At 70.6% G+C, this 48591-nt stretch carries 50 protein-coding genes (1 of these 50 only partly in view); 32 read left to right on the forward strand and 18 right to left on the reverse strand.

Annotated features, from left to right (window positions below; all coding sequences use genetic code 11):
* Together ACFWWR_RS15780 and ACFWWR_RS15785 are read right to left on the reverse strand one after the other, a co-directional pair.
* A protein-coding gene (locus ACFWWR_RS15780) for an ABC transporter substrate-binding protein (RefSeq protein ID WP_384303690.1) crosses the window boundary here: on the reverse strand, positions 1-345 show its 5' end (the start). It extends 1413 nt beyond the left edge of the window; the window shows 345 of its 1758 coding nt (coding positions 1-345); the start codon lies at positions 343-345; the stop codon falls past the left edge of the window.
* Between the two features lie 85 nt (positions 346-430).
* Positions 431-1459, reverse strand: coding sequence for an ABC transporter permease (locus ACFWWR_RS15785; RefSeq protein WP_384303692.1), 1029 nt, complete (start codon positions 1457-1459; stop codon positions 431-433).
* 506 nt (positions 1460-1965) lie between these two features.
* On the opposite strand from ACFWWR_RS15785, the gene ACFWWR_RS15790 reads away from it, so the two are divergent.
* The 5 genes from ACFWWR_RS15790 to ACFWWR_RS15810 are packed head-to-tail and all read left to right on the forward strand — an operon-like array spanning position 1966 to position 7523.
* Positions 1966-3597 (forward strand): ABC transporter substrate-binding protein, encoded by a 1632-nt coding sequence (locus ACFWWR_RS15790; RefSeq protein WP_383858213.1) that lies wholly within the window; start codon positions 1966-1968, stop codon positions 3595-3597.
* Positions 3598-3603: 6 nt separating this feature from the next.
* The gene (locus ACFWWR_RS15795) at positions 3604-4527 is read left to right on the forward strand and encodes an ABC transporter permease (RefSeq protein WP_383858216.1); all 924 of its coding nucleotides are present in this window, start codon (positions 3604-3606) and stop codon (positions 4525-4527) included.
* On the forward strand, positions 4520-5497 hold the full coding sequence (locus tag ACFWWR_RS15800) for an ABC transporter permease (RefSeq protein WP_383858219.1): 978 nt from the start codon (positions 4520-4522) through the stop codon (positions 5495-5497). Before ACFWWR_RS15795 ends, ACFWWR_RS15800 begins: the two co-directional genes overlap by 8 nt.
* A 9-nt stretch (positions 5498-5506) precedes the next feature.
* A complete protein-coding gene (locus ACFWWR_RS15805) occupies positions 5507-6481 on the forward strand; it encodes an ABC transporter ATP-binding protein (RefSeq protein WP_383858222.1) in 975 nt (324 codons plus the stop codon).
* On the forward strand, positions 6474-7523 hold the full coding sequence (locus tag ACFWWR_RS15810; protein ID WP_384303694.1) for an ABC transporter ATP-binding protein: 1050 nt from the start codon (positions 6474-6476) through the stop codon (positions 7521-7523). The genes ACFWWR_RS15805 and ACFWWR_RS15810 overlap by 8 nt, the downstream gene beginning before the upstream one ends.
* A 159-nt stretch (positions 7524-7682) precedes the next feature.
* Here ACFWWR_RS15810 and ACFWWR_RS15815 read toward each other — a convergent pair whose 3' ends face one another.
* Positions 7683-9803, reverse strand: coding sequence for a prolyl oligopeptidase family serine peptidase (locus tag ACFWWR_RS15815; RefSeq protein ID WP_383858228.1), 2121 nt, complete (start codon positions 9801-9803; stop codon positions 7683-7685).
* A gap of 188 nt (positions 9804-9991) precedes the next feature.
* Between ACFWWR_RS15815 and ACFWWR_RS15820 the strand changes: the two genes are divergently transcribed.
* The 8 genes from ACFWWR_RS15820 to ACFWWR_RS15855 all read left to right on the forward strand — a co-directional run bounded on the left by ACFWWR_RS15820 (position 9992) and on the right by ACFWWR_RS15855 (position 17949).
* Positions 9992-10186: a hypothetical protein gene (locus ACFWWR_RS15820; RefSeq protein ID WP_053749487.1), complete on the forward strand. Its 195-nt coding sequence runs from the start codon at positions 9992-9994 to the stop codon at positions 10184-10186.
* A 22-nt stretch (positions 10187-10208) separates the two neighbouring features.
* The gene (mshB, locus tag ACFWWR_RS15825; RefSeq protein ID WP_383858233.1) at positions 10209-11069 is read left to right on the forward strand and encodes an N-acetyl-1-D-myo-inositol-2-amino-2-deoxy-alpha-D-glucopyranoside deacetylase; all 861 of its coding nucleotides are present in this window, start codon (positions 10209-10211) and stop codon (positions 11067-11069) included.
* The gene (locus ACFWWR_RS15830) at positions 11066-11479 is read left to right on the forward strand and encodes a DUF6113 family protein (protein ID WP_383858235.1); all 414 of its coding nucleotides are present in this window, start codon (positions 11066-11068) and stop codon (positions 11477-11479) included. The genes mshB and ACFWWR_RS15830 overlap by 4 nt, the downstream gene beginning before the upstream one ends.
* Positions 11480-11637: 158 nt before the next feature.
* Entirely contained in the window at positions 11638-14364 is a 2727-nt protein-coding gene (locus tag ACFWWR_RS15835) for a hypothetical protein (RefSeq protein ID WP_384303696.1), read from the forward strand.
* A 150-nt stretch (positions 14365-14514) separates the two neighbouring features.
* Complete coding sequence (locus ACFWWR_RS15840; RefSeq protein ID WP_384303698.1) at positions 14515-15438, forward strand: ABC transporter ATP-binding protein; 924 nt, start codon at positions 14515-14517, stop codon at positions 15436-15438.
* A complete protein-coding gene (locus tag ACFWWR_RS15845) occupies positions 15435-16175 on the forward strand; it encodes an ABC transporter permease (RefSeq protein ID WP_383858241.1) in 741 nt (246 codons plus the stop codon). The genes ACFWWR_RS15840 and ACFWWR_RS15845 overlap by 4 nt, the downstream gene beginning before the upstream one ends.
* Positions 16172-17338 carry a sensor histidine kinase gene (locus ACFWWR_RS15850; protein WP_383858244.1) on the forward strand — a complete coding sequence of 389 codons (1167 nt, stop codon included), beginning with the start codon at positions 16172-16174 and terminating at the stop codon, positions 17336-17338. The genes ACFWWR_RS15845 and ACFWWR_RS15850 overlap by 4 nt, the downstream gene beginning before the upstream one ends.
* Positions 17335-17949, forward strand: coding sequence for a DNA-binding response regulator (locus ACFWWR_RS15855; RefSeq protein ID WP_383858247.1), 615 nt, complete (start codon positions 17335-17337; stop codon positions 17947-17949). The genes ACFWWR_RS15850 and ACFWWR_RS15855 overlap by 4 nt, the downstream gene beginning before the upstream one ends.
* A 61-nt stretch (positions 17950-18010) precedes the next feature.
* Here ACFWWR_RS15855 and ACFWWR_RS15860 read toward each other — a convergent pair whose 3' ends face one another.
* Both ACFWWR_RS15860 and ACFWWR_RS15865 read right to left on the reverse strand, forming a co-directional pair.
* Positions 18011-18862, reverse strand: a complete 852-nt coding sequence (locus tag ACFWWR_RS15860) for a tetratricopeptide repeat protein (RefSeq protein ID WP_383858250.1) — start codon at positions 18860-18862, stop codon at positions 18011-18013.
* A 43-nt stretch (positions 18863-18905) separates the two neighbouring features.
* A complete protein-coding gene (locus ACFWWR_RS15865) occupies positions 18906-19913 on the reverse strand; it encodes a GNAT family N-acetyltransferase (RefSeq protein ID WP_383858253.1) in 1008 nt (335 codons plus the stop codon).
* 140 nt (positions 19914-20053) lie between these two features.
* Between ACFWWR_RS15865 and fdxA the strand changes: the two genes are divergently transcribed.
* Together fdxA and ACFWWR_RS15875 are read left to right on the forward strand one after the other, a co-directional pair.
* The gene (gene fdxA, locus ACFWWR_RS15870; RefSeq protein WP_003985062.1) at positions 20054-20374 is read left to right on the forward strand and encodes a ferredoxin; all 321 of its coding nucleotides are present in this window, start codon (positions 20054-20056) and stop codon (positions 20372-20374) included.
* A gap of 110 nt (positions 20375-20484) precedes the next feature.
* Entirely contained in the window at positions 20485-21579 is a 1095-nt protein-coding gene (locus tag ACFWWR_RS15875) for a bifunctional succinyldiaminopimelate transaminase/glutamate-prephenate aminotransferase (RefSeq protein ID WP_384303700.1), read from the forward strand.
* A 94-nt stretch (positions 21580-21673) separates the two neighbouring features.
* On the opposite strand, the gene ACFWWR_RS15880 is transcribed toward ACFWWR_RS15875, so the two are convergent.
* Positions 21674-22126 (reverse strand): ATP-binding protein, encoded by a 453-nt coding sequence (locus tag ACFWWR_RS15880; RefSeq protein WP_383858259.1) that lies wholly within the window; start codon positions 22124-22126, stop codon positions 21674-21676.
* A gap of 335 nt (positions 22127-22461) precedes the next feature.
* Complete coding sequence (locus ACFWWR_RS15885; protein WP_383858262.1) at positions 22462-23439, reverse strand: heavy metal transporter; 978 nt, start codon at positions 23437-23439, stop codon at positions 22462-22464.
* A gap of 85 nt (positions 23440-23524) precedes the next feature.
* On the opposite strand from ACFWWR_RS15885, the gene dapE reads away from it, so the two are divergent.
* Positions 23525-24604 carry a succinyl-diaminopimelate desuccinylase gene (gene dapE, locus ACFWWR_RS15890; protein ID WP_383858265.1) on the forward strand — a complete coding sequence of 360 codons (1080 nt, stop codon included), beginning with the start codon at positions 23525-23527 and terminating at the stop codon, positions 24602-24604.
* 122 nt (positions 24605-24726) lie between these two features.
* Positions 24727-25485, forward strand: a complete 759-nt coding sequence (locus ACFWWR_RS15895; RefSeq protein WP_383858268.1) for a TIGR00730 family Rossman fold protein — start codon at positions 24727-24729, stop codon at positions 25483-25485.
* Positions 25486-25605: 120 nt separating this feature from the next.
* Here the strand turns inward: ACFWWR_RS15895 and folP are convergent, their stop codons facing one another.
* Entirely contained in the window at positions 25606-26466 is an 861-nt protein-coding gene (folP, locus tag ACFWWR_RS15900; protein WP_383858271.1) for a dihydropteroate synthase, read from the reverse strand.
* A 138-nt stretch (positions 26467-26604) separates the two neighbouring features.
* Here folP and ACFWWR_RS15905 point away from each other — a divergent pair, with 138 nt between their 5' ends.
* Complete coding sequence (locus ACFWWR_RS15905) at positions 26605-26961, forward strand: DivIVA domain-containing protein (RefSeq protein WP_383858274.1); 357 nt, start codon at positions 26605-26607, stop codon at positions 26959-26961.
* Positions 26958-27542, forward strand: a complete 585-nt coding sequence (locus ACFWWR_RS15910; RefSeq protein ID WP_383858277.1) for a DNA-3-methyladenine glycosylase I — start codon at positions 26958-26960, stop codon at positions 27540-27542. Before ACFWWR_RS15905 ends, ACFWWR_RS15910 begins: the two co-directional genes overlap by 4 nt.
* Positions 27543-27572: 30 nt before the next feature.
* Here the strand turns inward: ACFWWR_RS15910 and ACFWWR_RS15915 are convergent, their stop codons facing one another.
* Positions 27573-28376: an enoyl-CoA hydratase/isomerase family protein gene (locus ACFWWR_RS15915; protein ID WP_384303702.1), complete on the reverse strand. Its 804-nt coding sequence runs from the start codon at positions 28374-28376 to the stop codon at positions 27573-27575.
* A gap of 66 nt (positions 28377-28442) precedes the next feature.
* On the opposite strand from ACFWWR_RS15915, the gene ACFWWR_RS15920 reads away from it, so the two are divergent.
* Complete coding sequence (locus tag ACFWWR_RS15920) at positions 28443-28607, forward strand: hypothetical protein (protein WP_383858282.1); 165 nt, start codon at positions 28443-28445, stop codon at positions 28605-28607.
* A gap of 145 nt (positions 28608-28752) precedes the next feature.
* Positions 28753-28920 carry a DUF3117 domain-containing protein gene (locus ACFWWR_RS15925; protein ID WP_003966491.1) on the forward strand — a complete coding sequence of 56 codons (168 nt, stop codon included), beginning with the start codon at positions 28753-28755 and terminating at the stop codon, positions 28918-28920.
* 126 nt (positions 28921-29046) lie between these two features.
* Here the strand turns inward: ACFWWR_RS15925 and ACFWWR_RS15930 are convergent, their stop codons facing one another.
* Entirely contained in the window at positions 29047-29745 is a 699-nt protein-coding gene (locus ACFWWR_RS15930; protein ID WP_383858451.1) for an O-methyltransferase, read from the reverse strand.
* A gap of 163 nt (positions 29746-29908) precedes the next feature.
* Here ACFWWR_RS15930 and sigE point away from each other — a divergent pair, with 163 nt between their 5' ends.
* The 5 genes from sigE to ACFWWR_RS15955 all read left to right on the forward strand — a co-directional run bounded on the left by sigE (position 29909) and on the right by ACFWWR_RS15955 (position 35557).
* Positions 29909-30682: an RNA polymerase sigma factor SigE gene (sigE, locus tag ACFWWR_RS15935; RefSeq protein WP_266434131.1), complete on the forward strand. Its 774-nt coding sequence runs from the start codon at positions 29909-29911 to the stop codon at positions 30680-30682.
* Positions 30679-31668: an anti-sigma factor family protein gene (locus ACFWWR_RS15940; protein ID WP_383858285.1), complete on the forward strand. Its 990-nt coding sequence runs from the start codon at positions 30679-30681 to the stop codon at positions 31666-31668. The genes sigE and ACFWWR_RS15940 overlap by 4 nt, the downstream gene beginning before the upstream one ends.
* 133 nt (positions 31669-31801) lie before the next feature.
* Positions 31802-34021 carry a trypsin-like peptidase domain-containing protein gene (locus tag ACFWWR_RS15945; RefSeq protein ID WP_384303704.1) on the forward strand — a complete coding sequence of 740 codons (2220 nt, stop codon included), beginning with the start codon at positions 31802-31804 and terminating at the stop codon, positions 34019-34021.
* Positions 34022-34236: 215 nt separating this feature from the next.
* Positions 34237-34677: a sec-independent translocase gene (locus ACFWWR_RS15950; RefSeq protein ID WP_384303706.1), complete on the forward strand. Its 441-nt coding sequence runs from the start codon at positions 34237-34239 to the stop codon at positions 34675-34677.
* Between the two features lie 223 nt (positions 34678-34900).
* On the forward strand, positions 34901-35557 hold the full coding sequence (locus ACFWWR_RS15955) for a hypothetical protein (RefSeq protein ID WP_383858295.1): 657 nt from the start codon (positions 34901-34903) through the stop codon (positions 35555-35557).
* A 71-nt stretch (positions 35558-35628) separates the two neighbouring features.
* Here ACFWWR_RS15955 and ACFWWR_RS15960 read toward each other — a convergent pair whose 3' ends face one another.
* From ACFWWR_RS15960 to ACFWWR_RS15970, 3 genes are read right to left on the reverse strand one after another with little or no spacing between them, the layout of a single operon-like run.
* Complete coding sequence (locus ACFWWR_RS15960; protein ID WP_383858298.1) at positions 35629-36762, reverse strand: Mrp/NBP35 family ATP-binding protein; 1134 nt, start codon at positions 36760-36762, stop codon at positions 35629-35631.
* Between the two features lie 44 nt (positions 36763-36806).
* On the reverse strand, positions 36807-37403 hold the full coding sequence (locus ACFWWR_RS15965) for a DUF1003 domain-containing protein (RefSeq protein ID WP_383858301.1): 597 nt from the start codon (positions 37401-37403) through the stop codon (positions 36807-36809).
* Positions 37393-38679, reverse strand: a complete 1287-nt coding sequence (locus ACFWWR_RS15970) for a magnesium transporter MgtE N-terminal domain-containing protein (protein WP_383858303.1) — start codon at positions 38677-38679, stop codon at positions 37393-37395. The genes ACFWWR_RS15965 and ACFWWR_RS15970 overlap by 11 nt, the downstream gene beginning before the upstream one ends.
* Before the next feature lie 223 nt (positions 38680-38902).
* On the opposite strand from ACFWWR_RS15970, the gene ACFWWR_RS15975 reads away from it, so the two are divergent.
* Positions 38903-39658: a hypothetical protein gene (locus ACFWWR_RS15975; RefSeq protein WP_383858305.1), complete on the forward strand. Its 756-nt coding sequence runs from the start codon at positions 38903-38905 to the stop codon at positions 39656-39658.
* A gap of 3 nt (positions 39659-39661) precedes the next feature.
* Here the strand turns inward: ACFWWR_RS15975 and ACFWWR_RS15980 are convergent, their stop codons facing one another.
* Together ACFWWR_RS15980 and ACFWWR_RS15985 are read right to left on the reverse strand one after the other, a co-directional pair.
* Positions 39662-40174, reverse strand: coding sequence for a hypothetical protein (locus tag ACFWWR_RS15980; protein WP_384303708.1), 513 nt, complete (start codon positions 40172-40174; stop codon positions 39662-39664).
* A 23-nt stretch (positions 40175-40197) separates the two neighbouring features.
* On the reverse strand, positions 40198-41319 hold the full coding sequence (locus tag ACFWWR_RS15985; RefSeq protein WP_383858311.1) for a magnesium and cobalt transport protein CorA: 1122 nt from the start codon (positions 41317-41319) through the stop codon (positions 40198-40200).
* A gap of 474 nt (positions 41320-41793) precedes the next feature.
* Here ACFWWR_RS15985 and ACFWWR_RS15990 point away from each other — a divergent pair, with 474 nt between their 5' ends.
* Positions 41794-42390: a suppressor of fused domain protein gene (locus ACFWWR_RS15990; protein WP_384303710.1), complete on the forward strand. Its 597-nt coding sequence runs from the start codon at positions 41794-41796 to the stop codon at positions 42388-42390.
* A 39-nt stretch (positions 42391-42429) separates the two neighbouring features.
* On the opposite strand, the gene ACFWWR_RS15995 is transcribed toward ACFWWR_RS15990, so the two are convergent.
* Positions 42430-43665 (reverse strand): MFS transporter, encoded by a 1236-nt coding sequence (locus ACFWWR_RS15995; protein ID WP_384303712.1) that lies wholly within the window; start codon positions 43663-43665, stop codon positions 42430-42432.
* Positions 43666-43826: 161 nt separating this feature from the next.
* On the opposite strand from ACFWWR_RS15995, the gene ACFWWR_RS16000 reads away from it, so the two are divergent.
* From ACFWWR_RS16000 to ACFWWR_RS16010, 3 genes are all read left to right on the forward strand, one after another.
* The gene (locus ACFWWR_RS16000) at positions 43827-44468 is read left to right on the forward strand and encodes a DUF6758 family protein (protein WP_383858320.1); all 642 of its coding nucleotides are present in this window, start codon (positions 43827-43829) and stop codon (positions 44466-44468) included.
* Between the two features lie 130 nt (positions 44469-44598).
* On the forward strand, positions 44599-45456 hold the full coding sequence (locus ACFWWR_RS16005; RefSeq protein ID WP_384303714.1) for a PHP domain-containing protein: 858 nt from the start codon (positions 44599-44601) through the stop codon (positions 45454-45456).
* A 145-nt stretch (positions 45457-45601) separates the two neighbouring features.
* Positions 45602-46207, forward strand: coding sequence for a MarC family protein (locus ACFWWR_RS16010; RefSeq protein WP_383858326.1), 606 nt, complete (start codon positions 45602-45604; stop codon positions 46205-46207).
* A gap of 87 nt (positions 46208-46294) precedes the next feature.
* Here the strand turns inward: ACFWWR_RS16010 and ACFWWR_RS16015 are convergent, their stop codons facing one another.
* On the reverse strand, positions 46295-46447 hold the full coding sequence (locus ACFWWR_RS16015; protein ID WP_217241068.1) for a hypothetical protein: 153 nt from the start codon (positions 46445-46447) through the stop codon (positions 46295-46297).
* A gap of 219 nt (positions 46448-46666) precedes the next feature.
* On the opposite strand from ACFWWR_RS16015, the gene ACFWWR_RS16020 reads away from it, so the two are divergent.
* On the forward strand, positions 46667-47560 hold the full coding sequence (locus ACFWWR_RS16020; protein ID WP_383858454.1) for an NYN domain-containing protein: 894 nt from the start codon (positions 46667-46669) through the stop codon (positions 47558-47560).
* A 65-nt stretch (positions 47561-47625) separates the two neighbouring features.
* On the opposite strand, the gene ACFWWR_RS16025 is transcribed toward ACFWWR_RS16020, so the two are convergent.
* A complete protein-coding gene (locus ACFWWR_RS16025) occupies positions 47626-48501 on the reverse strand; it encodes an alpha/beta fold hydrolase (protein ID WP_384303716.1) in 876 nt (291 codons plus the stop codon).
* Positions 48502-48591 lie beyond the last annotated feature (90 nt).

A 48591-nucleotide genomic window follows, 5' to 3' on the forward strand; every position in this document is an offset into this window, starting at 1 on the left:
GGTGTTGCCCTTGGCGTCGACCCGGTAGCCGGTCAGGCCGCGCAGGAACAGGACCGAGCCGGCGCCCGTGTACGACGAGTAGATCTGCGCCGGGTCCAGGTGGTCGAAGTCGATCTGGTCGAGCGTGTAGATCGTGCCGCCCTTGACCGCGCCCGGCATCTCCGGGGCGGGGCCCGCGGAGTCGGCCTTGGTGCCGACGTCGATCTTGGCAGCCTTGCCCTGGGGAGCCTTGGTCGCGCTGCCGCTGCCACCATCGGCGTTGCCGCTGCTGCACGCGCTCAGGACGGTGGACGCACCTGCAGCCACGGTGGTGGCTATCAGGAAGTTTCTGCGGGAAAAGGACATGGCTACCTGCCTAGACGTGATGGATGAGAGAGACGGGCTACGAGCTGCCGGCTTCCGGACGACGACGACCGGGCCGGCGTGTGACTCAGCGCTTGGACTTCGGGTCGAGTGCGTCGCGGACCGAATCGCCGAGGAGGTTGAACGCCAGGACGAAGATGATCATCGAGACGCCCGGGAAGATCATGAAGGTGATGTCGTCCGTGTAGAACTGCGCACCGCGCTGGATCATCACGCCCCAGTCCGGGGTCGGGTCGATGATGCCGACGCCGAGGAAGGCGAGGCCCGCCTCCGCGGTCACGAAGGCCGGGAGGGCGAGGGTGGACTGGATCAGAATCGGAGTCCACAGGTTGGGCAGCAGTTCCTTGAAGATGATGCGGGCCGGTGAGGCCCCGGTCACCTTCGCCGCCTCCACGAACTCCCGCTCCCGCAGGGCCAGTACCTGGCCGCGCAGGAGACGGGCGATGGACGCCCAGCCGAAGGCCGTGAGGACGAGGATCAGGCAGGTGGCCCGCAGAGACGTGGGGATGTCGTCGTCGGGCGCGACGAACACGCCGTACACGACGGGCATGAAGGCGATGAAGAACAGCGTGGACGGGAACGACAGCAGGATGTCGATGACCCGGCCGATGAGGTAGTCGGTCTTGCCGCCGAGGTAGCCGGCGGTGATGCCGATGACCACGCCGATGATCGTGACCAGGACCGTGGTGGCCGTCGCGATCATCAGTGAGGTGCGGATGCCGTAGAGCAGGAAGGTGAAGACGTCGCGGCCCAGTGCCGGCTCGATGCCGAACCAGAAGTCGCCGTCGATGCCGCCGTTCGGCTTGATGGGGAAGCCCGCCTCGTTGAGCAGGCCGGCCTGTTCCTGGCCGTACAGCGTGTACGGGTCCTTGCCGTACAGGGCGGAGATCAGCGGGGCGCAGATCGCGATCACGAAGAAGAAGATCACGATGTAGGCGGAAATCACGCCCGTCCGGTCCCGCTTGAACCGGGTCCAGGCGAGGCGGCCCGGGGAGCGGCTCTCGGCGCCCTGGAGGGTGGGGGACGCCGCCGGCTTCTCGACGGTTTCGTCGGTCACCTCGAGCGGGGCAGCCGCAGATGGAGAGGGGGGGGTCATGGTGCTCCTGGCCCACGGGAAATCTGATGACTCCGCAGGGCACTCCCCTACGGGCTACGCCGGACTTTTTCAACGCAATTCGTTCAAGGTCAATAAAATCTGGGTCGACTTGGGTTTCTCTTTACCTTCTTTACCTCTACATGACCATCCCGTAGCTACGCGTGTAGCGCGCCGTGATCGAGTCGTGTCTTACATCGGACCAACTGGACTAATCAGGCAATGAGTTCGATATACGGACGGCTCAGTGTCGGAATGCGTACACCCGGGGGTTCTTTTCCAACGGTTCGGCATCGCTTCGTGAAGATCCATTGCGCCCCACCGGGAAGATCCACTGCCTCCGAAACGGAACGTCCGTTTCGTCGCCCCGTCCGGACGCGTGCATCCGGATGACCCGTCCCTCCAAAGGCCCGAGCCCGTGTGCGGCTTCTGCTTTTTGCCCCGATATTTACGGATAACGAATCGGCGACCGAGCGTCGCGGACACAGGGCATTCATAGGAGGCACTCCATGCGTGGAGCCACGCACGCCACATGGGTCGCCTGCGCGGCGGCGACAGCCCTCGCGGCGACGGCTTGCGGGGGCGGGGGGAGCGACAGCGCGGGCGACATGGGCGGGGTGCTCAGTTCCTCCTGGGGTGACCCGCAGAACCCCCTGGAGCCGGCCAACACCAACGAGGTGCAGGGCGGCAAGGTCCTCGACATGATCTTCCGGAGCCTGAAGCGGTACGACCCGGAGACCGGCAAGGCCGACGACATGCTCGCCGAGAAGATCGACACCTCGGACTCGCGGAACTTCACCATCACCATCAAGGACGGCTGGACCTTCAGCAACGGCGAGAAGGTCACCGCCAAGTCCTTCGTCGACGCCTGGAACTACGGCGCGAGCCTGAAGAACAACCAGAAGAACGCGTACTTCTTCGGCTACATCGAGGGCTACGACAAGACCCACCCCGAGGACGGCGGCAAGCAGAGCGCCGACACGCTCTCCGGCCTCGAGGTCGTCGACGACACCACCTTCACCGTCAAGCTCAACCAGAAGTTCTCGACGTTCCCCGACACCCTCGGCTACCCCGCCTTCGCCCCGCTCCCGCAGGCCTTCTTCGACGACCACGACGCCTGGGTGAAGAAGCCGGTCGGCAACGGGCCGTACACGATCGACTCGTACACCAAGGGCTCGCAGATGTCGCTGCGGGCCTGGGACGGCTACCCCGGCACGGACAAGGCGCAGAACGGCGGCGTGGACCTGAAGGTCTACACCGACAACAACACCGCCTACACCGACCTGATGGCCGGCAACCTCGACCTGGTCGACGACGTCCCGGCCGCCCAGCTCAAGAACGCCAAGAGCGACCTCGGCGACCGGTACATCAACAGCCCGGCGGGCATCATCCAGACCCTCGCCTTCCCGTTCTACGACCCCAAGTGGAACAAGCCCGGCATGGAGAAGGTCCGCACCGGACTGTCCCGGGCGATCAACCGCGAGCAGATCACCGACACGATCTTCCAGAAGACCCGCACCCCCGCCACCGACTGGACCTCCCCCGTGCTCGGCGAGGACGGCGGCTTCAAGGAAGGCCCGTGCGGGGACGCCTGCGAGTACGACGCCGCCGCGGCCAAGAAGCTGATCGAGGAGGGGGGCGGCCTCCCCGGCGGCCAGGTCAAGATCACGTACAACGCGGACACCGGCTCCCACAAGGAGTGGGTCGACGCGGTCTGCAACTCCATCAACAACGCCCTCGGCAACGACAAGGCGTGCGTCGGCAACCCGTTCGGCACCTTCGCCGACTTCCGCAACCAGATCACCGACGAGAAGATGCCCGGCCCGTTCCGCGCCGGCTGGCAGATGGACTACCCGCTGATCCAGAACTTCCTGCAGCCGCTCTACTACACCAACGCCTCCTCCAACGACGGCAAGTGGACCAACAAGGAGTTCGACAAGCTCGTCGACGAGGCCAACGCCGCGACCGACACGGCGACGGCGGTGAAGAAGTTCCAGCAGGCCGAGGAGGTTCTCCGGGACAACATGGGCGCCATCCCGCTCTGGTACCAGAACGGCAGCGCCGGCTACTCGGACCGGCTCTCCAACGTGAAGCTCAACCCCTTCAGCGTCCCCGTCTACAACGAGATCAAGGTCGGCTGAGCATCCATGGGACGGTACGTCGTCCGGCGGCTGCTCCAGATGATCCCGGTCTTCATCGGGGCCACCCTGCTGATCTTCCTCATGGTGAACGTGATGGGCGACCCCATCGCGGGCCTGTGCGGGGAGAGGCAGTGCGACCCGGCGACGGCCGCCCGACTGGAGAAGGAGTTCGGCCTCGACAAGCCGGTCTGGCAGCAATACCTGACCTACATGGGGAACGTCTTCACCGGCGACTTCGGCACCGCCTTCAACGGCCAGGAAGTCACCGAGCTGATGGCGACGGCTTTCCCGGTCACCATCCGGCTGACGATCGTCGCCATCCTCTTCGAGATCGTCATCGGCATCACGCTGGGCGTGATCACGGGCCTGCGTCGCGGCCGGCCCGTCGACACCTCGGTCCTGATGTTCACCCTCGTCGTGATCTCCGTCCCCACCTTCGTCACCGGCCTGCTGCTCCAGCTCCTGCTCGGCGTCGAGTGGGGCTGGATCAGACCGTCGGTGTCGACGGACGCCACCTTCGGCGAGCTGATCGTGCCGGGCCTGGTCCTCGCCTCGGTCTCCCTCGCCTACGTGACCCGGCTGACCCGCACCTCCATCGCGGAGAACAAGCGGTCCGACTACGTCCGTACGGCGGTGGCGAAGGGGCTGCCCCGTCGCAGGGTGATCACCCGGCACCTGCTGCGCAACTCGCTCATCCCCGTCGTCACCTTCATCGGCACCGACATCGGAGCTCTGATGGGAGGTGCGATCGTCACCGAGCGCATCTTCAACATCCACGGCGTCGGCTACCAGCTCTACCAGGGCATCCTCCGCCAGAACACCCAGACCGTCGTCGGCTTCGTGACGGTCCTCGTCCTGGTGTTCCTGGTCGCCAACCTGATCGTCGACCTCCTGTACGCCGTACTCGACCCCAGGATCCGTTATGCCTGACCCTCAGGGGCAACAGGGCGCGATCGCCGCGACGGGCATGGGCGGTGCGATGGACCTGGCCACGAGCGAGGGCGAGACGCTCGAGAAGCGCCCCGGCGGCCCGGACGGCTCGGGCCCCTTCGACAAGCCCCGCTCCCTCTGGTCCGACGCCTGGCGCGACCTGCGCCGCAACCCGGTCTTCGTCATCTCCGGCCTGGTGATCCTCTTCCTCGTCGTCATCTCGATCTGGCCGTCGCTGATCGCCTCCGGCAGCCCCCTCAAGTGCGACCTCGCCAAGGCCCAGGAGGGCTCCCGGCCCGGTGCGCCGTTCGGCTACGACGGCCAGGGCTGCAACGTCTACACCCGCACCGTCTACGGCGCCCGTACGTCCGTCACGGTCGGCGTCTGCGCCACACTCGGGGTGTCCCTGCTCGGCTCGGTGCTCGGCGGGCTCGCCGGGTTCTTCGGCGGGTTCTGGGACTCGATCCTGTCCCGGCTCACCGACGTCTTCTTCGCGATCCCGGTGGTCCTCGGCGGCCTGGTCCTGCTGTCCGTCGTCACCAGCAACACCGTCTGGCCGGTCATCGGCTTCATGGTGCTGCTGGGCTGGCCGCAGATCTCCCGGATCGCCCGCGGCTCGGTCATCACCGCCAAGCAGAACGACTACGTGCAGGCCGCCAGGGCGCTCGGCGCCTCCAACTCCCGGCTGCTCCTTCGCCACATCACACCCAACGCGGTCGCTCCGGTGATCGTCGTGGCGACCATCGCGCTCGGCACCTACATCGCGCTGGAGGCGACCCTGTCCTACCTCGGTGTCGGGCTGAAGCCGCCGACGGTCAGCTGGGGGATCGACATCTCCTCGGCGTCCGCCTACATCCGGCAGGCCCCGCACATGCTGCTGTGGCCGGCCGGAGCGCTCGCGCTCACCGTGCTCGCGTTCATCATGCTCGGTGACGCGGTGCGCGACGCCCTCGACCCGAAGCTGAGGTGAGCCGCCGTCATGCTGCTCGAAGTGCGTGACCTGCACGTGGAGTTCCGGACCCGGGACGGGGTCGCCAGGGCCGTCAACGGCGTCGACTACGGCGTGGACGCGGGCGAGACCCTCGCCGTGCTCGGCGAGTCCGGCTCCGGCAAGTCGGTCACCGCACAGGCGATCATGGGCATCCTCGACATGCCGCCGGGACGGATCACCGGCGGCGAGATCCTCTTCCAGGGCCGGGACCTGCTGAAGCTCAAGGGGGAGGAACGGCGGAGGATCCGCGGCGAGGAGATGGCGATGATCTTCCAGGACGCGCTGTCGTCGTTGAACCCCGTGCTCTCCGTCGGCGACCAGCTCGGCGAGATGTTCGTCGTGCACCGGGGGATGTCACGGAAGGACGCGCGGGCCAAGGCGGTCGAGCTGATGGACCGGGTCCGCATCCCCGGCGCCAGGGAGCGGGTGAAGCAGTACCCGCACCAGTTCTCCGGCGGTATGCGCCAGCGCATCATGATCGCGATGGCGCTGGCCCTCGAACCGGCGCTGATCATCGCCGACGAACCGACGACGGCCCTGGACGTGACCGTTCAGGCCCAGGTCATGGAACTGCTCGCCGAGTTGCAGCGCGAGTACCACATGGGGCTCATCCTCATCACCCACGACCTCGGCGTGGTCGCTGACGTCGCCGACCGGATCGCCGTCATGTACGCGGGCCGCATCGTGGAGTCGGCGCCGGTGCACGACATCTACAAGGCGCCGGCCCATCCGTACACCCGCGGCCTGCTGGACTCCATCCCGCGCCTGGACCAGAAGGGCCAGGAGCTCTACGCCATCAAGGGCCTGCCCCCCAACCTCATGCACATCCCGCCGGGTTGCGCCTTCAACCCGCGCTGCCCGATGGCCCGGGACGCGTGCCGGACGGACGTACCCCCGCTGTACGAGGTCTCCGCGGACCGCGGGAGCGCCTGCCACTTCTGGACGGAGTGCCTGCATGGCTGAGCCGATTCTGGAGGTCAGCGGGCTCGTCAAGCACTACCCGCTCACCACGGGCATCCTCTTCAGGAAGCAGGTCGGCGCGGTGAAGGCGGTCGACGGCGTCGACTTCGCCCTGGGCCGCGGCGAGACCCTCGGCATCGTCGGCGAGTCCGGCTGCGGCAAGTCGACGGTCGCCAGGATGCTGGTCAACCTGGAGAAGCCGACGGCCGGTTCGATCAGATACAAGGGCGACGACCTCGGCAAGCTGTCCGGCCGCGCCCTGAAGGCCGTACGACGCAACATCCAGATGGTCTTCCAGGACCCCTACACCTCGCTCAACCCCCGGATGACGGTGGGCGACATCATCGGGGAGCCGTACGACATCCACCCCGAGGTGGCGCCGAAGGGCGACCGTCGCCGCAAGGTCCAGGACCTCCTCGACGTCGTCGGCCTCAACCCCGAGTACATCAACCGCTACCCGCACCAGTTCTCCGGCGGCCAGCGCCAACGCATCGGCATCGCACGGGGGTTGGCGCTGCGACCCGAGATCATCGTCGCCGACGAGCCGGTGTCGGCGCTGGACGTGTCCGTGCAGGCACAGGTCATCAACCTGATGGCGGGCCTGCAGGACGAGTTCGACCTCTCGTACGTCTTCATCGCCCACGACCTGTCGATCGTCCGGCACATCTCCGACCGGGTCGGGGTGATGTACCTGGGCCGGATCGTCGAAATCGGCAAGGACGCCGAGATCTACGACCATCCCACCCACCCCTACACCCAGGCGCTGCTGTCCGCGGTCCCCGTACCCGACCCCGAGGCCCGTGAGCACCGGGAGCGGATCATCCTGGCGGGTGACGTGCCGTCCCCGACGCACATCCCCTCCGGCTGCCGCTTCCGCACCCGCTGCTGGAAGGCCCAGGAGCGCTGCGCACTGGAGGTGCCGGCGCTGGCGGTCCCCGCCGGGTTCCGCCTCACCTCCGGCCCGGCGGCCCACGACTCGGCCTGCCACTTCGCGGAGGAGAGACAGGTCGTGCTCCTGGACGATCACACGGAGGGCGCGGCATAGCCGTACAAATGCACAGCAACCGCGTTAACAAGCAGGCAACTCGGCCGACCCGATCCCGATATACGGACGCGTCAGTCTGAACAGCGTACGGCCGTGCGGGTGCCGTAAACGGGCCGGAGCGCGCCATGTCGCTCCGGCCCGTTGCCATACCCGTACCCCTTACGTCAGCTTCAACGACCGCTTCAGGAAGTCCAGTTGGAGCCGCAGCAGGTTCTCGGCGACGGTCTCCTGCGGGGTCATGTGCGTCACGCCGGACAGCGGCAGCACCTCGTGCGGGCGGCCGGCGGCGAGCAGGGCGGAGGACAGCCGCAGTGAGTGGGCGACCACCACGTTGTCGTCCGCGAGGCCGTGGATGATCAGCATCGGACGGTGCGGTTCCGCCGCGTCGACCAGACCGGCGTCGTCGAGCAGGGAGTTGCGGCGGTAGACCTCCGGCTGCTCGCCCGGGTGGCCCAGGTAGCGCTCCTGGTAGTGGGTGTCGTACAGCCGCAGGTCGGTGACCGGGGCGCCCACCACGGCCGCGTGGAAGACGTCCGGGCGGCGCAGCGCCGCGAGCGCGGCCAGGTAGCCGCCGAAGGACCAGCCGCGGATCGCGACCCGGCTCAGGTCGAGCGGAAAGTCGGCGGCCAGGGCCTGGAGCGCGTCGACCTGGTCCTGCAGCACCACCTCCGCGAGGTCGTCCCTGACCGCCTTCTCCCAGGCGGGCGACCGGCCCGGTGTGCCCCGGCCGTCCGCGACTACCACCGCGAAGCCCTGGTCGGCGAACCACTGCGAGGTCAGGTGCGGATTGTGTGCGGCGACCACCCGCTGGCCGTGCGGACCGCCGTAGGGGTCGAGGAGAACCGGCAGGGGAGTGTCGCCGTGGTAGTCCGCAGGCATAAGCACGGCGCACGGAATTCGACGTGCGCCCCCCTGGGTGAGGGTCACGCGCGGGGACATACCGGGATCTTCGGCGTACGAGACGACAGTCGCCGTCTGCTTCCCGTCGCGGAGCACCTGCACTCGGGCGCCGGGCCGGTTCAGTGCGGCGGACACCAGCACGGTCACGCCCCCGGCGCGTACCGCCGAGTGCACGCCGGGTTCCTGCGAGACGCGTTCCAGGCCGAGCTCGTTCACCCGGTAGACGTGCACCTCACCGGTCTCCGGGGACTCGGCGTCCTCGCCGGCCGACGCCGAGACCAGCACGTCGTCGTCGGAAACGTCCAGCACCGCCCGCACGTGCAACTGGGCGCCCGTCAATGGCCGCTCACCCACCGCGAGCACCCGCGCGCCCCCCTCGTCGGCGATCCGCACCAGCTGCCCGGACGGACTCCAGGACGGCACTCCGGGAAAAAGATCCAGCCAAATTGGATCTTCGTCCGCGTGCACCATCCGGGTCGCGCCCGTCTCCGGATCCACCGCCAGGTACAGCTGACTGCGCTGGTCGCGCGCCTGTACGAGCAGCAGTGGCGCACCCGCCGCTGACCAGTGCACATGCGCCAGATACGGGTAGCGCGCCCAGTCCCAGACAACCTCCGTGCGCACCCCGTCCAGGCCCACCACGAACAGCCGTACGTCCGCGTTGTCGGTGCCCGCCGCCGGGTACGCCACGTGGTGTGGCTCACGCTCGGGGTGGGCCGGATCGGAGATCCACCACCGCCGTACCGGCGTGTCGTCCACCCGCGCCACCAGCAGCCGGTCCGACTCCGGAGACCACCAGAAGCCCCGCGAACGGCCCATCTCCTCGGCCGCGATGAACTCCGCCAGACCATAGGTGACCTGCTCCGACTCACGCTCGGCGAGCGCCCGGTCGCCCTCCCCCTCGGCACCCACGACTCGCAGGGCGCCCTGCGCGACGTACGCGATGTGCCGCCCGTCGGGGGAGGGGCGCGGGTCGATCACCGGTCCGGCGACGGGCAGTTCACGTGCCGTACCGGCCCGCAGCTCCGCTGCGAAAAGCCGCCCTGACAAGGCGAAAGAGGCCAACTCGACGGCGGCGTCGGTGGCGTAGCCGACGACGCCGGCGCCGCCCTCACGGCTGCGCTCGCGCCGCGCCCGTTCCTCGGGCGAGAGGTGCTCCTCGGCGCCGCCCAGGAGGGCGCGCGGGTCCGCCGCGACGCGCTCCCCGGCGTCCGGGAGGTCGAGCACCCACAGTGAGTTGGCCCGGTCCGTGCCGGAGCTCGAACGCAGGAAAACGACACGGGAACCGTCGGGCGCCACGGTGAACGCGCGTGGCGCGCCGAGCGTGAACCGCTGGGTGCGGGCGTGCCGGCGGGGGAAGGAGTCAGGCTCGGTCGTCATGCCCCGACCATATTGGCCGTGCGCCCCCTTGTGAGGCTGTGCGCCGACCGATGCGCACGTACGGATAGTTATGATCACTAGCGCATAGTGGGTATCAACCTGCTGGCCTCTTGTATGGATTTATCTGCCCCCATAGTTCCGTCCCGTCCGATCCCCCACGTCCCTGGGTTCTTTGGAGGTGAGCCGCCGTGGCACTCTCGATTTCGGCGGTGGTGCTGCTGGCGATCGTCGTCTTCCTTCTGATCAAGAAGTCAGGGCTGAAGGGCGGGCACGCGGTCGTGTGCGTCCTGCTCGGCTTCTACCTGGCTTCGTCGACGGTGGCGCCGACGATCAGTGAGCTGACGACGAACATCGCCGGCATGATCGGCAGCATCAAGTTCTGACCAGCCCTTTAGGGTGGGGTCCATGACGGAACTGCCCGCCCGGCGTCTGCTGCTGGTGCACGCGCACCCGGACGACGAGTCGATCAACAACGGCGCGACCATGGCCCGGTACGCCGCCGAGGGCACCCGGGTGACCCTGGTCACCTGCACCCTCGGCGAGCGTGGCGAGGTCATCCCGCCCGGGCTCGCGCATCTGACCGGCGCCGCCCTGGGCGAGTACCGGCTGCGGGAGCTCACGGCCGCCATGCGTGAGCTCGGCGTCGAGGACTTCCGTCAGCTCGGCGGCGTGGGCCGTTACCGGGACTCCGGGATGATGGGCCTCGCCGACAACGACGACCCCGCCTGCTTCTGGCAGGCCGACGTCGACGAGGCCGCCGCGCACCTGGTCGAGGTGATCCGCGAGGTACGGCCGCAGGTCCTCGTCACCTACGACGAGAACGGCGGGTACGGCCACCCCGACCACATCCAGGCGCACCGCGTCGCCATGCGCGCGGTCGAGCTCGCCGCCGACGCGGGCATCGCGGTCGCCAAGGTCTACTGGAACCGGGTGCCCCGCTCCCTCGCCGAGGACGCCTTCGCGCAGCTCGAGCGGGACCTGCCCGGCCTTCCCCTCACCAAGGCCGCGGTCGTCGACGACGTACCGGGCGTGGTCGAGGACGAGCACATCACCGCCGAGATCGACGGCACCGCGTACGCCGCCGCCAAGGCCGCCGCGATGCGCGCGCACGCCACGCAGATCACGGTGACCGAGCCGTACTTCCTGCTCTCCAACGAACTCGCGCAGCCTCTCTTCACGACCGAGTACTACGAGTTGGTACGTGGAAAGCGGTCGTCCGGCTCACGGGAGAACGACCTTTTCGCCGGTATCGAGGAGACGTCATGAGCGACCGGACGACTTCCGCACTGGCCCAGCCCCTGCAGCGGCCCTCCCTCGGGCGGGCCGCCGCCTACCTCGGGCTGCTCGTGCTCGGCGCGCTGGTCGGGGTGGCAGGGGCGCTGGTGCAGTCCGGCTGGTTCCCGGGCGGGCTGCTGCTCGCGCTCGCCGCCGAGGCCGGGCTCTGCCTGGGCGGGGCGAGGGCCACCGGCAGCCGGGCCGGGGCCGTCGCGCCCGCCGGTGGCTGGATGCTCGCGGTCATCCTGCTCACCGCCAGCCGTCCGGAAGGCGACTTCGTCTTCGCCGCGGGCAGCGGGTCGTATCTCTTCCTGCTCGGCGGGATGGCTGTGGCTGTGATCTGCGCCACGCTTGCCCAGGGGCGGCAACCGGGCGGCGATGGCGTCCGACTTGGCAAGTGACGTACCACTTCGCCATACACAGTGCGTGGGAGTCCGGTGATGGTTTCCCCGGCGGTCGTGGGATACGCGCCAGAAGTGGCCAGTATGGTGGTGCGCGCCGCCGAGTCGCCCGAGAGAGGTCGTAACGCGGGCGGCGGAGCCAACCGGGAGAACCTGCCTTGAGTCGTGAAACTGACAGTCCGTCCTCCGGGCCCAACGGGCGCGGCGGAGCCGCATACCCCTCGGGCACGCCGCCGTACGGGACGCCCACGGCTTCCGACGGCGGCCCGGACGCGGGCCGTTCGGCCGCGCAGCCGGAGGAACGCAAGACCGAGACCACGCTGACGACCCGGATCCGGATCAACATCCCCGGATCCCGCCCCATTCCGCCGGTCGTCATGCGCCAGACCGTCACCGGGGCCGAGGCCGAGGGTGCCGACGACGGCACGGACGCCGACGCGTCGGTGCCGGGACCCGCCCCGTCCACGGGCACCACCGAGCCTCCCGCCGAGACCGGCCCACCCGGCGAGGAACAGCCGAGCGACTGGTTCGCGCCCCGCAAGTCCGGCCCGGCCAAGGGCAGTCCGGGCAGCGGCTCCACCAACGGGGCCGGTCTGCCCGGCGGTTCGAGCGCGCCGGGTGCCGGTGGCGCCGCCGCGGGTGCGGGTGCGCCCGGCGGTACGCGTTCCGGTGGAGCCCGTCCCGGTGGCGTGGTCGGCTCCATGAACGTGCGGGGCGGTTCCCGGCCCGGCGGTGCGAGCGGCACCGGGGCCGGTGGCTCCCGCCCGGGCGGTACGAACGGCGCCGGGCTCCCCGGTGGTGCCACCGGCGGCCCTGTCGCCCCCGGACACGGCGGCGGCACCGGTTCCTTCGACGTGACCGAGGCGCTGTCCGCGGGCGGCCCGCCGCCCGGCGGCTCCCGCCCCGGTCCGGGCCGCGACGACCTGCCGTACTTCTCGGAGAACGGCAATGGCCAGAACGATAATGGCCAGCACAGCAACGGCCAGAACGGCCAGAGTGCTCTGAGCGGCTACGACAACGATCTGAGCGGCTACGGCGGCCAGAGCGGTCCGAACGGACCGAGTCCCTACGGCGGCCCGAACGGCCCCAGCGGGTTCAACGGTCCGAACGGCCCGGGCGGTCCCGGCGGCCCCGGCCCGCAGGGCCCCGCAGGTCCGACCGGCGGCCCGGTCACCGGCGACGGTTCGCTGATGCCGCCCGTTGGTGGGGGGCCCGACACCCTCGGCGGTTCCTACGACTTCAACGGACCCGACGGCCTCGGCGGCTCGGGCCGGCCCGGTGGCCCGGCCGGTCCTCCTGGGGTCCGCGGCCCGGGCGGGCCCGGTGGGCCCGGTTCCCCCTCCGGCCCCTCAGGGGGCCGTAACCCGGCCGGCCCGGGCGGGCCCGGTTCTTCCACCGGCCCCTCCGGCTTCCCCGGCCAGGGTGGGCCAGGCGGCCCCGGCGGCCCCGGTTCTGCCTCCAGTCCTTCCGGCCCGGCTGGTCCAGGCGGTCCGGGTGGGCCCACCGCAGGGCCTGGTGGCCGCGGCCCCGGTGGTCCTGGTGGCCCCGGTGCGTCGCAAGCCTTCGGTGGTCCTGGTGGCCCCGGTGCGTCGCAGGCCTTCGGCGGTCCTGCCGGTCCCAGCGGCCCGGGCGGTTCCCCCGCCCTGGGTGGTCCCGCCGGACCCGGCAGCGCCCCCCACGCCGGCCGTGGCCCAGGCGGTGGCCTGAGTGACGACACCGCGATCCTCACCCCGCAGAAGCCGGCCCCCGAACCCGGCGGCCACGGCTACGGCGGCGCCGCCGACAACGTCTCCGGGCACACCGTCACCAGCGGTATCCCCGTCGTGCCGTCGGACCGCAACGGGGCCTTCCCCCCGGGCGCCCGCACCGACGCCCCGGCGCCGCCCACGACCCCGAAGCCCGAGTCCGGCAAGCCGGCCGCCGCGGCCAAGAAGGCCAAGAAGAAGGGCCGCAACAAGCCGGCGCTCCTCGGCGGTGTCCTGATCGTCATCGCGGCCGGCGCCTACGGCGCCGGGCTCCTGATGAACAGCTCCGACGTGCCCAAGGGCACCACCGTGCTCGGCGTCGACATCGGCGGCGGCACCCGGGACGACGCCGTCGAAAAGCTCAACGAGGCCTTCGACAGCCGCGTGAACAAGGACCTGAAGCTCACGGTCGACGGCAAGACCGTCACCCTCAAGCCGGAACAGGCCGGGCTGCAGTTCGACATGACGGCCACCGTCAGCGGGGCGGCGAACAGCGACTACAACCCGGTCTCCGTGATCGGCTCGCTGTTCGGCAACCACCGGGTCGTCGACCCGGTCATGCCGGTCGACGAGGAGAAGCTGCAGGCCGAGCTCCAGGACACCGCCGGCGGCACCGGTTCCGCGACCGACGGCACGATCGAGTTCAAGTCCGGCAAGGCCGTCGCCGTGTACGGCAAGGCGGGCAAGGGCATCGACGTGGCCAGGTCGACCGCGGCGGTCGAGGAGGCCTACCGCACCCAGGTGGAGACCGGCACCGCCCCCGCGGTGGCGCTCGCGACCACCACCAAGCAGCCGACGGTCTCGAACGCCGAGGTCGACCGGATGATGAAGGAGTTCGCCGAGCCGGCGATGTCCGAGCTCGCCACCGTTCAGACCGACGCAACGCACAGCATCAACTTCGGCTCCGTGTCACTGCCGAAGATCCTCGGCTTCAAGCCCGTCAACGGCAAGCTCGTGGAGACGTACGACCTCGACGCACTCAAGGAGGCGTACGGCACCACCTTCGCGGGTGTGAAGATCGACGGCGCGAGCGGCAAGCGGGACGTCCTGCCGCAGGACGTCGCCTCCGCGCTGGGCAAGGCACTGCGCGGCAAGACGACGGCGGAGCGCACGGTGGTCATCGACACCACCCCGAACTAGCGGGGCGCGGTCACGACGAGGGGGCACCCGGCAGCACGCCGGGTGCCCCCTCGTCGTGGTGGCAGGGGACCGCCGTATGACATCTGTCATCCGGTAGTCAGGATCACCGACACTGCCGGGCGCCCCGCCCCCACGGTCACCCTGGATCCCATGACGACGACAACGGCGACCACCACCCCGGTGGTCGCGTTCGACCGGGTGAGCAAGGGCTACGGGAGCGTACGGGCCGTGGACGGGCTGACACTCGCGCTGCATCCGGGGGAGACGGTGGCCCTGCTGGGGCCGAACGGCGCCGGCAAGTCGACCGCCCTCGACCTGCTGCTCGGCCTCAGACAGCCGGACTCCGGCACGGTCAGCGTCTTCGGGACCAGCCCGCGCGAGGCCATCGTCGGCGGGCGGGTGGGCGCCATGCTGCAGAGCGGCGGGCTGATGGACGAGGTGACCGTCGCGGAACTGGTGCGGCTCGCCTGCGCCCTGCATCCGAAGCCGTACCAGCCCTCGGAGGTACTTTCCCGCGCGGGCATCGCGCAGCTCGCCGACCGCAAGGTCGACAAGCTGTCCGGCGGCCAGGCCCAGCGGGTCCGCTTCGCGCTCGCCACGGCCGGCGACAGCGACCTGATCGTCCTGGACGAGCCGACCACCGGCATGGACGTCACGACCCGCCAGGCATTCTGGGCCACCATGCGCGAACAGGCCGACCAGGGTCGTACGGTCCTCTTCGCCACCCACTACCTCGAAGAGGCCGACGCCATCGCCGACCGGGTCCTCGTCATGCACCGCGGCCGACTGCTGGCCGACGGCACGGCGGCCGAGATCAAGGCGAAGGCGGGAGCGCGCCGGATCTCCTTCGATCTGGAGGCCGGGACCGACGAGGCGCCCCTGCGGACGCTCCCCTTCCTGACCTCGATCGATGTGTCCGGCCGGACCGTTCGCATCCAGTCCTCCGACGCCGACGCGACCGTCCACGCCCTCTACGGCCTCGGCGTCTTCCCCCGCAACCTCGAAGTCGCCGGACTGGGCCTGGAGCAGGCGTTCGTCGCGATCACGGCCGCCGAGGAGGCGAAGCAACGGTGAACAGTCTGATCAAGCTGGAACTGACCCGCGCCCTGCGCAACCGCAAGTTCCTGTTCTTCTCCGTGATCTATCCGTCGGTCCTGTTCCTGATCATCGCGGGCAGCGCCGATGGCACCACCAAGGTCACCGGCACCGGCCTGACCGTCCCGACCTACATGATGGTCTCGATGGCCTCCTTCGGCGCCCTGACCGCCGTCCTGATGGGCAACAGCGAACGCATCGCCAAGGAACGCGAGAGCGGCTGGGTACGGCAGCTGCGGCTGACCACGCTCCCGGGGCGCGGATACGTCCTGGCCAAGACCGCGAGCGCCGCCGTGGTGAGCCTGCCGTCGATCGTCGTCGTCTTCGTCGTGGCGGCGGCGGTGAAGAACGTACGGCTGGACGCCTGGCAGTGGCTCGGCCTCACCGGCGCGATCTGGGCCGGCAGTCTCGTCTTCGCCGCGCTCGGCGTCGCCATCGGCTACCTGGCGAGCGGGGACGCGGTCCGGCCGATCACGATGATCACCTACTTCGGGCTGTCGATGCTCGGCGGCCTGTGGATGCCGACGACGACGTTCCCCACCTGGCTGCAGGACATCGCCGAGTGGCTGCCCACGCACGCGTACGCTGCCCTCGGGCAGGCGATCGAACAGGGCCGGGCCCCGCACGCCCAGGACCTCGCCCTTCTCGCCCTCTTCTTCGTCCTGTTCACGGGCGGCGCGGCCTGGCTGTACCGGAAGGACACGCTGAAGGCGTGAGCGGCAACGGCATCGGCATGGGGCAACGCCCGCGGAACCGCAGGCAGCGGGCGCTCAAGCTGCTCTGGACCGGCATCTGGCTCGCCTACCTGAGCGCGCCCGTCACCGACCTGCTGCACGGCGGGCACAGCGACGGCGTCCGGGTTCTTGGCTGGCTCGGCCTGGTGGCCTTCGTCGGCTGGTACTTCGCCCTCGTCTTCCGCGCCGGACGCGGCGAGACCAACGCCGTGGTGCTCGGTTCACTGGCCGTGCTCGCGGCGCAGTCGACCGTCCTCGCCCTCAGTCTCGGAAGGGAGTGGCTCGTCCTGTTCGTGTACGTGTGCGTGGGCGCCGGGGCGGCCCTTCCGATGCGGCTCGCACGGCTGACCATCCCGGCGGTGGCCGCCCTGCTGTCGGCGACCGCCCTGGCCGTACCGGACGGCACCGAGTACCTGGCCTCGCTGCTCCTCCCGGCGCTCCTCGGCGGGTTCTCCATGACCGGCGTACGCGAACTCATCCGCACCACCGTCGAGTTGCGCGAGGCCCGCGCCACCGTCGCCCAGCTCGCCGCCAACGAGGAGCGCCTGCGCCTCGCCCGCGACCTGCACGACCTGCTGGGCCACTCCCTCTCCCTGATCACGCTGAAGAGCGAACTGGCGGGCCGTATGCTCCCCGGCCACCCCGACAAGGCGGCCCAGCAGGTCGCCGACATCGAACAGGTCAGCCGCCAGGCCCTGGTGGACGTCCGCGAGGCGGTCACCGGCTACCGCCGCCCGCGCCTGCCCGCCGAACTCGCGGGAGCCCAGTCCGCCTTGACGGCCGCGGGCGTCACCGCGGACCTCCCCGCCGAACCCGACCTCGCCGGTGTCCCCGAGGACAGCGAGTCCGCCCTGGCCTGGGCGCTGCGCGAGGCGGTCACCAACGTGGTACGGCACAGCGGCGCCCTGCGCTGCTCGGTGGACGTCGTCCGCCGCCAGACCCTCGACGGCCCGGTCCTCGAACTCTCCGTCGAGGACGACGGTTCCGGCGGCCCGGGCGACGGCCCCGGCAACGGCCTGACCGGCCTCACCGAACGCCTGACGATGGTCGGCGGCTCCCTGGAGGCGGGCGGCACCCGGCACGGCTTCCGGCTGGTCGCCCGCGTGCCCGCCGTCGGCACCGCGCACGTAGGATCCGCCACATGACCCGCACGATCAAGGTCCTGCTCGCCGAGGACCAGTCGATGGTCCGCGAGGCCCTGGCCGCCCTCCTCGGCCTGGAGGCGGACATCGAGGTCGTCGCCCAGGTGGCGCGCGGCGACGAGGTACTCGCGGCCGCCCGCGCACACGAGGTGGACGTGGCCCTGCTGGACATCGAGATGCCGGGGGCGACCGGCATCGAGGCGGCCGCCCTGCTGCACAAGGAACTGCCGGCGGTGAAACTGGTCGTCCTCACCACCTTCGGCCGCCCCGGCCACCTCCGCAGCGCCATGGAGGCCGGCGCCGACGCCTTCCTGGTCAAGGACGCCCCCGCCGCCCAACTCGCCGAAGCGGTACGCAAGGTACTGACGGGGGAGCGGGTCATCGACCCCACGCTGGCGGCAGCGGCCCTGGCGGACGGCGCGAACCCTCTGACGGACCGGGAGCGAGAGGTACTCCGCGCGGCGGCGGACGGCTCCACGAACGCGGAACTGGCGGCAGCGCTGCACCTGTCCCAGGGCACGGTCCGCAACTACCTGTCCACGGCCATCCAGAAACTGGCGGTACGCAACAGGGCGGAAGCAGTACGGATCGCAAGAGAGAAAGGCTGGCTGTGACCAACCCGGGGGCGCGGGGAACTCGACCAGCCACGACGCACCCGCAGTCGCGCGGCAACGGTCAGTTCAACATGGCTCGCGCCGCATGAGCCTGCTGCCGAACCCGAGCCGCGGCCGGCTCGTCCACCGCCGCCACCACCTCGGCGTACGCCTCCAACTCGGCGGCCCCGTCGACGAAGTCACCCCGCTGCACGAGCAACTGCGCCCGCTCGTACCGCAACCGGGCGGGATGGGAAGGCAACAGCAACGACAGCTCCACCGCCCACAACGACACATCCGACCGCTCCGGCCGAGCCGCGGCCCACGCCCGGATGTTGTTCAGGATCCGCAGCACGACCTCCAAAGGCTCCGCAGGACCGAGCATCGACGGCTGCAGCGAGGCTCCTGTCGCCCCCGCCACCATCAACTCGGCGTCGCCTCCGGTCAACACCCGGCCCCCGTCGAACGGATCGGCGAGAACCTGCTCGTCCGGCGGACCGAAGCCGACGACGAAATGCCCGGGCAGGGCCACCCCGTAGACCGGTGCTCCCGCCCGCCGCGCCACCTCCATCCACACCACGGACAGCAGGATCGGCAGCCCGCGCCGCCGCCGCAGCACCTCGTGCAGCAGCGAGGACTCCAGCCGCTGGTAGTCGGCGGGGGCGCCACGAAAACCACACCGGTCCCCGAGCAGCTCGCGCAGCGACACCGCCCAGGAGCGCGGCCCGCCGGGCCGGAACGGCAGCTGTCCGGCCAGCCGGTCCAGCTCGATCTGCGCGCCGTCCAAACCCGCCTCGTCCAGCGTCCCGTCCGCCTCCGCGCCCACCAGCAGGCACAGCATGGACAGGTCGGGCCGCTCGGAGCGGGCTTCCTCGGCGAACCGGCGGCGCAGTTCGGCGGAGCGTTCGGGGGGCGGGGGGTAGGGGGGACGCATAGCTGGCTCGTGCCCTTTCACGGCGATCGCTACCGGTCGTTCGCTACGGTTCGTTGTCGGCACTGATGGGCGCGCGGTAGTGGTGGTACGCATGATGCGCCGCGAAGCCCATCCCGGCGTACATCGCCCGCGCACCGGCGTTGTCCGTCTCGACCTGGAGCCAGGCCGCCGAGGCACCCTCGTCGAGGGCCCGCCGGGCGAGCGCGGCCATCACGGCGGAGGCCAGTCCCCGCCGCCGTAGCGCGGGATCCACCTCGACGGCGGCGAAACCGGCCCACCGCCCGTCGACGACACACCGCCCGATGGCGGCGGGCGCGCCGGCACCGGGAACCGTGGCGAACCACACGGAGGGCCCGCTCCCCAGCACCTTCAGGGCCACCTCGCTCATCCCCTTGCGCTGGTACCGGGTCAGCCAGGCCTCGTCCGCCTCCCGGGACAGCACCACCGAGGTGTCCTCCGCCCGGTCGGCGAGCGGTGCCAGCGCCCCGACCCACAGCTCGGCGGTCACCTCCCGCGTCCAGTCCCGCCGCTCCAGCTCCGCGCACAGCAGCTCCTGCGTGCCCTCGGCGCCGGTGGCGGTCTGGACGTAGGCGGGCAGCCCGCGGTCGCCGTACCAGCGTCGTACGGCCGTCAGGGCCTCGTCGAGCGGCATGCCCGGGTCGCCGAGCGGCAGCACCGAGTTGGCCCGGCGCGTGAACCCGGCGGCGGCCCGCAGCTCCCACTCGCCCAGACGCCGGCTCTCCACCGGCCGCCAGGCCCGGGAGGCGACGCGCGCGAGCTCCTCGTAGGAGGCCGCCGGACCCCGTCGGCGGGCCGGGGCGGACGGCACGACCTTGCCCGCGACCAGCGAGGATTCCGGAATCCGGACGCTCTCGCCGTCCCGTCGTGTGATCAGCAGCACACCGTTGTCCCATGATGTGAGAACACCCACCGTGTCGGTGAACTTCTCACCGGTCGACCCGGGTTCGCCCAGGCGCCGTACGGACACCCGTTTACCCACGTCAGCAGCGGTGATGCGGACCACGAGACGTCCGGTCGGAGATATTTCCACAGGTCGGTCCACCCCTCCTGTTCGGATCATGCCCAGGAACGGAGATACTAGGGGCGGGCATCGACGACGCCGCGCTCCCGCGCGCCAGGCGGCGGAGCCTGAGGAGGCCCGCCAGCGCCCTATCGAGGAGGAACGACAGCGTGACCTACGTCATCGCGCAGCCTTGTGTCGACGTCAAGGACAAGGCGTGCATCGAGGAGTGCCCGGTCGACTGCATCTACGAGGGCTCCCGGTCCTTGTACATCCACCCGGACGAATGCGTCGACTGTGGTGCCTGTGAGCCGGTCTGCCCGGTCGAGGCGATCTTCTACGAGGACGACACTCCGGAGGAGTGGAAGGACTACTACAAGGCGAACGTCGAGTTCTTCGACGAACTCGGCTCTCCCGGCGGTGCCAGCAAGCTGGGGCTGATCGAGCGCGACCACCCCTTCATCGCCGCGCTGCCGCCGCAGAACGGCTGAGAGCGGCCCGCGTCACCAGCGCCGCCTCGGTCCCGTACGGCCTGATCGCCTTGATCATGACCGTCGTACGGGACCGAGGCGTTTGCCGTACCAGAAAGTGAGCCAGACCCGTGTCCGCAGTCTCCGACCGTCTCCCCACCTTCCCCTGGGACAAGCTGGCGCCGTACAAGGCGACGGCAGCGGCGCATCCGGACGGCATCGTCGACCTGTCCGTCGGCACGCCGGTCGACCCGGTCCCCGAGCTGGTCCAGAAAGCGCTCATCGCCGCGGCCGACTCGCCGGGCTACCCGACCGTCTGGGGCACGTCCGAGCTGCGCGACGCGATCACGGGCTGGCTGGAGCGCCGGCTGGGCGCCCGCGAGGTCACCCACCGCCACGTCCTGCCGATCGTCGGCTCCAAGGAACTCGTCGCCTGGCTCCCGACCCAGCTGGGCCTCGGCCCCGGCGACCGGGTCGCGTACCCGCGGCTGGCCTACCCGACCTACGAGGTCGGCGCCCGCCTGGCCCGCGCCGCGTACGAGGTCTACGACGACCCGACCGACCTGGACCCGGCCGGTCTGAAGCTGCTCTGGCTGAACTCGCCGTCCAACCCCACGGGCAAGGTGCTGTCGAAGGCCGATCTGACCCGGATCGTCGCCTGGGCCCGCGAGCACGGCGTCCTGCTCTTCTCCGACGAGTGCTACCTGGAGCTGGGCTGGGAGGCCGACCCGGTCTCCGTCCTCCACCCCGACGTGAACGGCGGCTCGTACGACGGCATCGTCGCGGTCCATTCGCTGTCCAAGCGCTCCAACCTGGCCGGCTACCGCGCGGCGTTCCTGGCGGGCGACCCGGCCGTCCTGGCCCCGCTCCTGGAGATCCGCAAGCACGGCGGCATGATGACGTCCGCGCCCACCCAGGCAGCGGTGGTGGCGGCCCTGGGCGACGACACCCACGTCCGCGAACAGCGCGAACGCTACGCAGTGCGCCGCACGGCCCTGCGCGAGGCGCTGGTGGGCCACGGCTTCCGCATCGAACACAGCGAGGCCAGCCTCTACCTCTGGGCCACCCGCGACGAGTCCTGCTGGACCACGGTCGCCCACCTGTCCGACCTCGGCATCCTCGTCGCCCCGGGCGACTTCTACGGCGAGGCCGGCGAGAACTTCGTACGCGTGGCGCTCACCGCCACGGACGAGCGGGTGCGGGCGGCCGTGGAACGTCTGTCGTAGGGACAGGCAGAGCGATCAGGCCGAGCGAGCGGACAGAGCGACGGGGCCCAGGGAAGCATCTCCCTGGGCCCCGTCGTCGGCTCGAGCCGGGTGCCTAGCCGAGCGGCGCGCCGCCCTTCACCGGCAGCGAGTCGGCCGCCGGCAGTCCACCCTTGGCGAGGGAGTCCGTCGGCAGCCCGCCCTTCGTCGCCGTCGAAGTGGTGTCACCGAGGACGGCCCCGGCGGAGCCCGCCGCTTCGCCCGCGGTCTTCTGGGCTGCGGGCGCCACCTTCTTCACGGCCTTGCCACTGGTCTTGACCGCGCCGGGCACGGCCTTCTGGACGGCCTTGCCGCCGGTCTGGCCCGCGGTGCCGGTCACGTTCTGAGCCGCACCATCGACCGTGTTGCCGACGCTCGCCCCGTCCAGGGCGGTCAGCCCACCGAGGTTCGGGGTGGCCGGCAGCTCGGGAGCCGCGCTGGCGGAGCCGGCCGCACCGACCCCGGCGGCCGCTCCCGCAGCTACGAGCAGCGCGGCACGGGCGATCCGTCGGGTCAGGGGGAGGGACATGTTGCTCCTTTGACGGAAGGGAACGATGAAGTGTCCGCACGAGCCCGGCAGTCGACCGACTGGGTGTCGATCCGGTTGTTGATCTCCGGGCTCGGACGCAGTGACTACCGCTCGAAGCCCGGGAAGGTTGCGGCGGGCCAACGTAAAGAGTTGGCAATGCGTCGCATTATCGGCTCCGGATAAAAACGACAAAAAGTGCGCGGTCGGAAAGTGTGCCGAATCCTTACAGCCCTGTGTTCGCACGGGTCTGGACGGTTAGGGGGTGACACGACGAAAACCTGCGCACACCGACGCCCACACCCGGTGGACGTAACCCTTCCGAGTGAGCGCCCGTACTACTGCGCAGTGATGATCCGGACCGAGCCCGTGGCCTGCTCCGCGCCTGCGGCGCCCTGCGTGCCGGCGGTACGCCACTGGCTGTCCGTGTTCCCGGCCGTCCACTGCCGGCCGGCGTACGAGACCCGTTCGATGTGCAGCGCGGAGGCGTTGGCCACGGCCCAGTGCGCCAGCTGCCAGCCGCGCTGCCGGAGGCTGCGACCGGAGCCGGAGCCCGCGTCGGTCACGGGCAGCGTGACGGTCCGCCCGCCATCTCCGCTCCCGCTCGCGGAGGGCGTCGGCGTGGGAGTCGCCTCGGCGCCCACCTCGGCCGAGGCCGGCTCCAGCACGTCCCGCCCGAAGTCCCGCACGAGCGCCGTCCGCACCGCGTCGGTGCCCGCGGCCTGCGTCGCGGCCTGACGGCCCTCGCAGGTCAGCGTGGCCGGCGACTGCCCGGTGAGAGCGGCGGCGAGCAGGGTGGCGTCCGGTTCGTGCTTGGCGTACGCCGTCGGATAGCCGCTGCGCTGCACCTTTTGCGCGGCGACGGTCAGCGGCAGCCGCGTGTAGTCGGGCACCTTGGCCAGGTGCTCGTAGAAGACGTTCGCCGCGTACGTCGGGTCCAGGATCTCCTTGGGCGAGCCCCAGCCCTGCGAGGGCCGCTGCTGGAACAGGCCGAGCGAGTCGCGGTCGCCGTGGCTGATGTTGCGCAGCGCCGACTCCTGCAGCGCGGTGGCGAGCGCGATCGTCACGGCCCGCTCGGGCATCCCGCGCCCGGTGCCGACGGCCGCGATGGTTGCGGCGTTCACCGCCTGCTCGGGCGTGAACTCGTACGTGGCTCCGTCGCTCTTGCCCGAGACGACCTTGCAGCCCGGTGTGCCCGCCCCTCCGGTGAGGTACTGCACCACGAGGTAACCGGCGACGGCGCACATGACCACCACGGCCGCACAGAAACGGAAGAGGCGGCCGCGACGCTTGGGAATGGGGGACAGCTCTGACACGCGCCACAAGATACTGGAGAGTACTGTGCGGCTGCGCCGGGTGCGGAAAGTCTGTGCGAAGGCCCGGCGCGTTAGGGTCGACAGCATGGCCGACACCTCACTTGACCTGACGCTGGACGCGGCGAGGCTCACCGCGCAGCTCGTCGACTTCCCCTCCGAGAGCGGCTCCGAGAAGCCCCTCGCGGACGCGATCGAGATCGCGCTGCGCGCCCTGCCCCACCTGACGGTCGACCGGTACGGCAACAACGTCGTCGCCCGCACGAACCTGGGCCGCTCGGAACGCGTCATCCTCGCCGGCCACATCGACACCGTCCCGATCGCGGACAACGTCCCCTCCCGGCTCGACGACGAGGGCTACCTGTGGGGCTGCGGCACCTGTGACATGAAGTCCGGGGTGGCCGTACAGCTGCGCATCGCGGCGACGGTCCCGGCCCCGAACCGCGACCTCACCTTCGTCTTCTACGACAACGAAGAGGTCGCCGCACACCTCAACGGCCTGAAGCATGTGGCCGCGGCTCACCCCGACTGGCTGGAGGGCGACTTCGCGGTCCTGCTGGAGCCGACGAACAACCAGGTCGAGGGCGGCTGCCAGGGCACCCTGAGGGTGTTCCTGAAGTTCAAGGGGACGCGGGCGCACTCCGCGCGCGCGTGGATGGGCTCCAACGCGATCCACGCCGTCTCCCCGGCTCTCGCCAAGCTCGCCGCGTACGAGCCGCGCAAGCCCGTCGTGGACGGCCTCCAGTTCCACGAGGGCCTCAACGCCGTGGGCATCGAGGGCGGCGTCGCCACCAACGTCATCCCCGACGCCTGCACCCTCGTCGTCAACTTCCGCTACGCGCCCGACCGCAGCGAGGAGGAGGCGGAGGCCTTCGTCCGGGACTACTTCGCGGACTGCGGCGTCGACGAGTTCGTGGTCGACGACCACACCGGCGGCGCCCGCCCCGGCCTCACCCACCCGGCCGCGCAGGCCTTCATGGCGGCCGTCGGCGGCGAGGCCCGCCCCAAGTTCGGCTGGACGGACGTGGCCCGTTTCAGCGCCCTCGGGGTACCCGCGGTGAACTACAGCCCCGGCGAGCCGCTTCTCGCCCACAAGGTGGACGAGAAGGTGAAGGCGTCGCTCATCCCGGAGGCGGAGGAGCGTCTGAGGTCGTGGCTGACGGCATGAGGGGGCGCGTGCGGCCGTGATCGTGCTTGGCGGCGCTTCATGGCGGACATGCTCACGTCCCCCGTCCGTAACCCGCGGAGATCTACGCTGAGGTGGAAAGACGGCAAGCGGAGGGAGCGCACATGGCTACTGGCAACCCCGAGGGCAAGAAGCAGCCACCGGAGGAGCAGCGCCTGGGACCGGTCCTCCGGAGGCGGGAACAGGTCCAGGCCAGCACCACCGACCAGCGCCTGCTGGACGCCGGCGGCCCCTCGGACTGGGTCCACACCGACCCGTGGCGCGTCCTGCGCATCCAGTCGGAGTTCATCGAGGGCTTCGGTACGCTCGCCGAACTCCCCGCCGCCATCAGCGTGTTCGGCTCCGCGCGTACGCCCGCCGACTCGCCGGAGTACGAGGCGGGTGTGCGGCTCGGCCGCGGCCTGGTGGAAGCGGGCTTCGCGGTGATCACGGGCGGCGGCCCCGGGGCGATGGAAGCCGCCAACAAGGGCGCCTGCGAGGCGAAGGGCATCTCCGTCGGCCTGGGCATCGAGCTCCCCTTCGAGCAGGGCCTCAACCCCTACGTCGACATCGGCCTCAACTTCCGCTACTTCTTCGTCCGCAAGATGATGTTCGTGAAGTACGCCCAGGGGTTCGTGGTCCTGCCGGGCGGCCTCGGCACGCTGGACGAGCTGTTCGAGGCGCTGACGCTGGTCCAGACCCAGAAGGTCACCCGCTTCCCGATCGTCCTCTTCGGTACGGAGTACTGGGGCGGGCTGGTGGACTGGCTGAAGAACACGCTGATCGCCCAGGGCAAGGCCTCGGAGAAGGACCTGCTGCTGTTCCACCTCACGGACGACGTGGACGAGGCGGTGGCGTTGGTGTCGAAGGAGGCGGGCCGCTAGCGGGGCGCCATGGCAGCCCGTCCGGCGTTTGAGGACGAGGCCGTTCGGGCCGAAGCCGGGGTCTGGGGGCGGCAGCCCCCAGGGACGGGACGGGAAGGGGCGGCGGGGGCGACGAAAACCCTACGCCAGCCCCCTCCGCGCCACCGCCGGTGCCCGGTGCCCCGCGATCGACGCCACCATGTCCAGCACCTGCCGGGTCTCGGCGACCTCGTGCACCCGGTACACCTGAGCACCCAGCCACGCGGACACGGCCGTCGTGGCCAGCGTCCCCACCACCCGCCCCTTCACCGGCTTGTCCAACGTCTCGCCCACGAAGTCCTTGTTGGACAGCGACACCAGCACCGGCCACCCGGTGTCGACCATCTCCCCGAGCCGCCGCGTGGCCTCCAGACTGTGCCGCGTGTTCTTCCCGAAGTCGTGCCCGGGATCGATCAGCACGGACTCCCGAGGCACCCCGAGCGACACCGCCCGCTCGGCCAGGCCCACGGTCACCCGCAGAATGTCGGCCATGACGTCGTCGTACGTCACCCGATGCGGCCGGGTACGAGGTTCCGCACCGCCCGCGTGCGTACACACCAGCCCCACCCCGTACCGCGCGGCCACCTCCGCCAGCCCCGGGTCCACCCCGCCCCACGCGTCGTTCAGCAGATCCGCACCCGCCTCGCAGACGGCCTCGCCGACCTCCGCCCGCCAGGTGTCCACGCTGATGACGACATCGGGGAAACGCCGCCGGACCTCCGCCACGAAGCCGACGGTCCGCCGCGCCTCTTCCTGAGCCGTCACCTCTTCGCCCGGCCCGGCCTTGACCCCGCCGATGTCGACGATGGCCGCGCCCTCCGCCACCGCCTGCTCCACGCGCGCGAGCGCCGGCTCGTCGCGGAAGGTGGCTCCCTGGTCGTAGAAGGAATCCGGGGTCCGGTTCACGATCGCCATGATCACCGGCTCGTGCGCGCCGAATTCACGCCTGCCCAGCCTGAGCATCCCCTGTGACCTCTCCTCGTACGTGCCGGTCTTGGGCCGCCTGCGACCCTAACTGTCAGAGTCGCATGGCACGATCGGACCCTGACACATTCGACGCCGACGCCCAGCACGCCGGCACGGATCATGGGGACCTCAGCGATGGTTATGTTCTTGTTCCTGGTCATCGCGCTGGCCGTAGTGGTCGCCGCGGTGACGCTCGCCGTCGTGGGCGGAGGCGAGGGCAGCGGCCCGCTGCCGGAGGCCGCTCCGGAGCGCCTGCACGACCCGCTGCCCCCGGACCGCCCGGTGAACCGGGCGGACATCGAGACCCTGCGCTTCCCGCTGGCCCCCCGCGGCTACCGCATGGCGGACGTCGACGACGCGCTGGGCCGCCTCGGCGCGGAGCTCGCCGAGCGGGACGCCCGGATCGCCGACCTGGAGTCCGCGCTGGCCGGTGCGCAGGCCGCCGCGACCCATGTCTCCATGGACAAGCCCGCACAGGAGGAGCGGCCGTGAGCGACGGCGCCGCCCTGGCCGGTCCGGACGGCGCGCTGCGCTGCCCCTGGGCGCTGTCGGCCGCGGAGTACGTGACGTACCACGACGAGGAGTGGGGCCGCCCGGTCCACGGCGACGACGCACTCTTCGAACGGCTCAGCCTGGAGGCCTTCCAGTCCGGCCTGTCCTGGATCACGATCCTGCGCCGCCGCCAGGGCTTCCGCGCCGCCTTCGCCGGCTTCGAGATCACGAAGGTCGCCGCCTTCACGGACGACGACCGCGCGCGCCTGCTCGCCGACGCGGGCATCATCCGCAACCGCGCCAAGGTCGACGCGACGCTCGCCAACGCGCGCGTGCTGGCCGACTGGACCCCGGGCGAACTCGACGACCTGATCTGGTCCCACGCCCCCGACCCGGCCGCCCGCGCGACCCCGAAGACCCTCTCCGACGTCCCCGCGGTCACCCCCGAGTCGACCGCCCTGTCGAAGGCCCTCAAGAAGCGCGGCCTGCGATTCGTCGGGCCGACGACGGCGTACGCGCTGATGCAGGCGTGCGGGCTGGTGGACGACCACCTGGAGGCGTGCGTGGCGAGGAAGGGCTGAGCTCGCCCCCGCCCCGCACCCCCACCAGGATCAGCGGCCCAGGTACTTCGGCTTCTCCTTGTTCACGAACGCCTGCACCGCGATCACGTGGTCCTCGGAGGAACCCGCCCGCGTCTGCAGCTCGTCCTCCTTCTCCAGGGTCTCGGCCAGGGAGTGGGACAGCCCGTAGGCCATCGCCTCCTTGATCGCCCCGTACGCCACCGTCGGCCCCTCGGCCAGCGCCCGCGCCACCTTCTCCGCCTCGGCCCGCAGGTCGGCCGACGGTACGACCCGGTTGGCGATGCCCAGCTCGTACGCCTCCTGTGCCGTGATGCTGCGCGGGAAGAGCAGCAGGTCGGCCGCCCGGCCCGGGCCGATCACGCGGGGCAGCGTCCAGGAGATGCCCGAGTCGGCGGTCAGCGCCACGCCCGCGAACGACGTGTTGAAGGCCGCCGTGTCCGCCACGATCCGGTAGTCCGCGGCCAGCGCGAACCCGAACCCGGCCCCGGCCGCGACGCCGTTGACCCCGGCCACCACGGGCTTGCGCATCTCGGTCAGCGCCCGCGCGACGGGGTTGTAGTGCTCGCGCACCGTGCTCATGGTCAGCCGGGTCCCCGCCTCGCGGTCGGAGGCCAGCAGCCCGATGTGCTCCTTGAGGTCCTGCCCCACGCAGAACGCCCGCTCCCCGGCGGCCGTCAGCAGCACCGCCCGTACGGCCTGGTCGGCCGCCGCGGCCTGGACCGCGTCCCGCAAGGCGACCTTGGTGGCGATGTTCAGCGCGTTCATCGCCTCAGGGCGGTTCAGCACGATCGTCGCGAGTCCGTCGCTCACCTCGTACAGCACGGTGTCGGCCATGGCATGTCCCCTCCGGTCCGTGGCTCGGACGTACTCGTCGGTACGTCCCTGTCTCCGAAGGACAGCATGGCGGAGATCACCGTCCGGGAACCGGACCGGACATGTGACCTGCGTCAAAGAATTCTGGACCGCCTCCGCTCGGCGGAAGTCCGTGCGGCGGCGCAGTATCGCAGTCACATCGCCGAATTGAGTGGTTTTGCTCGCGCGCGTTGCCCAAGCGATGCCGACTGATGTTGGTCATCGGGTCCTGAGATGCGGGATAATGGCCTGGAAGCAATGTGTTCGATGCCGGTGTCGTGCGTCCCACCCCGGGACAAGCGTGCCCTCCAGGGCCGTCGGCTTTGACGATGAGCTGGTTTCAGGAAGGGGAACGAGCATGGCGGCCATGAAGCCGCGGACGGGCGATGGCCCGCTCGAGGTGACCAAGGAGGGGCGGGGCATTGTCATGCGCGTTCCGCTCGAAGGCGGCGGGCGGCTCGTCGTCGAGCTGACCCCCGATGAGGCCGACGCGCTCGGTGACGCCCTCAAGAAGGTCGTCGGCTGACGCGGAGCGCGACCATACCCTTTCGGCAACCCCGGTACCGCGTGCGGTGCCGGGGTTGCGGTTTGTCGTCCTCGAAGCGCCGTTCCGAAGCCGTTCCGATGGCGCGTCGACGCCGTTTTCGGACGGTCAGCGCTTGACCGCGCAGAGCAGCCCGTCACCCACTGGGAGCAGTGACGGCACGAGTTCTTGGCTCTCGCGCACCGCACGCAGCAGCTCCCGCAGCCGCAGGACCTCCGTGGGCTGCGGGCCCGAGTCGACCGTCCGGCCGTTGGCGAAGACACCCTCGAAGACGACCAGGCCGCCGGGGCGCAGCAGACGCAACGATTCAGCGAGGTAGTCCATGACCTCCTGCCGGTCGCCGTCGCAGAAGACGAGGTCGTAGCCGGCGTCCGCGAGCCGGGGCAGGACGTCCAGGGCGCGGCCGGGGATGAAGCGGGCCCGGTTGCTGGCGAAGCCGCTGGCGCGGAAGGCCTGGCGGGCGAACTGCTGGTGTTCCGGCTCGGGGTCGACCGTGGTCAGCACACCGTCCGGACGCATTCCGTGCAGCAGATGGATCCCCGACACGCCGGTGCCGGTTCCGATCTCCGCGACCGCCTTGGCCTCCACGGTGGCAGCGAGCAACCCGAGCGCCGCGCCCGTGCCGGGCGACACCGAGCGCAGTCCCGCCTCGCGGGCCCGGTCACGGGCCCAGCGCAGGGCTTCGTCCTCGGCGACATAGGCGTCGGCGAACGCCCAGCTCGTCTGCCGGTTGCCGGTAATGACCCTCTCCTGTCCCCGTGGTTGCCTGGGCGTGACTGTATCCGTTGGCGTCGGGAACCCGCAGATGGGACCGGGCGTTTAGAGGGGTGGGAGACAGGGCGGGGGGACACAGTTGGATCACGACGACGAGCAGGCGCTCGAGCAACTGCTGACGCAGCCGCACGAGCCGTATCAGCACAGATCAATTTCTCGTAAAACCGCTTATCCGGAGCTAACGGGCGAGGTGGCTATGGTAGGGGCTCCACTGGACACCACCAGAGCCGACAGGGGAGGTGCGGCTGCACCTGTGGATCGGGGAGGAGTGCTGCGGCGCTTCCTCGGATCGGCGGGCAGGCCGAAATCCGTGAACGACACCGCTGCTGACCACAGTCACGCCGCCGAGTACGCCCAGACCGCGACCTTCTCCACCGACGCGGACGGGCAGGCGTGGACTCCGCCCACCTGGGAGGAGATCGTCAGCACCCACAGCGGCCGGGTATACCGGCTCGCCTACCGTCTGACGGGCAACCAGCACGACGCCGAGGACCTCACCCAGGAGGTCTTCGTCCGCGTCTTCCGCTCGCTGTCGACCTACACGCCGGGCACCTTCGAGGGCTGGCTGCACCGCATCACCACCAACCTGTTCCTGGACATGGTCCGCCGCAAGCAGCGCATCCGTTTCGACGCCCTCGGCGAGGACGCTGCCGAGCGGCTGCCCAGCCGCGAGCCGTCGCCGCAGCAGGTCTTCAACGACGCGCACTTCGACGCCGACGTCCAGCAGGCCCTCGACACCCTCGCCCCCGAGTTCCGCGCCGCGGTCGTCCTGTGCGACATCGAAGGACTGTCGTACGAGGAGATCGCCGCGACCCTGGGCGTCAAGCTCGGCACGGTCCGGTCCCGGATCCACCGCGGCCGTTCCCAGCTGCGCAAGGCCCTCGCGCACCGCTCGCCGGAGGCCCGGGCCCAGCGCCGTTCCTTCATGGCCCGTGTTCCCGCACTGGGGGGAGGGGGCGCGACCGCGTGAGTGGATCACGGCCTACCCCGTCCGAACAGCATCTGGGAGACCGACTCGCCGCCCTTGTGGACGGAGAGCTCGGTCATGAGTCGCGCGACCGTGTCCTCGCACACCTGGCCACCTGTGCCAAGTGCAAGGCCGAGGCCGACGCACAGCGCCGACTGAAGAACGTCTTCGCGGAGGCGGCACCCCCGCCGCCCTCCGAAAGCTTCCTGGCCCGCCTCCAGGGTCTTCCCGCGGGAGGCGACGCCGACGACGGCGACGACTCGCCGTTCGGCGGCTCGGGCTTCGCCGGCGGACTGTCCGGACGGCCCGGTGCCACCGGCGTCTTCGGGCTGAAACGCGGCGACCGGTTCGCTTTCGACTACCTGCCGGCCCGCCCGCACGCCTCGGTGCTTCCGCCCTCCCCGGCGAGCCGCGGCTTCCGTATCCACGACGTCAGCCGTCACGAGGCCGAGCGGTCGGCATCGCGCGGGCTGCGGTTCGCGTTCGTCGCCGCCGGAGCGGTGTCCCTGGCCGCGATCGCGCTGGGCGGGGTCACCACGGTGACGCCGGGCGACACCGCCGCGGACGCGCGCGGCGGTTCCGGTACCGGCAGCAATGTGACACCGGCCCGCACACAGGGCACGGGAGCCGCCACGGCGCCCGAGAGCCAGCGACGCCGGGGGCTCGGCCCGCTGCTCGCCCAGGGCCAGAACCAGGGCTCGCTCGGTGACACCCCGGTCGCCCCGACCGAGGTCTCGGCACCGTTGCTGCCAGGGGCGCAGGTCGCCGCGGTGGGCCGGTTGCAGGAGGGGATCCACTCACTGGCCGCGCCCGTCATGGCCGGTGCGGCCGCCATGTCCCCTCTGATACGTCCGCTCAGCGCGACCCCGCCACTCGACCTCACCTCGTGGTCCGCGACCCCGGACCTCCTCGCCACCCCCGGCCTCCTCGCCGCGACCGTCCCCGACTCGACCTCCTCCCCCTCGGCGTCCTCCGTCACCCCCCGCTGACTCGTCGGCCCCTCGCCGCCGACGCCCCGCCTGACCTGCCCCTGCGCGGCGGCTCGGGAACCTGGTTGAATCCAGGGAGTCGTACGTTCGGCGCGTGGGGGCCGCAAGGCGGAGCCCGAGCTGTGGGGAGAGCATGAACGAGGGGAAGCCGGCAAAGGCGAAGTGGTGGAGCCGTCCTCGACCGCAGCACCTTGCGGACCCGGCGGAAGTGCCCGGTCCGCTTGCGGCCGCGGCGCCTGGCGACGTCGGGACCGGCGTCCGCGACTCGGACGGGACCGGCGTCAGCGGTGCCGACTCGGACGGTGACTTCGAACTGAGGGCTCCGGAGAAGAGGCCCGAGCCGGGGGGCGACTTCGAGCTGGCACGGCCCAGTGGGGTGGCCGCGGAGCCGGAAGGGGAAGCGGCCGTGGTCGCGTCCGGCGTCGACCGCGTGACCGGGGATGCCGTCGAGCATGTCCCCGTGCCGGTGGCAGACCGTCCCGTTCGGCCAAAAGCCGAGACGGACCCTCCCGTCGAGCCGACCTCCGAGCGGCCCCCTGTGCCCGCTGCCGATCGTCCCCGCCCCCTGCACGACCCCGACCCCTACAGCACCCCGCCCTACGGCGAGCCGGGCCCCTGGGCGCCTGCCCCACCCGTACAACACCCGGCGACCACACCGGCACAGGGCACGCCTGCGCTGACGCCGACACGGCAACCCGACCCGTACGTCCCGACGGCGGGCTCGAACCCCCCGACCACGGGTGCCGGCCTCCCGACGTCGGGCCCTTTCGTCCCGACCCCGGACCCACACGCCTTGCCGACCCCGGCCTCCAGCACGCAGACCCCGGCCCCCGTTCCGGCCGCGCACCCGGCGGCTCCGGCCACCGGCATTCCCGCCGCGCACCCGACGGTCCCGGTCACCGCCGTCTCCGCCGCGCACTCCGAAGCCTCAGCCTCCGCCCCCGCAGGGCCCATCCCGCCCCCGCTTCCCGCCTCGGCGTCGTCCGTTCCAAGCGGTCAGGTCGTCCCGCCGCCCGAGCCCACCGTCGCTTCAGCAGCCCCTGGCGGCTCGGCTGTGCCCGGCGTGGCCCTGGAAGCTCCCCCCGCCCTTCCGCCCGCCGCAGGGCCTTCAGCGGCCCCGTACAGCCCCGCGCAGGGTGTGTCCCCCTCCGCCCCCTGGCAGAACTACGACCCCTGGGCCCCGGTCCCCGTCGCTCCCCTCCAGCAGAACGGCGCGGCCGTCCTCACCCAGGACCAGCAGCGCAGGCGCGTGAAGAAGGTGCTCGTCGGTGGGGCCGCGCTGCTGGCGCTCGTGTCCGGGGGCGTCGGTGGTGTCGTAGGGGCGTATCTCGAGCGCAATGGCGGGATCGGTGCTGTCGAGCTGCCGCAGGCCGGGGCGGAGTCGGCAGGGCGGGCTCCGGACAGCGTGGCGGGGATCGCCGCGCGGGCGCTGCCCAGCGTGGTGACCCTGCATGTGAGCGGGTCCGACGAATCCGGTACCGGTACCGGATTCGTGCTCGACGGCCGCGGTCACATCCTCACCAACAACCACGTCGTCGAACCCGCCGCCGACGACGGCGAGATAACCGTGACCTTCCACAGCGGTGACACCGCCAAGGCCACCGTCGTCGGCAGGGACAGCGGCTACGACCTGGCCGTCGTCAAGGTCAGCGGGGTGACGGGGCTCAAGCCCTTGACCCTCGGCAACTCCGACAACGTCCGGGTCGGGGACCCCGTCGTCGCCATCGGCGCCCCCTTCGACCTGGAGGGCACCGTCACCTCCGGCATCATCAGCGCCAAGGAGCGGCCCATCACGGCCGGCGGCGAGAGCGGGGACGGGAGCGACGTGTCATATGTCGACGCCCTGCAGACCGACGCGCCCATCAACCCCGGCAACTCCGGCGGGCCCCTCCTCGATGCGCAGGCCCGTGTCATCGGCATCAACTCCGCCATCCGGTCCGCCGACAGCGGCTCCGCCCCGGACAGCGGCCAGGCCGGTTCGATAGGCCTCGGTTTCGCCATACCGGTCAACCCGGGCAAGCGCGTCGCCGAGGAGCTGATCAACACCGGCAAGGCGACCCACCCGGTGATCGGCGTCACCCTCGACATGGACTACGCCGGCGACGGTGCCCGCGTGGGCACGAAGGGCAGCGACGGGGGCCCAGCGGTCACCGTCGGCGGCCCCGGCGACCGGGCCGGCATCGAGGCAGGCGACGTCATCACCGAGGTCGACGGCCAGCGCGTCCACTCCGGCGACGAGCTCATCGTCAAGACCCGCGCCCACCGCCCCGGCGACCGCCTCGAAATCACCGTGGAGCGCGACGGCAAGGAGAGGACGATCTCGTTGGTCCTCGGATCGTCCGACGGCGACTGAGACTCACACGAACATCACAGAAGAGGGCCCGTAATGGCCCGATCAGTGGCCCCACAAGGCAAACAACCCGGAAAACCCCACACGTACCGCACTCGGAGGGCTCGGGACAGTACCCGTCCCACGGGATCGCCGGGTACCGTGGACCCGGCCCGGACCACGGAAGACCGCACAGACCACCGAGGGCCGAGGACCGAGGACATCGCAAGGAGCTTCAGGTGTTCAATGACATAGGACCGCTCGAGCTGATCACGCTCGTTGTCCTCGCCGTGCTCGTCTTCGGTCCGGACAAGCTCCCGAAGGTCATCCAGGACGTCACGCGGACCATCCGTAAGATCCGGGAGTTCTCGGAGAGCGCCAAGCAGGACATCCGCAGCGAACTGGGCCCGGAGTTCAAGGACTTCGAGTTCGAGGACCTCAACCCCAAGGCGTTCATCCGCAAGCAGCTGGACAACGACGAGCTGGGGCTCAAGGAGATCCGCAACGGCTTCGACCTGAAGAAGGAGATGGCCGAGGTCACGGACGCGGTCCACGGCCGCGACAGCGACTCGTCGTCCTCTTCCTCTTCGTCGGCCGGTTCCTCCGGCGGCACCGTCGACATGACGAAGAAGCCCGAGACGCCCGAGGAGCGCCCGCCGTACGACGCGGACGCCACCTGAGCCGTAGGCCCGGGCGCACGCTCCGCCGTACGTGACGCGTCTCATACCCCTCGGGGACCTTCCACGGCCTGAACGCGCCTCTTGGGCGACCCACGCGCCGGGCGCTTTCCCGGCTGCTCGGAGCGGGGTGGCTATGCTGCCGAGTTGTTGTGCGGAGCGGACGAGTACGCCCGAAGGGGGGCGGGCCGTCGGCTCCGACGAGAGCGAGGAGGCGTCCGGGCACATGGAGACGACGAGTCGGGCAGTCGCGCAGGCGTCGGCCGCGGAGGGCGGACAACAGGTCCCCTCCGCCCGGCGCACGGTCGACGGCTACCTGCTGGCGCCCTTCCCGTGGTACGGCCTCGACGAGGCCTTCACGGGACCGCGCTGGCTGATGCAGGTCGGTACGGCGGCCGACGGAGCCGTCGAGCACGGTTCCGTCGGACACGGCGACGAGCCCTCGGTACGGAACGAGGCGTCGGAGGACAAGGAGAAGTTCGCGGTGGTGGTCACCGTCGCGGCCAACCCCGTGCGGCGCAGCGCCGACGGCACCGGCCTCCTGGAGGCCACCTCGGTCTCCTCGGCGGCCTGGCTGGCGGGTGTGGGACTGCTGTCCTTCACCTGGCCCGGCCAGATGGACCACAGCCTGCGTGACGACTGGCTGGACCAGCAGACCGAGACGGCCTGGGCCCTCGCGGACGACCTGGACGGCGACGACTGGTCGACGCTGTCCCTGCCCGTGGACGGCGTTCCGACGCCCTTCCACTACCGCGAGTCCGAGTTCGGCTGGGTGCTGGCCGGGTCGACTCAGGAGGGGGTGCATGTGGGGGCGTACGGGAGAGGCATGAGCGCGTACGGGCTCGGCTTCGCCATGATCAAGGACATCACCACTTACGCGTAGCCGGTGGTACGACGATGGGGGCGCCGTCCGTGAGACGGCGCCCCCATCGTCGTACCAGGGCCGGAACTGGGCTAGAACTTGTTGCGCGGGGTGATTCCCAGCGACAGCCCCGACAGGCCCCGCTGCCGCCCGCCGAGCTTCCCCGCGATCGCGCGCAGCGCCGCGCCCGCCGGGGAGTCCGGGTCGGTCAGGACGACCGGCTTGCCCTCGTCGCCGCCCTCGCGGAGGCGGACGTCGATGGGGATGGAGCCGAGGACCGGGACGGTGGCGCCCGTCGTACGGGTCAGGCCGTCCGCCACCGACTGGCCGCCGCCCGTGCCGAAGACGTCGACCATCTCGTCGCAGTGCGGGCAGGGCAGGCCGGACATGTTCTCCACCACGCCGACGATCTTCTGGTGGGTCTGGACGGCGATGGAGCCCGCCCGCTCGGCCACCTCGGCCGCCGCCTGCTGAGGCGTCGTCACGACCAGGATCTCGGCGTTCGGGACCAGCTGGGCCACGGAGATGGCGATGTCGCCGGTGCCGGGCGGCAGGTCGAGCAGCAGCACGTCCAGGTCGCCCCAGTACACGTCCGCCAGGAACTGCTGGAGGGCGCGGTGGAGCATCGGGCCGCGCCAGACGACCGGGGCGTTGCCCGGGGTGAACATGCCGATCGAGATGACCTTCACGCCGTGCGCGGACGGCGGCATGATCATGTTCTCGACCTGGGTGGGACGGCCGTCGGCGCCCAGCATGCGCGGCACGCTGTGGCCGTAGATGTCGGCGTCGACGACCCCGACCTTCAGGCCGTCCGCGGCCATCGCCGCAGCCAGGTTCACCGTCACCGACGACTTGCCGACGCCGCCCTTGCCGGAGGCGACCGCGTACACGCGGGTGAGGGAGCCCGGCTTGGCGAAGGGGACCTCGCGCTCGGTCTGGCCGCCGCGCAGCGCGGTCGCCAGTTCCTTGCGCTGCTCGTCGCTCATGACGTCGAGTTCGACGTCGACGCGGCTGACGCCCTCGACCGCCGAGACCGCGTCCGTCACGCGCTGAGTGATCGTTTCGCGCATGGGGCAGCCGGAGACCGTCAGGTACACGGCGACCGCGACCGCTCCGTCCGCGCCGATCTCCACGGACTTGACCATCCCCAGTTCGGTGATGGGTCGGTTGATCTCGGGGTCGTTCACCGTCGCCAGTGCTTCACGCACCGCGTCTTCCGTAGCCATAAGGACGATGGTACGGCGCCCGGCGGGGGCTCCGGAAAGCCCCGTCACCGGTCGTCTACGTCACGTACCCGCGACCGTTCTGCCGGGAATACGACATGGCCGTCGTGCCGCTCGTCCAGTTCCTTCACCAGGTCCTGCAGTTCGGAGCGGATCCAGTCCCGGGTCGCCACCTCGCCGAGGCCGATCCGGAGCGAGGCGATCTCGCGGGTCAGGTACTCGGTGTCGGCGATCGACCGCTCGCTCGCCTTGCGGTCCTGTTCGAGGTTGACCCGGTCACGGTCGTCCTGCCGGTTCTGCGCGAGCAGGATCAGCGGGGCCGCGTAGGAGGCCTGGAGCGACAGCATCAGGGTCAGGAAGATGAACGGGTAGTTGTCGAAGCGCAGGTCACGGGGCGCGAAGATATTCCACAGCACCCACATGATGATGACGATCGTCATCCAGACGATGAACCGTCCGGTGCCCAGGAAGCGCGCGATGCGCTCCGACAGCCGTCCGAAGGCCTCCGGGTCCCACTCGGGCAGGAGCCGGCGCCGGGGCGGGCGGGGCTGGTCGAGCCGGGGGCGGGAGCGGGTGGTGGCCGTCGCGCCAGCCAGGGTGCGCTCCCGGGCGGCCTCGCGGGTGCTCTCGCGCTCAGGAGCCATGGGGGGCCACCTCCTCGCCCTCGTCGAGGTGGAACTCTGTCTCCCGCCAGTCGTCGGGCAGCATGTGGTCCAGTACGTCGTCCACGGTCACCGCGCCCAGCAGCGACCCGGCCTCGTCCACGACGGGCGCCGCGACCATGTCGTACGTCGCGAAGAACCCGGCGACCAGGGGCAGCGCCGCGTCCGGGGCCAGGGACTGCAGGTCGTCGTCGAGGATCGAGCTGACCAGGGTGTACGGAGGGTCGCGCAGCAGGCGCTGGAAGTGGACCGTGCCGAGGTACTTGCCGGTCGGGGTCTCGTCGGGCGGCCGGCAGACGTAGACCTGGGCGGCGAGGGCGGGGGACAGGTCGGGGTTGCGGACGCGGGCGAGCGCGTCGGCGACGGTCGCGTCGGGCCGCAGCACGATCGGCTCGGTCGTCATCAGACCGCCGGCCGTGTGCTCCTCGTACGCCAGCAGGCGCCGCATGTCCGCCGCGTCGGCGGGCTTCATCAGGCTCAGCAGCCGCTCCTGGTCGCCCTTGGGCAGCTCGGAGAGCAGGTCGGCCGCGTCGTCCGGATCCATGGCCTCCAGGACGTCGGCGGCCCGCTCCTCCTTCAGCTTGCCGAGGATCTCGATCTGGTCGTCCTCCGGCAGTTCCTCGAGGACGTCGGCCAGGCGGTCGTCGTCGAGGGCGGCGGCGACCTCGGCGCGCCGCTTGGGGGAGAGGTGGTGCAGGACGTTCGCGAGGTCGGCCGGGCGCAGCTGCTCGAAGGTGGCCAGCAGGCTCTCGGCGCCCTGTCCGTGCTCCTCCAGGGAGAAGCCGGTGACGGCGGACCACTCGGCGGTCAGGGTCTCGCCCTTGCGCCGGAAGGCGCCGCCCTTGCCGCCCTTGCGGACGAAGACGCGGTCGATCTCCCAGTCCCGGCGGGCCGGCAGCTGCTGCACCGCCACGTCCAGGACCGTGACTTCCTCGTTGGTCTCGACGAGAGTGACGCGCCGGTCGAGGAGTTCCCCGAACACGAGCCGCTCGGTGGGCCGCTGCTCGAAGCGGCGGACGTTGAGCACGCCGGTGGTGATGACCTGGCCGGACTCGATGCCGGTCACCCGGGTGATGGGCAGGAAGATGCGGCGGCGCGTGGCGAGTTCGACGACCAGGCCGAGCAGGCGTGGCGGCCGCCGTCCGACGCGCAGCATGACGACCAGGTCGCGCAGGCGGCCGACCTGGTCGCCTGCCGGGTCGAAGACGGCGACGTCGGCGAGGTGCGAGACGAAGATCCGGGGGGCGCCCGCTGCCATGGCTGTGCTTCCTTTTCGTGCGGGATTCGTACGGAGTTGGGTCCTGGGCCGCTGGGTGGGTCTCTTATCCGAATTGCCCGCTCGGGTGGGCTTCAGGCTAGCCCGTCCCGATCGGATACGCGCTGGTGAGGCGTCCGGACGGACTGGCTCCGCCCGGGCCCCGGGGCCCCGGTACGCTGCCGTACGCCGCTGAAGGACCCTTGTCAGAAAGGCAGCCCCACCTGTGACTGCGATTCCCCGGCGCCGTACCCGCAGGGCCGCACTGACGGTCGCGCTGTGCGCCCTCGTCGTGACGGGGACCGGCCTGACGGGATGCGGCGAGGACCCGGACGCGGGGACCAACGGCGTCGGCAAGCTGCCGGCCGACCAGATCCAGTCCAGGACGCGTACCGCTGCCGGGTCGGCCGCGGCGGTCCGGCTCTCCGGGAACGTGGTCGCCAGTGGGCGGACGTACAAGCTCGACATGCGCCTGAAGTCCGACGGCGGCTCCGGCTCGGTCACCTCGGAGGACGCGACCTTCCACCTGTTGCGGATCGGCGAGCAGCTCTTCCTCAAGGCGGACGCCGGCTTCTGGACCGACGCGGACGGCAAGGGCGACGGCTCCGACGCGGACGCGGCGGCGGCCGACAAGCTCGACGGCAAGTATGTGAAGGTGCCGCAGGGCGACCCCTCGTACAAGAAGTTCAGCGGCTTCACGGACATGGACGTACTCCTCGACGGTCTGCTGACGCTGCACGGCACGCTGGAGACGGACGGCCACCACGAGCAGGCGGGTGTGCGCACCATCCGCATCGCCGGCGCCGACGGCTCCGGCGGCACGCTGGACGTCTCCCTGGAGGGCAAGCCGTACCCGCTCCGCCTGGTACGGGCGGGCGGCGCCGGCACCCTGACCTTCTCGGCCTGGGGCAAGACCTTCGCCCTGACGGAGCCGGACAAGGACGAGACGGTGGACTACGGCAAGAAGCTGCCCACGTCCTGACGGCTAGCGCCGTTTGCGACGTTTCAGCAGCAGTCGCGGCAGCCCCGCGGGAACCGGCTCACGCGTCGTCGCCGACGTCGGCAGCGGCGCCATCGCCAAGTCCCCGTCCGGCAGCGGTGACGTCGTGCCGGTCGGCTCCAGGCGCAGTACCCGGCATTCGCGGGCCCACCGCTCCGTCATGGCCTCGCCGTCCGGGGCGTTCAGCCGCTTGCCCTTGAGCTCCGCGACCGCCGCCTCCCACTCGGGGGACCGGGACGCCAGCTCCACGACCGTCGCCGCCCAGGAGACCAGCCGGCCGCCCTTGTCCTTGCTGCGGACCGTGACCTGCGCCGTGGTCCCGTCGGCCAGCCCGGGCAGCGGCTGTTCACCGGGCCCGTCGCCGATCAGACAGGCCGCACCCTCGTGCCACACGTGCCACAGCGCGCGGGCCGGGCCGCCGGGGCCCTCGACCCAGATGAGACCGGACTTCTTCGTGGCCTCCTCGACGAGGGCCTGGTCGAGCAGCTCGCTAGTCATGGGCTCAGCCTATCCAGGGGTCTTCAGAGCCAGCCGTTGCGCTTGAGGGTGCGGTGGATGCCCACACAGAGGGCCACGGTGACCGACATGATCACGGGGTAGCCGTACCTCCAGTGCAGCTCCGGCATGTGGTCGAAGTTCATGCCGTACACGCCGCACACCATGGTCGGTACGGCGATGATCGCGGCCCACGAGGTGATCTTCCGCATGTCCTCGTTCTGCGCGACGGACGCCTGCGCGAGGTTGGCCTGGAGGATCGAGTTGAGCAGCTCGTCGAAGCCGAGGACCTGCTCCTGGACGCGGGCGAGGTGGTCGGCGACGTCCCGGAAGTACTTCTGGATGTCCGGGTCGATCAGCCGCATCGGGCGCTCGCTCAGCAGCTGCATGGGGCGCAGCAGCGGCGAGACGGCCCGCTTGAACTCCAGGACCTCACGCTTGAGTTGGTAGATGCCCGCCGAGTCCACACCGCGCGAGACCCCACCCCGGCGGCCCGGCGAGAAGACCTCGGTCTCCACCTCGTCGATGTCGTCCTGCACCGCGTCCGCGACCGCGATGTAGCCGTCGACGACGTGGTCGGCGATCGCGTGCAGCACCGCCGAGGGGCCCTTGGCGAGCAGCTCGGGGTCGTCCTGGAGCCGGTGGCGCAGTGCCCGCAGCGAGCCCTGGCCGCCGTGCCGGACGGTGATGAAGAAGTCCCGGCCGGTGAAGCACATGACCTCGCCGGTCTCGACGACCTCGCTGTTGGCGGTGACCCGGTCGTGCTCGACGTAGTGGATGGTCTTGAACACGGTGAACAGGGAGTCGTCGTAGCGCTCCAGCTTGGGGCGCTGGTGCGCCTGCACCGCGTCCTCCACGGCCAGCGGGTGCAGCCCGAACTCGCCGGCGATACCGGAGAATTCGGCCTCGGTCGGCTCGTGCAGCCCGATCCACACGAAGCCCCCGTCGCGGCGCACCAGGCGCATCGCCTCGTTCGGGGTGAGCGGCTTCGGCATCTCGACGCGGGCGCCGTCGCGGTAGACGGCGCAGTCGACGACGGCGGACGGGGTCGACGGGTCGCGGGTGGTGTCGTAGACGCTGCTGCTGTCCTTGCGCAGGGAGACGCGGGACGGGCGGACGACGGCACGCAGGTCACGGATCATCGACATGGCAGGCTCCTTCGTGACAGGCAACGAAAGGCCGCCGAGGCGGTTGGAACTGCCCGGAATGGGGACGTCCTGACTGCGGATGTTTGGCACGTCCACAAAGCGGGGAGCACCGCACCGTCGCGGTGGCGAGCTTCGCTACTGATTCAGCTACTGCCGTGAATCGGGCAGTTCGGACAGATCAGGTAAAACGAAACGAAGCGCTCTTCCGCGGTGAAGCGAGTGCGAGAGGTGGCAGTCAGCCAGAGCCAGAGCAGCTACATCAGCGGCGGGAAGAGCGGGTGCTACTGCACGGTCGACTTCGGTCCATTGCAGCCCCACCTCCTCCGGCCGGTCCCTCGTAAGGGAGTTCCTTCGGCGTCGGGGCTTGATCGCGACGCTTCTGCGTGCTGCCCCGAACCACCGGGCCAGAGTACCAGTCGGTCGAAGTGTCAAGGCGCTGCTTTGCCCGGTACTGACGAGTTCTATGCTCGCGGCATGGCTGATGTTCTTCCTCTGGTCGAGGCCCGGTTGCGCAGCGCGCTGGGCGAGCCGGACGCGCGCGCGGCGATCACCTTCCTCGGCACGGACCGCATCGAGGTGCTGCGTTTCCAGGACACCGGCCAGGAGGGCGGCGTCGTCCGCTACGCCACGCTCGGCATGTCCGCGCAGCCCATGGCCGACCCCACCGCGGTGCTCGCCGACCCGGTCAAGGGCCCGCGCGCCGAGCTGGTCCTTTCGGTACGAAGCGGTCTCGCCGAAACCGACAAGGTGCTCCGCCCGCTCGCCGTCCTGGCCGCTTCCCCGCAGGTCGAGGGCGTGGTCGTGGCCCCCGGCGCCTCCCTCGACGTCGGCGAGCCGCTGTGGCCCGGCGCCCCCTTCACCTCGGTCCTGGTCGGCGAGCCGGGCGGCCTGGTCGAGGATCTGGAACTGGACGAGCCCCTGGACCCCGTACGGTTCCTGCCGCTGTTCCCGATGACGCCGAACGAGGCCGCCTGGAAGCGGGTGCACGGCGCGCAGGCCCTCCAGGAGCGCTGGCTGACGAACGGGACGGACCTCCGGGATCCGTCCCGGAAGTCCGTCCCGCTGGAGTGATGGATCTCACCAACCGGTGGCTGAAAAGCGTCAGTTGGCTCAGCTGGCGAAGACGGTGACCCCGTCCTCGGTCGCGTGACTCGGCTCCAGCTCCTCGGCCTCGTGCGCCAGCGCCTTCCGTCGTACGACGACCACGAGCGCGCCCAGGACCGCCGTCACGGCGGCGACCACGAACGGCATGTGGATGTCGCTCCACTCCTCGATCTTCGGCGCGAAGAACGGCGCGGCGGCGGCCGCGAACCAGCGCACGAAGTTGTATCCGGCGCTCGCCACCGGCCGCGGGGCGTCCGACACCCCGAGCGCCAGTTCCGTGTACACGGTGTTGTTCACGCCGATGAAGGCGCCGGACAGGATCGTGCAGACGATGGCGGCGGTGTGGTTGCCGTATCCGAGGGCGAGCACGTCGACCGCGAGCAGGACCAGCGAGCCGCCGAGCACCTTCAGTGAGCCGAACCGCTCCTGCATGCGGGGTGCCACGATCACGGAGAAGACGGCGAGCAGCACACCCCAGGCGAAGAACACGGCACCCGACTTGTACGGGGTCATGTCCAGCACGAACGGGGTGAAGGCCAGCACGGTGAAGAACGTGTAGTTGTAGAAGAACGCCGACACCGCCGCCGAGGCCAGGCCGCCGTGACCCAGTGCCTTGATCGGGTCGAGCAGCGAGGTCTTCCTGGCCGGCTTCGGCTGCTCCTTCAGGAACGCCGTGATGCACAGGAAGCCGATCGCCATCAGGAACGCGGTGCCGAAGAAGGGGTAGCGCCAGCTGGCGTCACCGAGCAGTGCGCCCAGCAGGGGTCCGCACGCCATGCCGAGGCCGAGGGCGGACTCGTACAGCAGGATCGCGGCCGCGCTGCCGCCGGCCGCCGCGCCGACGATGACCGCGAGGGCCGTCGAGACGAACAGCGCGTTGCCGAGGCCCCAGCCGGCCCGGAAGCCGACGAGTTCGCCGACCGAGTTCGAGGTGCCCGACAGGGCCGCGAAGAGGACGACCAGGGCGAGGCCGAGCAGCAGGGTCCTGCGGCCGCCGATGCGGCTGGAGATGAAGCCGGTGACCAGCATCGCGATCGCGGTGATCAGGAAGTACGAGGTGAAGAGCAGCGACACCTGGCCGGCGGTGGCGTCCAGGCCCGAGGCGATGGACGGCAGGATCGGGTCGACGAGTCCGATGCCCATGAAGGCGACGACGGACGCGCCGGCGGTCGCCCAGACCGCCTTGGGCTGTCGCAGGATGCCACCGGCTCCCGCGTCGAAGGGGTCCTTGGGGTCTCCCATCGTGTTCTCCCATCACGGCGAAGATAGTTGGTATATGCATATAGTAAGTTAGCTCGGCTAAATAATGCAAGCTACATTCAGTTCTCGTCGGTGGAGCGCTTCCGCCCGGACGGGTGATCAGTCCTTGACGTGGGGGAGCGGGGGTAGGACCGTGGGGCCCTATGAGGGGCGAACCCAGTTGCCCGAAGTGTGGTGGCCGGGTCAGGGCTCCCGGACTCTTCGTCGATACCTGGCAGTGCGATGCGCACGGCACCGTGCACCCGGTGCAGCCCGTGATCCCGCCCAGCGTCGAGGCCCTCGAAGTCGTGGTGCACCGCACGCAGGTGCCGGTGTGGATCCCGTGGCCGCTGCCCGTCGGCTGGCTGTTCACCGGCGTGGCCTGCGCCGGTGACGACCGCAGCGGCGGCCGTGCCACGGCCGTGGCGTGCTCCGGACCCGGACCGCTCGGCGGCATGGGCGAACTGATCCTGGTGGCCGAGGAGCTCGGCGTCGGTCTCGGCGCGCGCTACGCGGGCATCGACGCCCCGGACCCGGGGCCGTACATGAGCGTCGAGAAACCACCCCAGGCCAAGGTCCTCGCCGCCGGCCGCCCGACCCCGCTGTGGCACGTGGCCGGCACCCCGGACGACCGCGCGGTCTTCGCGGGCGAGGCGCTCGGGCTGTGGGTGTGGGCGGTCGTGTGGCCCGAGCAGTCCGGGCTGCTGATGTACGACGAACTGGTGCTGACGGATCTGCGGGACGCGGGGGCCGAGGTGGAGCTGGTGCCGTGCGGCGCACTGTCGCCGCGCCTGCTCGAACCCTAGGGGTCCGCTGAGGCCGGCCTGCGTGATTCTGTAGGGGGCGCTGCACGGTTGCGGGTGTGACAGGGGAGCTCGAAAATCCGGTTATCCTTGAGCGTTCCCCTCCGTCCCGTCATCGCTTGGAGTTCGCGTCGTGCGCATCGACCTGCACACCCACTCCACGGCCTCCGACGGTACGGACACCCCGGCCGAGCTGGTGCGCAACGCCGCCGCTGCCGGTCTGGACGTGGTCGCGCTGACCGACCACGACACCACCCGCGGACACGCCGAGGCGATCGCCGCGCTGCCGCAGGAGCTCACGCTGGTCACCGGCGCCGAACTGTCCTGCCGGATCGACGGCGTCTCCATGCACCTGCTGGCCTACCTCTTCGACCCCGAGGAGCCGGCGCTGCTCGCCGAGCGCGAGCTGGTGCGGGACGACCGGGTGCCGCGGGCGCGGGGCATGGTCGCCAGGCTCCAGGAGCTGGGTGTGCCGGTCACCTGGGAGCAGGTGGCGCGGATCGCGGGCGACGGCTCGGTCGGACGCCCCCATGTCGCGACCGCTCTCGTCGAGCTCGGTGTCGTGCCGACCGTGAGTGACGCGTTCACGCCGGACTGGCTGGCCGACGGCGGCCGGGCCTACGTGGCCAAGCACGAGACCGACCCCTTCGAGGCGATCCGGCTGATCAAGGGCGCGGGTGGCGTCGCCGTGTTCGCCCACCCGGGCGCGAGCAAGCGCGGGCGTACGGTCCCCGAGTCCGCGATCGCCGAGCTGGCCACGGCCGGGCTCGACGGCCTCGAGGTCGACCACATGGACCACGACCCGGACACCCGGGCGCGACTGCGCGGCCTCGCCAAGGAACTCGGGCTGCTGACCACCGGGTCCAGCGACTACCACGGCAGCCGGAAGACGTGCGTGCTCGGCGAGTACGTGACGGATCCCGAGGTGTACGGGGAGATCACGCGACGGGCGACGGGGGCGTTTCCGGTGCCGGGGGCCGGCGGGGCCTGAGGGTTCAGGTTCTTCGCGCTTCAGGTTCCTCGCGCTTCACGTTCCTCGCGCACTTCAGGTTCTTCGCGTTCTTCACGTTCCTCGCGCTCCTCGCGTTCTTCGTGATCCTCACGTCCACGTCCGTTCGTCGCTCAGTCAGGCCCTCATGTTCGACCTCGCCGTCTTCGGCTCCCTGTTCCTCACCCTTTTCGTCATCATGGATCCCCCCGGGATCACCCCGATCTTCCTCGCGCTGACCTCCGGGCGGCCCGGCAAGGTGCAGAAGCGGATGGCGTTCCAGGCCGTCTGCGTGGCAGGCGGCGTGATCACCGTCTTCGGGCTGCTCGGGCACCAGATCCTCGACTACCTGCACGTGTCCGTGCCCGCGCTGATGATCGCGGGCGGGCTGCTGCTCCTGCTGATCGCGCTGGATCTGCTCACCGGCAAGACGGACGAGCCGAAGCAGACCAAGGACGTCAACGTCGCGCTCGTACCGCTGGGCATGCCGCTGCTGGCCGGGCCGGGTGCGATCGTGTCGGTCATCCTCGCCGTGCAGAAGGCCGACAGCGTCGCCACACAGGTGTCGGTGTGGACGGCGATCCTCGCCATCCATGTCGTCCTGTGGGTGGTGATGCGGTACTCGCTGCTGATCATCCGGGTCATCAAGGACGGTGGCGTGGTCCTGGTGACACGACTCGCGGGCATGATGCTCTCCGCGATCGCCGTGCAGCAGATCATCAACGGGGTCACCCAGGTCGTCCAGGCAAGCTGAGAAGCCCGGTCCCGCCGGGTACGCGCAGAGCCCCCGTACGGCGTCGATGCCGTACGGGGGCTCTGAAACCTGTAAGGGATCCCGGGGTTACGAGGCCGAGGTCTCGGCCGGCCGGATCCACAGCCGCTGGCCGATCGCGGCAGCCTGCTGAACGATACGGTTGACGGAGGCGGCGTCCACGACGGTGCTGTCCACGGCGGTGCCGTCGACGTCGTCGAGTCGCATGATTTCGAAGCGCATCGGCTTCTCCCTTCGTCTGGTCATCCTCCTGCGGAGAACTACTTCTGTTGCGTCTGGTGGCGTTGTGCCATCTGTACGTAGTCAACGGGCTGCGTGTTACAAACATTCCCTACGCTAAAGAAATTTTTCGAACAGCTAATTACTGACCGGTAAGCCACGTGGGCGAGACTGAACGGGACCAGTTGTGTTCGCAGCGTGACCGCCAGGACAATGGAGGCGATGAACGACGACCTCGCGGCCCTCAGCGCCCGCATCGACCGCACCAACGAGCTGCTCCAGCGCATGCTCGCCGAGGTGGCGAAGACGCCCTCGACCCATGCGATCTTCGTCGACGCGGGATACCTGTACGCGGCCGCGGGACGCCTCGTCTCCGGGACGGAGGACCGCCGCGCCTTCGACCTGGACGCGGAAGGCCTCATCGAGGCGCTCATCGACAAGGCCCGCACGATCTTCGCGGACAGCCGGCTGCTGCGGGTCTACTGGTACGACGGCGCGAGACGCCGCATCCACACCGGGGAGCAGCAGTCCATCGCCGAACTCCCGGACGTCAAGGTCCGGTTGGGCAACCTGAACGCGAACAACCAGCAGAAGGGCGTCGACTCCCTCATCCGCTCCGACCTGGAGTCCCTCGCCCGCCACCGCGCCATCAGCGACGCGGCACTCCTCGGCGGCGACGAGGACCTGGTCTCCGCAGTCGAGGCGGCCCAGGGGTACGGCGCCCGCGTCCACCTCTGGGGCATCGAGGCGCCGGAAGGCCGTAACCAGGCCGAGCCCCTGCTCTGGGAGGTCGACAGCCAGCGCACCCTGGACCTCGACTTCTTCAAGCCGTACGTGTCCCGCCGCACGGCCCCCGCCTACGAGTCGACGGCATCCCGCCCCACCCGCGAGGCCGTGCGCTTCGTCGGCGCGCAGATCGCGGCGAAGTGGCTGGCGGCGAGGGGCCGGGAGGCGCTGGTGGAACTGCTGCCGGGCCACCCCTATTTGCCGGGCTCGGTGGACCAGGACCTCCTGGTGGAGGCGGAGGGCCTGCTCCAGTACTCCCTCCGCGGCCAGCCCGACCTGAGACGCGCCCTGCGGGACGGCTTCTGGGAGCACCTGCAGGCGCAGTACTAGCCCGAACCGGTCCTGGTGCTTTGCCGGTCGGCTCTGGCATCTGCGGTGTCTGCGGTGTCCGCCAGTCAGTCCTTGCGGGGCTGGACGCCGTCCCAGAAGTTCGCGAGGGCGCGGGCGGTCGGGAGGGGCTGGTCGGTGTTCGGGGAATGCTCGGCGCCCGGGACGACCGTCCGTCGCGCCTTCAGCCGCAGGGCCATGTCGTCCAGCAGCGTCACCGGCCAGGTGTCGTCGTATGCGCCCGACAGGACGTGCAACGGGAGTGCGAGGGCGGCGAGTTCGGCGACCCGGTTCGGCTCGGTGCACAACTGGCGGCCAGTGGCACGGAGTTGGGCGGGCTTGTTGCCCAGCCAGCGGCGGCGCAACTGCTTCATGCCGCCGATACCGCGGGCCGGGCCTCCGACCTCCTCCGGCGGTCCCATGGCAAGGATGGCCTCCCACACCTCGGCCATGCCCATCACGGCGAGCGCGTCCCGCAACAGCTTCACGCGCTGCTGCTGGGAGTCGGAGATCTGGGCCGGTCCGGAGGCGATCAGGGTGAGCGAGCGGAACGGGGAGTGGTCGAGCAGTACGGCAGCGCGGGCGATCTGACCGCCGAGAGAGTGCCCGAGCAGATGCAGGGGCCCTTCGAGGGTGCCGGCCTGCGCGAGGACGTCCCGCGCCAACTCGTCCTGGGCGTAGGCGGATTCGTCCTCCTCGGGCCCGTCCGACTCGAACTGACCCCGCCCGTCCACGGCCACGACACGGTACCCCCGTCCGGCGAGCGGCTCGTGCAGCAGCGTGAAGTCCTCCTTGCTCCCCGTGAAGCCGGGCAGCATCAGCACGGTGCCCTTCGGCTCGACACCGGAGGGCACGGGCGAATCGACGACGGCGAAGTCCCCGCGCCGGGTACGGAGGGGGTAGGCGCGGGCGTTGGGAGGTGCGGCGAAGGAGGCTTGGCTCACGGGGGGAGGGTATCGGGTCGGGGTTCCGTCTCCGGGCCCCGGTGAGGGCCGGGAACGCCGACGGCCCGGTTCACACGAGGTGAACCGGGC

Origin of the sequence: Streptomyces sp. NPDC058678 (assembly GCF_042714835.1) — a bacterium.
In the GTDB taxonomy this organism is placed as follows: Bacteria; Actinomycetota; Actinomycetes; order Streptomycetales; family Streptomycetaceae; genus Streptomyces.

Coding starts and splice junctions, on each gene's coding strand:
- ACFWWR_RS15785 (WP_384303692.1), bottom strand. CDS start 1,459: ATGACCCCCCCCTCTCCATCTGCGGCTGCCCCGCTCGAGGTGACCGAC.
- ACFWWR_RS15790 (WP_383858213.1), top strand. CDS start 1,966: ATGCGTGGAGCCACGCACGCCACATGGGTCGCCTGCGCGGCGGCGACA.
- ACFWWR_RS15795 (WP_383858216.1), top strand. CDS start 3,604: ATGGGACGGTACGTCGTCCGGCGGCTGCTCCAGATGATCCCGGTCTTC.
- ACFWWR_RS15800 (WP_383858219.1), top strand. CDS start 4,520: ATGCCTGACCCTCAGGGGCAACAGGGCGCGATCGCCGCGACGGGCATG.
- ACFWWR_RS15805 (WP_383858222.1), top strand. CDS start 5,507: ATGCTGCTCGAAGTGCGTGACCTGCACGTGGAGTTCCGGACCCGGGAC.
- ACFWWR_RS15810 (WP_384303694.1), top strand. CDS start 6,474: ATGGCTGAGCCGATTCTGGAGGTCAGCGGGCTCGTCAAGCACTACCCG.
- ACFWWR_RS15815 (WP_383858228.1), bottom strand. CDS start 9,803: ATGACGACCGAGCCTGACTCCTTCCCCCGCCGGCACGCCCGCACCCAG.
- mshB (WP_383858233.1), top strand. CDS start 10,209: ATGACGGAACTGCCCGCCCGGCGTCTGCTGCTGGTGCACGCGCACCCG.
- ACFWWR_RS15830 (WP_383858235.1), top strand. CDS start 11,066: ATGAGCGACCGGACGACTTCCGCACTGGCCCAGCCCCTGCAGCGGCCC.
- ACFWWR_RS15840 (WP_384303698.1), top strand. CDS start 14,515: ATGACGACGACAACGGCGACCACCACCCCGGTGGTCGCGTTCGACCGG.
- ACFWWR_RS15855 (WP_383858247.1), top strand. CDS start 17,335: ATGACCCGCACGATCAAGGTCCTGCTCGCCGAGGACCAGTCGATGGTC.
- ACFWWR_RS15860 (WP_383858250.1), bottom strand. CDS start 18,862: ATGCGTCCCCCCTACCCCCCGCCCCCCGAACGCTCCGCCGAACTGCGC.
- ACFWWR_RS15880 (WP_383858259.1), bottom strand. CDS start 22,126: ATGTCCCTCCCCCTGACCCGACGGATCGCCCGTGCCGCGCTGCTCGTA.
- dapE (WP_383858265.1), top strand. CDS start 23,525: ATGGCCGACACCTCACTTGACCTGACGCTGGACGCGGCGAGGCTCACC.
- ACFWWR_RS15895 (WP_383858268.1), top strand. CDS start 24,727: ATGGCTACTGGCAACCCCGAGGGCAAGAAGCAGCCACCGGAGGAGCAG.
- folP (WP_383858271.1), bottom strand. CDS start 26,466: ATGCTCAGGCTGGGCAGGCGTGAATTCGGCGCGCACGAGCCGGTGATC.
- ACFWWR_RS15905 (WP_383858274.1), top strand. CDS start 26,605: ATGGTTATGTTCTTGTTCCTGGTCATCGCGCTGGCCGTAGTGGTCGCC.
- ACFWWR_RS15915 (WP_384303702.1), bottom strand. CDS start 28,376: ATGGCCGACACCGTGCTGTACGAGGTGAGCGACGGACTCGCGACGATC.
- ACFWWR_RS15920 (WP_383858282.1), top strand. CDS start 28,443: ATGGCGGAGATCACCGTCCGGGAACCGGACCGGACATGTGACCTGCGT.
- ACFWWR_RS15925 (WP_003966491.1), top strand. CDS start 28,753: ATGGCGGCCATGAAGCCGCGGACGGGCGATGGCCCGCTCGAGGTGACC.
- sigE (WP_266434131.1), top strand. CDS start 29,909: ATGGTAGGGGCTCCACTGGACACCACCAGAGCCGACAGGGGAGGTGCG.
- ACFWWR_RS15945 (WP_384303704.1), top strand. CDS start 31,802: ATGAACGAGGGGAAGCCGGCAAAGGCGAAGTGGTGGAGCCGTCCTCGA.
- ACFWWR_RS15955 (WP_383858295.1), top strand. CDS start 34,901: ATGGAGACGACGAGTCGGGCAGTCGCGCAGGCGTCGGCCGCGGAGGGC.
- ACFWWR_RS15960 (WP_383858298.1), bottom strand. CDS start 36,762: ATGGCTACGGAAGACGCGGTGCGTGAAGCACTGGCGACGGTGAACGAC.
- ACFWWR_RS15965 (WP_383858301.1), bottom strand. CDS start 37,403: ATGGCTCCTGAGCGCGAGAGCACCCGCGAGGCCGCCCGGGAGCGCACC.
- ACFWWR_RS15970 (WP_383858303.1), bottom strand. CDS start 38,679: ATGGCAGCGGGCGCCCCCCGGATCTTCGTCTCGCACCTCGCCGACGTC.
- ACFWWR_RS15980 (WP_384303708.1), bottom strand. CDS start 40,174: ATGACTAGCGAGCTGCTCGACCAGGCCCTCGTCGAGGAGGCCACGAAG.
- ACFWWR_RS15985 (WP_383858311.1), bottom strand. CDS start 41,319: ATGTCGATGATCCGTGACCTGCGTGCCGTCGTCCGCCCGTCCCGCGTC.
- ACFWWR_RS15990 (WP_384303710.1), top strand. CDS start 41,794: ATGGCTGATGTTCTTCCTCTGGTCGAGGCCCGGTTGCGCAGCGCGCTG.
- ACFWWR_RS15995 (WP_384303712.1), bottom strand. CDS start 43,665: ATGGGAGACCCCAAGGACCCCTTCGACGCGGGAGCCGGTGGCATCCTG.
- ACFWWR_RS16000 (WP_383858320.1), top strand. CDS start 43,827: ATGAGGGGCGAACCCAGTTGCCCGAAGTGTGGTGGCCGGGTCAGGGCT.
- ACFWWR_RS16010 (WP_383858326.1), top strand. CDS start 45,602: ATGTTCGACCTCGCCGTCTTCGGCTCCCTGTTCCTCACCCTTTTCGTC.
- ACFWWR_RS16015 (WP_217241068.1), bottom strand. CDS start 46,447: ATGCGCTTCGAAATCATGCGACTCGACGACGTCGACGGCACCGCCGTG.
- ACFWWR_RS16020 (WP_383858454.1), top strand. CDS start 46,667: ATGAACGACGACCTCGCGGCCCTCAGCGCCCGCATCGACCGCACCAAC.